Annotated in this window: 52 protein-coding genes and 3 tRNA genes (2 of these 55 running past the window's edge); 38 read left to right on the top strand and 17 right to left on the bottom strand. The window is 71.1% G+C overall.

Annotated features, from left to right (window positions below):
• The 16 genes from mrdA to ABD817_RS15365 all read left to right on the top strand — a co-directional run.
• A protein-coding gene (mrdA, locus tag ABD817_RS15440) for a penicillin-binding protein 2 (protein ID WP_344918583.1) crosses the window boundary here: on the top strand, positions 1-1822 show its 3' portion. Its footprint begins 242 nt before the window's first position; 1822 of the gene's 2064 nt are visible here — the last part of the coding sequence; its start codon lies beyond the left edge, outside the window; its stop codon occupies positions 1820-1822.
• The gene (locus ABD817_RS15435; protein WP_344918582.1) at positions 1819-1956 is read left to right on the top strand and encodes a hypothetical protein; all 138 of its coding nucleotides are present in this window, start codon (positions 1819-1821) and stop codon (positions 1954-1956) included. Before mrdA ends, ABD817_RS15435 begins: the two co-directional genes overlap by 4 nt.
• The gene (gene rodA / locus ABD817_RS15430) at positions 1953-3116 is read left to right on the top strand and encodes a rod shape-determining protein RodA (RefSeq protein ID WP_344918581.1); all 1164 of its coding nucleotides are present in this window, start codon (positions 1953-1955) and stop codon (positions 3114-3116) included. Before ABD817_RS15435 ends, rodA begins: the two co-directional genes overlap by 4 nt.
• Positions 3117-3260: 144 nt before the next feature.
• Positions 3261-3485 carry a hypothetical protein gene (locus ABD817_RS15425; RefSeq protein ID WP_344918580.1) on the top strand — a complete coding sequence of 75 codons (225 nt, stop codon included), beginning with the start codon at positions 3261-3263 and terminating at the stop codon, positions 3483-3485.
• Between the two features lie 31 nt (positions 3486-3516).
• Positions 3517-4953, top strand: coding sequence for an NsdA family TPR-like regulatory protein (locus ABD817_RS15420; RefSeq protein WP_344918579.1), 1437 nt, complete (start codon positions 3517-3519; stop codon positions 4951-4953).
• Entirely contained in the window at positions 4950-5846 is an 897-nt protein-coding gene (locus tag ABD817_RS15415; RefSeq protein WP_344918578.1) for a phosphotransferase family protein, read from the top strand. Before ABD817_RS15420 ends, ABD817_RS15415 begins: the two co-directional genes overlap by 4 nt.
• An 18-nt stretch (positions 5847-5864) precedes the next feature.
• A complete protein-coding gene (locus tag ABD817_RS15410; protein WP_344918577.1) occupies positions 5865-7775 on the top strand; it encodes a TIGR03960 family B12-binding radical SAM protein in 1911 nt (636 codons plus the stop codon).
• 101 nt (positions 7776-7876) lie between these two features.
• The gene (locus tag ABD817_RS15405) at positions 7877-8656 is read left to right on the top strand and encodes a TIGR03936 family radical SAM-associated protein (RefSeq protein ID WP_344918576.1); all 780 of its coding nucleotides are present in this window, start codon (positions 7877-7879) and stop codon (positions 8654-8656) included.
• A 283-nt stretch (positions 8657-8939) separates the two neighbouring features.
• A complete protein-coding gene (locus ABD817_RS15400; protein WP_425583360.1) occupies positions 8940-11690 on the top strand; it encodes an Rne/Rng family ribonuclease in 2751 nt (916 codons plus the stop codon).
• Positions 11691-11898: 208 nt separating this feature from the next.
• Complete coding sequence (gene rplU, locus ABD817_RS15395; RefSeq protein ID WP_030924785.1) at positions 11899-12201, top strand: 50S ribosomal protein L21; 303 nt, start codon at positions 11899-11901, stop codon at positions 12199-12201.
• 19 nt (positions 12202-12220) lie between these two features.
• Entirely contained in the window at positions 12221-12478 is a 258-nt protein-coding gene (rpmA, locus tag ABD817_RS15390; protein ID WP_030924780.1) for a 50S ribosomal protein L27, read from the top strand.
• 105 nt (positions 12479-12583) lie between these two features.
• Complete coding sequence (obgE, locus tag ABD817_RS15385; RefSeq protein WP_344918574.1) at positions 12584-13936, top strand: GTPase ObgE; 1353 nt, start codon at positions 12584-12586, stop codon at positions 13934-13936.
• A gap of 136 nt (positions 13937-14072) precedes the next feature.
• Positions 14073-15197, top strand: coding sequence for a glutamate 5-kinase (gene proB, locus ABD817_RS15380; protein ID WP_344918573.1), 1125 nt, complete (start codon positions 14073-14075; stop codon positions 15195-15197).
• A gap of 18 nt (positions 15198-15215) precedes the next feature.
• Complete coding sequence (locus tag ABD817_RS15375; RefSeq protein ID WP_344918572.1) at positions 15216-16505, top strand: glutamate-5-semialdehyde dehydrogenase; 1290 nt, start codon at positions 15216-15218, stop codon at positions 16503-16505.
• Between the two features lie 195 nt (positions 16506-16700).
• A complete protein-coding gene (locus tag ABD817_RS15370; RefSeq protein WP_344918571.1) occupies positions 16701-16892 on the top strand; it encodes a hypothetical protein in 192 nt (63 codons plus the stop codon).
• Positions 16893-17100: 208 nt separating this feature from the next.
• A complete protein-coding gene (locus tag ABD817_RS15365; protein ID WP_344918570.1) occupies positions 17101-18963 on the top strand; it encodes a serine/threonine-protein kinase in 1863 nt (620 codons plus the stop codon).
• 69 nt (positions 18964-19032) lie between these two features.
• On the opposite strand, the gene ABD817_RS15360 is transcribed toward ABD817_RS15365, so the two are convergent.
• Together ABD817_RS15360 and ABD817_RS15355 are read right to left on the bottom strand one after the other, a co-directional pair.
• A complete protein-coding gene (locus tag ABD817_RS15360; protein ID WP_344918569.1) occupies positions 19033-19809 on the bottom strand; it encodes a neutral zinc metallopeptidase in 777 nt (258 codons plus the stop codon).
• Positions 19810-19902: 93 nt separating this feature from the next.
• The gene (locus tag ABD817_RS15355; protein ID WP_425583354.1) at positions 19903-20928 is read right to left on the bottom strand and encodes a M48 family metallopeptidase; all 1026 of its coding nucleotides are present in this window, start codon (positions 20926-20928) and stop codon (positions 19903-19905) included.
• Positions 20929-21002: 74 nt separating this feature from the next.
• Here ABD817_RS15355 and nadD point away from each other — a divergent pair, with 74 nt between their 5' ends.
• From nadD to ABD817_RS15335, 4 genes are all read left to right on the top strand, one after another.
• Positions 21003-21623, top strand: coding sequence for a nicotinate-nucleotide adenylyltransferase (nadD, locus tag ABD817_RS15350; protein WP_344918567.1), 621 nt, complete (start codon positions 21003-21005; stop codon positions 21621-21623).
• A gap of 322 nt (positions 21624-21945) precedes the next feature.
• Entirely contained in the window at positions 21946-22353 is a 408-nt protein-coding gene (gene rsfS, locus ABD817_RS15345) for a ribosome silencing factor (RefSeq protein ID WP_344918566.1), read from the top strand.
• Complete coding sequence (locus ABD817_RS15340; protein ID WP_344918565.1) at positions 22350-22979, top strand: histidine phosphatase family protein; 630 nt, start codon at positions 22350-22352, stop codon at positions 22977-22979. The genes rsfS and ABD817_RS15340 overlap by 4 nt, the downstream gene beginning before the upstream one ends.
• Before the next feature lie 126 nt (positions 22980-23105).
• Positions 23106-23178 (top strand) — tRNA-Ala (locus ABD817_RS15335).
• A 509-nt stretch (positions 23179-23687) separates the two neighbouring features.
• On the opposite strand, the gene ABD817_RS15330 is transcribed toward ABD817_RS15335, so the two are convergent.
• From ABD817_RS15330 to ABD817_RS15320, 3 genes are read right to left on the bottom strand one after another with little or no spacing between them, the layout of a single operon-like run.
• Entirely contained in the window at positions 23688-25028 is a 1341-nt protein-coding gene (locus ABD817_RS15330; RefSeq protein ID WP_344918564.1) for a sensor histidine kinase, read from the bottom strand.
• Positions 25025-25702, bottom strand: a complete 678-nt coding sequence (locus tag ABD817_RS15325; protein WP_344918563.1) for a response regulator transcription factor — start codon at positions 25700-25702, stop codon at positions 25025-25027. The genes ABD817_RS15330 and ABD817_RS15325 overlap by 4 nt, the downstream gene beginning before the upstream one ends.
• 43 nt (positions 25703-25745) lie before the next feature.
• Positions 25746-26273, bottom strand: a complete 528-nt coding sequence (locus ABD817_RS15320; RefSeq protein WP_344918562.1) for a hypothetical protein — start codon at positions 26271-26273, stop codon at positions 25746-25748.
• Here ABD817_RS15320 and ABD817_RS15315 point away from each other — a divergent pair.
• Positions 26260-26463, top strand: a complete 204-nt coding sequence (locus tag ABD817_RS15315; protein ID WP_344918561.1) for a hypothetical protein — start codon at positions 26260-26262, stop codon at positions 26461-26463. The genes ABD817_RS15320 and ABD817_RS15315 overlap by 14 nt on opposite strands.
• A gap of 122 nt (positions 26464-26585) precedes the next feature.
• Here ABD817_RS15315 and ABD817_RS15310 read toward each other — a convergent pair whose 3' ends face one another.
• Positions 26586-27095 (bottom strand): 2-thiouracil desulfurase family protein, encoded by a 510-nt coding sequence (locus ABD817_RS15310; RefSeq protein ID WP_344918560.1) that lies wholly within the window; start codon positions 27093-27095, stop codon positions 26586-26588.
• Positions 27096-27181: 86 nt separating this feature from the next.
• Here ABD817_RS15310 and ABD817_RS15305 point away from each other — a divergent pair, with 86 nt between their 5' ends.
• From ABD817_RS15305 to ABD817_RS15290, 4 genes are all read left to right on the top strand, one after another.
• A complete protein-coding gene (locus ABD817_RS15305; RefSeq protein WP_344918559.1) occupies positions 27182-27544 on the top strand; it encodes a hypothetical protein in 363 nt (120 codons plus the stop codon).
• Positions 27541-27921 carry a hypothetical protein gene (locus ABD817_RS15300; RefSeq protein WP_344918558.1) on the top strand — a complete coding sequence of 127 codons (381 nt, stop codon included), beginning with the start codon at positions 27541-27543 and terminating at the stop codon, positions 27919-27921. Before ABD817_RS15305 ends, ABD817_RS15300 begins: the two co-directional genes overlap by 4 nt.
• A 66-nt stretch (positions 27922-27987) precedes the next feature.
• Complete coding sequence (locus ABD817_RS15295; RefSeq protein ID WP_344918557.1) at positions 27988-28650, top strand: SRPBCC family protein; 663 nt, start codon at positions 27988-27990, stop codon at positions 28648-28650.
• Positions 28651-29031: 381 nt separating this feature from the next.
• Complete coding sequence (locus tag ABD817_RS15290; RefSeq protein WP_344918556.1) at positions 29032-30261, top strand: CynX/NimT family MFS transporter; 1230 nt, start codon at positions 29032-29034, stop codon at positions 30259-30261.
• Between the two features lie 72 nt (positions 30262-30333).
• Here ABD817_RS15290 and ABD817_RS15285 read toward each other — a convergent pair whose 3' ends face one another.
• Positions 30334-31542 (bottom strand): phytoene desaturase family protein, encoded by a 1209-nt coding sequence (locus ABD817_RS15285; RefSeq protein WP_344918555.1) that lies wholly within the window; start codon positions 31540-31542, stop codon positions 30334-30336.
• Between the two features lie 64 nt (positions 31543-31606).
• Positions 31607-32491 (bottom strand): RNA polymerase sigma factor SigJ, encoded by an 885-nt coding sequence (sigJ, locus tag ABD817_RS15280; protein WP_344918554.1) that lies wholly within the window; start codon positions 32489-32491, stop codon positions 31607-31609.
• 108 nt (positions 32492-32599) lie between these two features.
• Between sigJ and ABD817_RS15275 the strand changes: the two genes are divergently transcribed.
• The 5 genes from ABD817_RS15275 to ABD817_RS15255 all read left to right on the top strand — a co-directional run bounded on the left by ABD817_RS15275 (position 32600) and on the right by ABD817_RS15255 (position 36467).
• A complete protein-coding gene (locus ABD817_RS15275) occupies positions 32600-34030 on the top strand; it encodes an MFS transporter (RefSeq protein WP_344918553.1) in 1431 nt (476 codons plus the stop codon).
• Between the two features lie 19 nt (positions 34031-34049).
• Positions 34050-34122, top strand: a tRNA-Ala gene (locus ABD817_RS15270).
• Positions 34123-34792: 670 nt separating this feature from the next.
• The gene (locus ABD817_RS15265) at positions 34793-35710 is read left to right on the top strand and encodes a diacylglycerol/lipid kinase family protein (protein WP_344918552.1); all 918 of its coding nucleotides are present in this window, start codon (positions 34793-34795) and stop codon (positions 35708-35710) included.
• Positions 35711-35898: 188 nt separating this feature from the next.
• Positions 35899-36033: a hypothetical protein gene (locus tag ABD817_RS15260; RefSeq protein ID WP_344918551.1), complete on the top strand. Its 135-nt coding sequence runs from the start codon at positions 35899-35901 to the stop codon at positions 36031-36033.
• Positions 36030-36467, top strand: coding sequence for an SRPBCC family protein (locus ABD817_RS15255; protein ID WP_344918550.1), 438 nt, complete (start codon positions 36030-36032; stop codon positions 36465-36467). The genes ABD817_RS15260 and ABD817_RS15255 overlap by 4 nt, the downstream gene beginning before the upstream one ends.
• Before the next feature lie 161 nt (positions 36468-36628).
• On the opposite strand, the gene ABD817_RS15250 is transcribed toward ABD817_RS15255, so the two are convergent.
• The gene (locus ABD817_RS15250) at positions 36629-37234 is read right to left on the bottom strand and encodes a helix-turn-helix domain-containing protein (protein WP_344918549.1); all 606 of its coding nucleotides are present in this window, start codon (positions 37232-37234) and stop codon (positions 36629-36631) included.
• Positions 37235-37323: 89 nt separating this feature from the next.
• Between ABD817_RS15250 and ABD817_RS15245 the strand changes: the two genes are divergently transcribed.
• From ABD817_RS15245 to ABD817_RS15230, 4 genes are all read left to right on the top strand, one after another.
• Positions 37324-37950, top strand: coding sequence for an SAM-dependent methyltransferase (locus tag ABD817_RS15245; protein WP_344918547.1), 627 nt, complete (start codon positions 37324-37326; stop codon positions 37948-37950).
• 43 nt (positions 37951-37993) lie between these two features.
• The gene (locus ABD817_RS15240) at positions 37994-38488 is read left to right on the top strand and encodes a DinB family protein (RefSeq protein ID WP_344918546.1); all 495 of its coding nucleotides are present in this window, start codon (positions 37994-37996) and stop codon (positions 38486-38488) included.
• A gap of 29 nt (positions 38489-38517) precedes the next feature.
• A complete protein-coding gene (locus tag ABD817_RS15235) occupies positions 38518-39546 on the top strand; it encodes an alpha/beta fold hydrolase (RefSeq protein WP_344918545.1) in 1029 nt (342 codons plus the stop codon).
• A gap of 336 nt (positions 39547-39882) precedes the next feature.
• Complete coding sequence (locus ABD817_RS15230) at positions 39883-40623, top strand: SAM-dependent methyltransferase (protein WP_344918544.1); 741 nt, start codon at positions 39883-39885, stop codon at positions 40621-40623.
• 196 nt (positions 40624-40819) lie between these two features.
• Here ABD817_RS15230 and ABD817_RS15225 read toward each other — a convergent pair whose 3' ends face one another.
• The 5 genes from ABD817_RS15225 to ABD817_RS15205 form a co-directional block, all read right to left on the bottom strand.
• Positions 40820-42067: a serpin family protein gene (locus ABD817_RS15225; RefSeq protein WP_344918543.1), complete on the bottom strand. Its 1248-nt coding sequence runs from the start codon at positions 42065-42067 to the stop codon at positions 40820-40822.
• A gap of 103 nt (positions 42068-42170) precedes the next feature.
• On the bottom strand, positions 42171-42788 hold the full coding sequence (locus ABD817_RS15220) for a hypothetical protein (protein WP_344918542.1): 618 nt from the start codon (positions 42786-42788) through the stop codon (positions 42171-42173).
• 55 nt (positions 42789-42843) lie between these two features.
• Positions 42844-44229, bottom strand: coding sequence for a selenium-binding protein SBP56-related protein (locus ABD817_RS15215; RefSeq protein WP_344918541.1), 1386 nt, complete (start codon positions 44227-44229; stop codon positions 42844-42846).
• Positions 44230-44808: 579 nt separating this feature from the next.
• Positions 44809-46266, bottom strand: a complete 1458-nt coding sequence (locus ABD817_RS15210; protein WP_344918540.1) for a hypothetical protein — start codon at positions 46264-46266, stop codon at positions 44809-44811.
• A 556-nt stretch (positions 46267-46822) separates the two neighbouring features.
• A complete protein-coding gene (locus ABD817_RS15205; RefSeq protein ID WP_344918539.1) occupies positions 46823-47866 on the bottom strand; it encodes a helix-turn-helix domain-containing protein in 1044 nt (347 codons plus the stop codon).
• A gap of 312 nt (positions 47867-48178) precedes the next feature.
• On the opposite strand from ABD817_RS15205, the gene ABD817_RS15200 reads away from it, so the two are divergent.
• Positions 48179-48658, top strand: a complete 480-nt coding sequence (locus ABD817_RS15200; protein ID WP_344918538.1) for a rhodanese-like domain-containing protein — start codon at positions 48179-48181, stop codon at positions 48656-48658.
• Positions 48659-48660: 2 nt separating this feature from the next.
• Here ABD817_RS15200 and ABD817_RS15195 read toward each other — a convergent pair whose 3' ends face one another.
• Both ABD817_RS15195 and ABD817_RS15190 read right to left on the bottom strand, forming a co-directional pair.
• The gene (locus tag ABD817_RS15195; RefSeq protein ID WP_344918537.1) at positions 48661-49494 is read right to left on the bottom strand and encodes a DUF6597 domain-containing transcriptional factor; all 834 of its coding nucleotides are present in this window, start codon (positions 49492-49494) and stop codon (positions 48661-48663) included.
• On the bottom strand, positions 49491-51275 hold the full coding sequence (locus ABD817_RS15190) for an asparagine synthase-related protein (RefSeq protein WP_344918536.1): 1785 nt from the start codon (positions 51273-51275) through the stop codon (positions 49491-49493). Before ABD817_RS15190 ends, ABD817_RS15195 begins: the two co-directional genes overlap by 4 nt.
• 65 nt (positions 51276-51340) lie before the next feature.
• Here ABD817_RS15190 and ABD817_RS15185 point away from each other — a divergent pair, with 65 nt between their 5' ends.
• From ABD817_RS15185 to ABD817_RS15175, 3 genes are all read left to right on the top strand, one after another.
• Positions 51341-51874, top strand: coding sequence for a TIGR03086 family metal-binding protein (locus tag ABD817_RS15185; RefSeq protein WP_344918535.1), 534 nt, complete (start codon positions 51341-51343; stop codon positions 51872-51874).
• 106 nt (positions 51875-51980) lie between these two features.
• Positions 51981-53549: a vWA domain-containing protein gene (locus ABD817_RS15180; protein WP_344918534.1), complete on the top strand. Its 1569-nt coding sequence runs from the start codon at positions 51981-51983 to the stop codon at positions 53547-53549.
• A 231-nt stretch (positions 53550-53780) separates the two neighbouring features.
• Positions 53781-53853: transfer RNA gene (locus ABD817_RS15175), tRNA-Ala, on the top strand.
• A 233-nt stretch (positions 53854-54086) separates the two neighbouring features.
• On the opposite strand, the gene ABD817_RS15170 is transcribed toward ABD817_RS15175, so the two are convergent.
• A protein-coding gene (locus tag ABD817_RS15170; RefSeq protein ID WP_344918533.1) for a CARDB domain-containing protein crosses the window boundary here: on the bottom strand, positions 54087-56176 show its 3' portion. It continues 1561 nt past the right edge of the window; only the last 2090 of its 3651 coding nucleotides appear in the window; its start codon lies beyond the right edge, outside the window; the stop codon is at positions 54087-54089.

The raw sequence follows: 56176 nt of genomic DNA, 5'->3' as shown, positions 1-56176 counted from the left end.
CCTGAACCGGATGGCGGGCAACGGCCAGGAGGTGCTCCAGAGGCTCGCCACCGTGCTCGGCCGCCGTCCCACCGAGCTGCGGGAGCGGATCAGGGCGTGCGGGCCGGGGGTCGCCCGCCCCTGCTGGCCGGGGTCCCCGTACCAGCCGATTCCCATCGACGTCGACGTCACCACGCGTGAGGCCCTGCAGATCCTGGAGCGGCAGGAGGAGTTTCCCGGGGTCACGGCCGAGGTGCAGGCCGTGCGGGAGTATCCGCGCAAGAGCGCGGGCGCGCAGGCGCTCGGCTACCTGCAGCCGATCACGCAGGAGGAGCTGGACAGGCGCGACGGGCTCAGGGCGGCGTTCTCCGGGGTCGACCTGGTGGGCAGGGACGGCCTGGAGGCGGTCTACGACGTGCCGCTGCGGGGGACGCCCGGGATGCGGCGGGTGCAGGTCGACCGGCTCGGCAAGGTCATCGGGGTGGAGCGGCACGTGTCGCCGATCCCGGGTGACACGCTCATCACCAGCATCGACGCCAGGGTGCAGACCCTGGCGGAGAAGGCGCTGGCCGAGGCGATGAAGGGCGCGCCCAAGGCCGACGGGGCGGCGGCGGTGGTGCTGGACGTGAGGACCAGCAGGGTGATCGCGCTGGCCAGCGCGCCGACGTACGATCCGGCGGTCTGGAGCGGGGGCATCTCCGAGGCGGAGTACCAGCGGCTGCTGTCCGGCAAGACGGGTAAGCCGCTGGTGTCGCGGGCGATCAAGGGTGAGTTCGCGCCCGGTTCGACGTTCAAGGTGTCGTCGGTGGCGGCGATGCTCAGGGACGGCTACCCGCTGCACGGCAAGTACGACTGCCCGGGGTCCTTCATGGTGGGCGACCGGCCGTTCAACAACTTCCGCGGCATCGGGCTGGGTGTCCTCGACCTGCACACGGCGCTGGTGAAGTCCTGCGACACGATCTTCTACCGGGCGGCGTACGAGCAGTGGCTGCGCGACGGCGGGCTCAATCCCAAGGGGAGGACGAAAGAGCCGATGGCGAACATGGCGCGCGCCTACGGGTTCGGCCGTCCCACGGGCATCGACCTGCCGGGCGAGTCACCGGGCAGGATCCCCGACCGGGCGTGGAAGAAGGCGCTGTGGGCGGTGACCAAGGAGGACAACTGCAAGCGGGCCAAGACCGGCTATCCGGAGGTGGCCAAGAGCAGTCCCAGCAGGGCCGCCTTCCTCAAGCGGCTGGCGTACGAGAACTGCCTGGAGGGGTTCCAGTGGCGGCCGGGTGACGCCGCCAACTTCTCCATCGGGCAGGGCGACGTGCTGGTGACGCCGCTGCAGCTGGCGGCGGCCTACGCGGCGCTGGTCGGGGACGGCAAACTGCGCAGTCCCAGGGTGGGCTGGGCACTGGTGCGTCCCGACGGCACCAAGGTCAAGAAGATCAAGGTGCCGGTGGTGGGCAGGCTGCCGATCTCGCGGGAGGAGCGGGCCTACATCAAGGGGGCGCTGAGCGAGGTCGCCTCCGACGGCACCGCGGCCGGGGCCTTCTCGGGGTTCCCCATGGACAAGGTCAAGATCGGCGGGAAGACCGGCACCGCCGAGGTCTACGGCAAGACCGACACGTCGTGGTTCGCGTCGTTCGCTCCGACGGACAAGCCGCGGTTCGTGATCGTCGCCATGGTGTCCCAGGGCGGGATGGGCGGTCAGACCGCGGCCCCGGCGGTACGGAAGATCTACGAGGGCATCTACGGGTTCAAGTCGGACGGGAAGCCGTCCGCCTCGGCCCTGCCGGACGGGCGCCCGGCGAGGGCGCTCCCGGTGATCGCCAAGGACGGGACGGTGTCGCGATGACACCCGCGACGACGCTCGCGACGCCGGTGCCGGTGACGGTGTCCGGTACGGCGTTCGCGGTGGGGCTCATGGCGGCATCGGCGGTGACCGCCGCGACGGTGCCGACGGTGACGTCCGCAGGGGAGGCGGCGTGAACCGGGCTGCCGCGCCACCGAGGACGTCCCTGGCCGGGCGGACGGTGGCGGCGGCCTCCACGGTGAACCGGATGGACGGGGTGATGCTGGTCGCCGTCGCCGCGCTGGCGGTGATCGGCACGATGCTGGTCTGGTCGTCGACCAGGACGTGGGCGGCCGGTTCCACCGGGCTGGTCAAGAAGCACATCCTCAACCTCGTCATCGGGGCCGTGCTCGCCGGTACGGCCGCGATGGTGGACCACCGGTCGCTGCGGATGTTCGCGCCGCTGATCTACGGCGCGACGCTGGTCGGGCTGATCCTGGTGATCACGCCGCTCGGCAGCACCGTGAACGGCGCCCACTCGTGGATCATGCTGGGCGGCGGGTTCGCGTTCCAGCCGTCGGAGTTCGCCAAGCTCGGCCTGGTGCTGATGCTCGCCATGCTGATGGCCCACCCCACCCGGGGCACCGACCGGCCGCGCGGTTTCGACGTCGTGATCGCGCTGGTGGTGTCCGCCTTCACCATGGGGCTGGTGATGCTCCAGCCCGACCTGGGCACCACGATGGTCATCGGGGTGATCACGGCCGGCACGATCGTCGTGGCGGGGGTCCGCAAGCGCTGGATCGCCGGGCTCACCCTCAGCGTGATCGGCGCGGGGGTGGCCGCGTGGTTCCTCAACGTGCTGGAGCCGTACCAGATCGCCCGGTTCACCGCGTTCCTCAACCCGGCCAGCGATCCGCGCGGCGTCGGCTACAACAGCACCCAGTCGCTGATCGCGATCGGGTCGGGGGAGGTGTTCGGCAAGGGGCTGTTCGGGGGTGGCCAGACCACCGGCCGTTTCGTGCCCGAGCAGCACACCGACTTCATCTTCACGGTGGCGGGGGAGGAGTTCGGTTTCCTCGGCGCGGTCACCGTGGTGGCGCTGCTCGGGGTGATCCTGGTGCGGGGGGCGCGGATCGCGCGCGAGTGCGACGACAGGTTCGGCGCGCTGATGGCCGGTTCGATCGTGTGCTGGCTGGCCTTCCAGTCGTTCGTCAACATCGGGATGACGATCGGGATCATGCCGATCACCGGTCTTCCCCTGCCGTTCGTCTCCTATGGCGGTACCGCCACCTTCGCCAATATGATCGCTTTTGGTCTGCTCCAGGCGATCCACATGCGTCGGCAGCCGTTCCAGTAACTGGTTTGGTGCCTGTTTTGCCGCTTTTTTCAGCACCTACATGAGAGCGGCCCGCATGTAGGAAACCTCCGATTCTCACTGGCATGGCGTTCGTCAAGCGAACATTCTGGGAACGAAGACGGAACTCGCGATGACGGAGGAACCGTGATCTCTGAGCTCGCCGAGCGGCAACGGGCCCTCGAACTGCTGCGAACCGCGTTTCCCGATTACCGGATCGTGTTCAGCAAGGGGCGCTGGGCCGCGGTGTCGGCGGGCAGCCCGCCGGCGGTGTGGTTCGCCGAGACCCCGAGCAGCCTGTGCGGGCAGCTCTTCCAGGCGCAGCTCCGCAACGGCGGCACGGTCGTGCCCTTCCAGGGCAGCGGCTCGTGACAGAGGCGCCAGGACACCCCCCGGAGCGCCGATGACCCCGGTCTCACGCGGCGGCGACCGCGCCGCGCTGGCGTGCGCGACGATCATCCGCAACCGTACGCTGGCCGGTGTGGTCGGCCCGCCGTCCGCCGCGGTCATCCAGCAGATGGTGGACGAGATCCACGTCTGCTGCCCCCAGCAGACCAGGTTCAAGTGCCGCAGGCTCGCCCACGGCTGGACCGTGGAGGAGGCCATCGACCACTTCCACGCCATGTGCGACAGGGAGGGGATCAAGCGGCGCGGGCTCAGCGAGCGCTCCTGGCGGGAGTGGGAGGCGGGGGCGAGGCCCGACCGCGACTACACGGACCTGCTGTGCAGGCTTTTCCAGACCGGCCCGGTCCAGCTCGGCTTCGCCCAGGACTACACGCCCGAGGAGCTGCGTTCGGCGCCGCCCGCGCCGCCGGTCCTCGACGTGATCACGGTGGCGGCCGACGAGGCCGGCGCGCACGCCGAGCGGGCCGAGGAGAGCGAGCTGGGCGCCGGGGCGCTGGAGCGGCTGCGCACCCAGGTGATCTGGGTCGGCAGGCGCTACGTGTTTGAGGCCCCGCTGCCGCTCTTCGTGGAGATGCGCGAGTTGCAGGAGCGCACCCGCAAGGCGCTGGAGCGGCGCATCCACCCCCGGCAGGCCGGGGAGCTGTACTTCCTCACCGGCGCGCTGTGCGGGCTGATGGCCAACGCCAGCATGGACATGGACCGCCGGGTCCCCGCCGACACCCTCGCCCGAGCCGCCTGGACGTACGGCAAGGTGGCCGGGCACGCGGCGCTGATGGGGTGGGCGCGCGGCATGCAGTCGTCGGTGGCGCTGTGGGACCGCCGTCACGGTGACGCGGCCCGCTACGCGGAGGAGGGCCTGACCCACGTCCGCACCGGCTCGGGAGCCACCCGCCTGCACATGCTGAGGGCCCGCTCGTACGCGCTCCTCGGGCGTCGCGGGGAGGCCTTCGAGGCGCTGCGCGAGGCGGCCGACGCCCGGGTGGCCGGGGGCGGGGGGGACGAGCTGCACGACGAGATCGCCGGGGAGTTCGCGTTCCGCCCGGCCAAGGAGCGCTACTACGCGGCGGTCGCCCAGCTGCAGCTCGGCGCCTCCGCCCCGGCCATCGAGTCGGCGCGCGAGTCGCTGTCCCTGTACGCGTCGGGGGAGCCGGAGAACCGCTCCTACGGGTGCGAGGCCATGGCCAGCGCCCACCTGGCGATCGCCCACCTGATGGAGGACGACACCGCGGGCGCCGAGGACGCCATGGCGCCGATCCTCGCCCTCCCGCCGGAGCGGCGCATCGGCAGCCTGGGCGCCACCCTCGGCGCGAGCCGCGCGCTGCTGGCCGCGCGGCCCGGCGGGGAGCGGATGGCCGGGCAGATCGAGAGTTTCTGCGCCGTCGACCTGCCGAAGCGGGCCAGGGGCGCCATCTCGGACGGGAGGAGTGGACGATGACCATCGCCGCGGAGGGTTCACTCCTCTCACGCGCCGTCGTGGCGCTCGCGGAGTCGGGCCGGCAGACCGGGCTCGACACCGGGGGCGCGACGCTGATGCGCGACTTCGCCAACGCCGTCTACCACCTGGCGGGCGAGAAGGTGGTGGTGCGGCTGACGGAGGCGACCACACCGGGCAGGTACGACCGGCTGGTGACCTCGATCAAGGTCACCCGGTGGCTCGCCGAGCGGGGATTCCCCTCGGTCAGGCCGCTGGAGATCAAGCAGCCGGTCGTCGCGGAGGGCTTCCTGGCGACGTTCTGGCACCACGAGGAGCACATCGGGCCGCCCCCCGACCCGGCGCAGCTGGGGCCGCTGCTGCGACGGCTGCACGATCTGCCGCCCGTCCCGTTCGACCTGCCGACCCACGACCCGTTCGGGGGGGTGCGCCGGGCGATCGACGCGAGCGTCGCGCTGGCCCGCGACGACCGCGACTGGCTGATCGGCCGCTGCGAGGCGCTGGCCGAGGCCTACTACGAGCGGGTGGAGTTCGTCCTGCCGTACGGGCTCGTCCACGCGGACGCCCACCGGGGCAACCTGATCCGCACGCCCGGCGGTTTCCTGCTGTGCGACTGGGACGGGGTGTGCGCGGGGCCCAGGGAGATCGATCTGATCCCGACACTCCAGGGCGGCAGGTTCGGGCTGACCGAACGTCAGCGGGCCAATTTCAGCGAGACCTACGGCTACGACGCGACCGGCTGGGAGGGCTATCCGGTGCTGCGCGACATGCGCGAACTGCAGACTCTCACGGCCGTGCTGCGCAACGCGCACCGTGATCGCACCGCCCGTGAGGAGCTTCGGCACCGGCTCGACTCGCTGCGAGCGGGCGACGACCGCCTGTGGCACCCCCTGTAGGCGGATATTCTTGGTGCCATGTCTGTCGAGTCGCTGTTTCCCCGCCTGGAAGCGCTCCTGCCCAGGGTGCAGAAGCCGATCCAGTACGTCGGAGGTGAGCTCAACTCGACCGTCAAGGACTGGGACGAGACCACGGTCCGCTGGGCGCTGATGTATCCGGACGCCTACGAGGTCGGGCTGCCCAACCAGGGCGTCCAGATCCTCTACGAGATCCTCAACGAGCTGCCGGAGACGCTGGCCGAGCGGACCTACGCGGTCTGGCCCGATCTTGAGGCGCTCATGCGCTCCGAGGGCGTGCCCCAGTTCACGGTCGACGCGCACCGGCCCGTACGGGCGTTCGACGTGCTCGGGCTCTCCTTCTCCACCGAGCTCGGCTACACCAACATGCTGACCGCGCTGGATCTGGCGGGCATCCCGCTGGAGGCGGCCGACCGGGGTGAGGACGACCCGATCGTGCTGGCCGGTGGGCACGCGGCGTTCAACCCCGAGCCGATCGCCGACTTCCTCGACGCCGCGGTGCTGGGCGACGGGGAGCAGATCGCCATCGCGATCACCGAGGTCATCCGCGAGTGGAAGGCCGAGGGCTCGCCCGGCGGGCGCGACGGGCTGCTGATGCGGCTGGCCGAGTCCGGCGGGGTCTACGTGCCGAAGTTCTACGACGTCGACTACCACGCCGACGGCCGGATCCAGCGTGTCGCGCCCAACAGGTCGGGCGTGCCGTGGCGGATCCACAAGCACACCGTCATGGACCTGGACGAGTGGCCGTACCCCAAGAAGCCGCTGGTCCCGCTGGCCGAGACCGTGCACGAGCGGTTCAGCGTGGAGATCTTCCGCGGCTGCACCCGCGGGTGCCGGTTCTGCCAGGCCGGCATGATCACCCGCCCGGTGCGCGAGCGCTCGATCACCACGATCGGCGACATGGTCGAGGCGGGCGTCAGGGCGTCCGGTTTCAACGAGGTCGGCCTGCTGTCGCTCTCCTCGGCCGACCACTCCGAGATCGGCGAGGTCGCCAAGGGGCTGGCCGACCGCTACGAGGGCACCAACACCTCCCTGTCGCTGCCCTCGACCCGGGTCGACGCCTTCAACATCGACCTGGCCAACGAGTTCTCCCGCAACGGCCGCCGCTCCGGCCTGACGTTCGCCCCCGAGGGCGGCTCGGAGCGGATGCGCAAGGTGATCAACAAGATGGTCACCGAGGAAGACCTGATCAGGACCGTTACCACCGCGTACACCCAGGGCTGGCGGCAGGTGAAGCTCTACTTCATGTGCGGCCTGCCCACCGAGGAGGACGCCGACGTCCAGGGCATCGCCGACCTGGCCAAGAAGGTCATCAAGGCGGGCCGCGAGGCCACCGGGTCGCGTGACGTCCGCTGCACGGTCTCCATCGGCGGTTTCGTTCCCAAGCCGCACACCCCGTTCCAGTGGGCCGGCCAGGCCGACCACGAGACGGTCGATCGCAGGCTGCGGGCCCTGAAGGAGGCTTTGCGCGGCGACAGGGAGTACGGCCGCGCCATCGGCCTGCGCTACCACGACGGCAAGCCCTCGATCGTGGAGGGCCTGCTCTCCCGGGGGGACCGCCGGGTCGGCGAGGTCATCCGCGCGGTGTGGGCGGAGGGGGGCCGGTTCGACGGCTGGAGCGAGCACTTCTCCTACCAGCGCTGGATGGACGCCGCCGCCAAGGCCGGCGTCGACGTCGACTGGTACACCACGCGCGAGCGCCAGGAGAACGAGGTCCTGCCCTGGGACCACCTCGACGCCGGTCTCGACCGCGAGTGGCTCTGGCAGGACTGGCAGGACGCGGTCAACGACGTCGAGGTCGAGGACTGCCGCTGGACCCCGTGCTACGACTGCGGCGTCTGCCCCACGATGGGGACCGAGATCCAGATCGGGCCCACCGGGAAGAAGCTGCTTCCACTGACGGTTGTCTGAGGTAGGCGGTACGTGAGCACCGCCCCCGGAAACGACGACCACGACTTGGGAAGGACGACACCACCCTGAAACCCGCTCCCGACGGGCCGCCGCCCGCGCCCGTGGCGCAGCGCCTGCGCGTGCGCTACGCCAAGCGCGGCCGCCTGCGCTTCACCAGTCACCGCGACATCACCCGGGCCCTCGAACGGGCGGTCCGGCGAGCCGACGTCCCGGTGGCGTTCAGCGCGGGCTTCTCACCCCACCCGAAGATCTCCTACGTGGGAGCGGCCGCCCCCACCGGGGTCGCCAGCGAGGCCGAGTACTTCGAGATCAGCGTGACGCGCGAGTGCGATCCCGAGCGGCTGCGAGCCGCTCTGGACGCCTCGCTGCCGCCCGGTCTCGACGTGCTCGACGCCGTCGAGGCGGGCTCCGCGAGCCTGGCCGACCGGATGGAGTGCTCGGCGTGGGAGCTGCGGTTGCCGGGAGCCGATCCCGCCCTCGCCGGGGCCGCGGTCGAGAAATTCGTCGCCACGGACCACGTCGAGGTCGAACGCCTTACGAAGAAGGGGATGCGACGCTTCGACGCACGTGAAGCGGTGCTGAACCTCACGGTATTTGAGGCAACCGAGACAACAGCAGGTCAGGCCTCCAGTCAGCCATGTGTCATACTTCGCATGGTTGTACGGCACGAAACTCCTGCCGTTCGACCCGACGACGTTCTCACTGGACTGCGTCTTGTGGCTGACTTCGCGCCGCCGGTGCCCCCCGAGGTGACCAGGCTGGCGCAGGGCCCGCTGGACGTTCACACCGGTGAGCCCGCCGACCCGTTCGGCCCGGACCGCGACATCACGCGCGGCGGCGAAGCGGAACCGGTGGGCAGGCACGTCGGCGGCGACATATAGGACTTGGCGCCGGGCCCTGGGCCTGGCGGACAGTGAGAGACGAGAGCTCCCGCGCGGCGCGGAGACGCGCCCGGGAGCTGAACGGGAGAGCGCCCGCATGCTCGACAACGAGCCCAACGCCGGGGTCAACAGCCCTGGCGGGGACACGACAACAGAAGAGACCCGGCCGCCGGCGATCCGCCGCAGGGCCGCGAGCCGGCCCGCCGGACCTCCGCCGGAGCCGCCGGAGCCGGACCCCGTGATCACGGCACCACCCGCGCCGGTCGCGGAGAACGTGGCGCCTATGGCGCCCGTGACGCCTGTGGCATCCACGGTGGATTCTCCGGCCGGAGCGCCGGAACCCGTGGCGGAGTCCGTGACAGAGCCCGTGGCGGAGCCCGCCGCGGCGGCTCCCAAGCGTGCCACCAGGCGCAAGGCGGCGGCGGTGGACGGTACGGTCACCACCACGCGGCGTAGCCGTGCGAAGAAGCCGCCGGCCGAGCCGGTCGCGGAGACCGCCGAGCCGGCCGGACCGACCGAGACGGGGCCCGCGCCGGTCGCGGAGACCGTGGCGCCCGTGACGGCGTCCCCGGCGTCCCCGGTGTCCTCGGTGTCCCCGGCGACGCCGGTCGTGCCGGACCCCTTCGCCCTTCCCGGGACTTTCGGCGAGGCCGAGGCCGAGCCCGCGCCCCAGGAGGCGCCCGCCGCCGCCCCCGCCAAGCGCACCCGCACGCGCAAGAAGGCCGTCCCGCGCGAGGCGCCGCCGGTCGAGGCCGAGCAGGACGCCCGCGAGGCGGCCGCCGCCGAGGCGGAGGAGGCCGAGGCGGAGCTGCTGCTCGACCTGCCGGCCGACGAGCCGCTCGACGACGAGCCCGCGGGCGAGGACATCATCGAGGAGCGGCCCGGCCTGTTCGCCGACCCCTTCGGGCTGGCCGCCCAGGAACGTTCCGAAGTGCCCTCGGTGACCTTCCAGGCGCCCGCGGCGGTGTTCCAGCCGCTGTTCCAGGCCCCCGACCCGCAGCGGGCCGCACAGCCCGTCACGCGTCCCGCGCCGGTCCAGCCCGCCGCGCCCGAGGCCGAGCCCGTCGAGACGAAGGCCGATCGGGCCGACAGGGCCGAGAAGACTGACAAGGCCGACAAGGCCGAGCTCGTGGAGGAGCCCGAGGACGACGACTCCGACGGCGACGACGACGCCAGCGGTCGCCGGCGCCGGCGCCGCAGGGGCGGCCGGGGCCGGGGCAAGGCCCGCGACCTCGACGAGGCCGAGGAGACCGAGGCCGAGCAGGACGAGGAGGAGCAGCCCGAGGCCGAGCAGGACGACGACGCCGAGAGCGGCAGCTCGCGCCGCCGTCGCCGCAGGCGGCGCAGGGGCACCGACGAGCCGGGTGACGTCCCGGACGACCCGCCGAACACGGTGGTGCGCATCCGCGCGCCCCGCGCCGGGCGCAGCACCTCGGTGGACGAGGTGCAGAGCGTGCGCGGCTCGACCCGCCTGGAGGCCAAGAAGCAGCGCCGCCGCGAGGGCCGCGAACTCGGCCGCAGGCGTCCGCCGATCATCACCGAGTCGGAGTTCCTGGCGCGCAGGGAGTCCGTCGAGCGCGTGATGGTGGTCCGCCGCACCGGCGGGCGCACCCAGATCGCGGTGCTGGAGGACGGCGTCCTCGTCGAGCACTACGTCAACCGCGAGGCGAGCCAGTCGTACGTGGGCAACGTCTATCTCGGCAAGGTGCAGAACGTCCTGCCGAGCATGGAGGCCGCGTTCGTCGACATCGGCAAGGGCCGCAACGCGGTCCTGTACGCCGGCGAGGTCAACTTCGACACCGCCGGGCTGGAGGGACAGCCCAAGCGGATCGAGGTGGCGCTGAAGTCGGGCCAGTCGGTGCTGGTGCAGGTCACCAAGGACCCGATGGGTCACAAGGGCGCCCGCCTGACGAGCCAGATCAGCCTGCCGGGCCGTTACCTGGTCTACGTGCCCGACGGCTCGATGACCGGCATCAGCCGCAAGCTCCCCGACAAGGAGCGCACCCGTCTCAAGAGCATCCTGAAGAAGGTCATGCCGGAGAACGCGGGGGTCATCGTCCGTACGGCCGCCGAGGGCGCGTCGGAGGACGAGCTGGCTCGCGACGTGGCCAGGCTGTCGGCGCAGTGGGAGAACATCCAGCGCAAGGCCAAGTCGGCCAGCGCGCCCGAGCTGCTCTCCTCCGAGCCCGACCTGACCGTCCGGGTGGTCCGTGACGTCTTCAACGAGGACTTCGCCTCGCTGGTCGTCGCGGGCGACGTGTGGGACACGGTCGATGAGTACGTCCGCTATGTCGCTCCGCACCTGGCCGACCGCCTCAGCAGGTGGGAGGAGAGCGGCGACGTCTTCGCCGCGTACCGGATCGACGAGCAGATCGCCAAGGCGATGGAGCGCAAGGTCTGGCTGCCCAGCGGCGGCTCGCTGGTGATCGACAGGACCGAGGCCATGACCGTGGTCGACGTCAACACCGGCAAGTTCACCGGCCAGGGCGGCAACCTGGAGGAGACCGTCACCCGCAACAACCTGGAGGCGGCCGAGGAGATCGTCCGCCAGCTCAGGTTGCGCGACATCGGCGGCATCATCGTCATCGACTTCATCGACATGGTGCTGGAGAACAACCGGGACCTGGTGCTGCGACGGCTGCTGGAGTGCCTGGCCCGCGACCGTACCAAGCACCAGGTGGCCGAGGTGACCTCCCTGGGCCTGGTCCAGATGACGCGCAAGCGGGTCGGCCAGGGGCTCCTGGAGGCCTTCTCCACCGTCTGTGAGTGCTGCAACGGCCGTGGCCTGCACGTCTCGTCCGAGCCGGTCGAGGGCAAGCCCGAGCCGCGCGGCACCCAGGGCAAGATGGCCGTGGAGAAGGCCGTCGCGGAGAAGCTCGGCAAGGACGGTAACCACGCGGTGGCGGCCGGTGACCAGTCCGGCCGTGATACGGTGACCGATGCGCTTGACGGAGTCCAGCACGAGGACGGTCAGGCAGCACAGGCTTCTGGCCGGGGGCGGAGACGCTCCCGCAAGGCCAGGCCGGTCGATTAGACCCCGTCCCGCGCTGGGACGGGGCCGAAGACCGGCACCCCCGACGTTCCGCCCGGTTCGACCAGGACGCCGTCAATCCGGTACTCTGGTGAACCGGTGCGCTCATGGCGCGCCCTGTTCGCGCGCCTACCCGGTACGTCATCAATGACCACAGCCGGATGCGGGGCGCAGCATCCAGCGAGCAAGCAGTCAGAAGAAGGGTTCCGCGGTGTACGCGATCGTTCGTTGCGGCGGCAGGCAGCAGAAGGTCTCCGTCGGTGACGTCCTTGAAGTGGACAAGGTCGCCGGCGAGGTCGGTTCCACGGTTTCGCTGCCGACGGTCCTCGTCGTCAACGACGGCGACGTGACCACCGAGGCGGGCAAGTTCACGGTTGCCGCCGAGATTCTCGGTGAGACCAAGGGTCCGAAGATCCGGATTCTGAAGTACAAGAACAAGTCGGGGTACAAGAAGCGCCAGGGTCACCGCCAGCGGTACACCCAGGTGAAGATCACCGGCATCGACCAGGCCTGAGTTTCGGGAGTTTTGCGAGATGGCACACAAGAAGGGCGCGTCGTCCACTCGGAACGGCCGCGACTCCAACGCCCAGCGGCTCGGTGTGAAGCGCTTCGGCGGTCAGCTGGTCAACGCCGGCGAGATCATCGTGCGTCAGCGCGGCACCCACTTCCACCCCGGCGACAACGTCGGCCGTGGCAGTGACGACACGCTGTTCGCGCTGGCCGCGGGCCACGTTCTGTTCGGTGTCAAGCGCGGGCGCCGCGCGGTGAGCATCGTTCCGGTCGCGGAGTAGATTCGCACCGACAGACGTTGACGGCAGGGGTGGATCGCATTCGGCGGTCCACCCCTGTTCGCGTTTTCACCAGAAGTTCCCGTAGATAGAGGTAGGAAAGTAGAGATGCCGGACTTTGTGGACCAGGTGGTCCTGCACATCAAGGCCGGTGACGGGGGAAACGGCTGCGCCTCTGTCCATCGGGAGAAGTTCAAGCCACTGGGTGGCCCCGACGGAGGCAACGGCGGACGGGGCGGTGACGTGATCCTGGAGGTCGACGCCAACACGGCGACCCTCCTGGAGTACCACCGCCGCCCGCACCGCAAGGCCGACAACGGCAAGCAGGGGCAGGGCGCCAACCGCGACGGCGCCAACGGCGGCGACATCATCATCCCGGTGCCCGACGGCACCGTGGTCAAGAACGCCGACACCGGCGAGGTCCTGATCGACCTGATCGGCGCGGGCACCCGCTACGTGATCGCCGAGGGCGGGCACGGCGGGCTCGGCAACGCCGCCCTGGCCTCCGCCAAGCGCAAGGCCCCCGGTTTCGCGCTGCTCGGCGAGCCCGGCGACGAGGTCGACGTCATGCTGGAGATGAAGAGCGTCGCCGACGTGGCGCTCGTCGGCTTCCCCAGCGCGGGCAAGTCCTCCCTCATCGCCGCGCTCTCCGCCGCCCGCCCGAAGATCGCCGACTACCCGTTCACCACCCTGGTCCCCAACCTCGGGGTGGTCACCGCGGGCGAGACGATCTTCACCGTCGCCGACGTGCCCGGTCTCATCCCCGGCGCCTCGCAGGGCAAGGGGCTGGGGCACGAGTTCCTGCGCCACGTCGAGCGCTGCAGCACGCTCGTGCACGTGATCGACTGCGCCACGATGGAGCCGGGACGCGACCCGATCAGCGACTACGAGGCCATCGAGGCCGAGCTGGCCGCGTACGGCAAGCTGGAGGACCGGCCGAGGCTGGCGGTGCTCAACAAGTCCGACGTGCCCGACGCCCGCGAGCTGTCCGACATCGTGGGGCCGATGCTCCAGGAGCGGGGCCTGCGGGTCTTCACGATCTCCGCGGCCACCCACGACGGGCTCAAGGAGCTGACCTACGCCATGGGGGAGATGGTCGCCGCCGCGAGGGCCGCCGCTCCCGTCCCGGAGCCGACCCGCCTGGTGATCAGGCCCAAGCAGCACGGCGACGCGGGATTCGCCGTCCGCAGGGTCGACGAGCGTACCTTCCAGGTCACCGGGGTCAAGCCGGAGCGGTGGATCCGCCAGACCGACTTCACCAACGACGAGGCCGTCGGCTACCTGGCCGACCGGCTGGAGCGGCTCGGCGTCGAGGAGGAGCTCACCAAGGCCGGTGCGAAGGCCGGTGCCGAGGTGATCATCGGTTCCATGGAGAGCGGTCACATCTTCGACTGGCAGCCGACGCTCAACGCCGAGGCCGTGCGCCAGGGGCCGCGCGGCTCCGACAACCGGCTCGGCTAGTGCCGTGACCGGAGACCGTCGCCGGGGTGGCGTCCGGCGACCGTCCCGGGCCCGGTGCGCCTTTCCGGTCACCGCTCCGGCAGGGCCGCTCGGATAACCTGGTCTTCCAAGTGATCATCTTTGAGAGGTGCGTGTCGTGGACTCTGCGCGCGAACGGATCCGTACGGCTTCGCGCCTCGTCGTGAAGGTGGGTTCGTCCTCGCTCACCACCCCGCGGGGAACGATCGACGTCGACCGGGTGGACGCCCTGGTCGACGTGCTCAGCGCCCGGCGGCAGGCGGGCACCCAGATCGTGCTGGTCTCCTCCGGCGCGATCGCGGCGGGTCTGGGCCCGCTGGGCCTGCCCGCCAGGCCGCGCGACCTCGCCACCCAGCAGGCCGCCGCCTCGGTCGGTCAGGGCGTGCTGGTGGCCCGCTACACCTCCTCCTTCGCCCGGTACGGCCTGCGGGTCGGCCAGGTGCTGCTCACCGCCGACGACATGATGCGCCGATCGCACCACGTCAACGCCGAGCGCACGCTGGCCCGGCTGCTGGAGCTGGGCATCGTCCCGGTGGTCAACGAGAACGACACCGTGGCCACCGACGAGATCCGCTTCGGTGACAACGACCGGCTCGCCGCGCTGGTCGCCCACCTGACCCGGGCCGACGCGCTGGTGCTGCTGTCGGACGTGGACGCCCTCTACGACGGCGACCCCCGCCGTCCCGGTGCCCGCAGGCTCGCCGACGTCCGCGGGCCCGAGGACCTCGTCGGGGTCGAGCTCGGCAAGGGCGGGGCGGTCGGCACCGGAGGCATGATCACCAAGGTCCAGGCCGCCAAGATCGCCACAGGGGCGGGCGTGCCCGTGGTGCTGACCGCCGCCGCGCACGCCGCCCAGGCCCTCGCCGGAACCGACGTCGGCACCTACTTCCACCCCGGCGGGCGCCACCCGGGCACCCGCCTGCTCTGGCTCGCCCACGCGACCACGGGCCGAGGCCGTCTCCACCTGGACCCCGGCGCCGTCGAGGCGGTGGTGAGCCGCCGCAAGTCGCTGCTCCCGGCGGGGGTCACCTCCGTCGAGGGCGAGTTCGCGGCGGGCGATCCGGTGGACCTGTGCGGGCCGCTCGGCCGGGTGGTCGCGCGCGGCCTGGTCAACTTCGACGCGGGGGAGATCCCCGAGCTGCTCGGCCGCTCCACCCGGGAGCTGGCGGCCAGCCTGGGGCCCGAGTACGAACGAGAGCTGATTCACCGCGACGACATCGTCATACTGGAATCCCACAACTAGTTCTTTTTGGAGCGCGAGATGTCCGAGGACTTCCTGAAGGTGGCCTTGGCGGCCAAAGAGGCCGCCGCCGAGCTGGCCCCGCTGCCGAGGGCGCCGAAGGACGCCGCGCTCCGGGTGATGGCCGACGCGCTCGTGGCCGCCTCCGCCGAGATCGTCGCGGCCAACGCGCTCGACGTGGAGAGGGCGAAGGAGAGCGGGATCTCCGAATACATGATCGACCGCCTCCGTCTCGACGAGGGCAGGATCGGGGCGATCGCCGAGGCGGTCCGCCAGGTCGCCGACCTTCCCGACCCCGTCGGCGAGGTGATCCGGGGCAACACGCTGCCCAACGGGCTGGAGCTGCGCCAGCTGCGGGTCCCGCTCGGCGTGATCGGCATCATCTACGAGGGCCGTCCCAACGTGACCGTGGACGCCGCGGCGCTCTGCCTCAAGAGCGGCAACGCCACCCTGCTGCGCGGCTCGTCCAGCGCGTACGAGTCGAACACGGTGCTCGTCAGGATCATGCAGGAGGCGCTGGCGGGCACCCAGGTGCCCCCGGGGGCCGTCCAGCTGGTCCCCGGGCAGAGCCGCGACTCGGTCAAGGAGCTCATGAGGGCCCGCGGCCTGGTCGACGTGCTGATCCCGCGCGGCGGCGCCTCGCTGATCAACTCGGTGGTGGAGGAGTCCACCGTCCCGGTGATCGAGACCGGCGTGGGCAACTGCCACGTCTACGTCGACGCCGACGCCGACCAGGACCTCGCGATCCAGATCCTGATCAACGCCAAGGTCCAGCGGCCCTCGGTGTGCAACTCCGCCGAGACGCTCCTGGTGCACGCGGCGGTGGCCGACGTCTTCGTCCCGCGCGCGCTGGCCGCGCTGGCGGCCGAGGGCGTCACGGTGCACGGTGACGAGCGCGTCGCGGCGTACGGCGACGTGGTGCCCGCCGGGGAGGAGGACTTCCGGATGGAGTACCTCTCGCTGGACATCGCCGCCGCCGTGGTCGACTCGCTGGAGGACGCGGTCGCGCACATCAGGAAGTACGGCTCGGCCCACACCGACGCGATCGTCACGCGCTCGGTGAGCGCCTCCCGCAGGTTCGTCGCGCTGGTCGACTCCGCGGCCGTGGCGGTCAACGCCTCGACCAGGTTCACCGACGGCGGAGAGTTCGGCTTCGGCGCGGAGATCGGCATCTCCACCCAGAAGCTGCACGCTCGCGGTCCCATGGGCCTGCCGGAGCTGACCTCGACCAAGTGGGTCTACATCGGCGAGGGCCATCTGCGCACCGGTGAGGGCACGGTCCTCGCCTCGCCCGAGGCCACCTCCCGATAGTTCTCCCTCGGAGTTCCGGGTGCCGCGGTCCCACGGCACCCGGGCACCGGTCCTGCCGGGATCCAGGATCCAGGGTGAGGGGGAGCGCCCGCCCGCGGGTTCGCCGGGGATCTCGTTCGGCGCCCCGTACGGTCGCCGAGTGTTAGGGTGTGTCACTCAATGTAGTCGAGGTAGTCAATGGTCTGACTGGATTCCATGGAAATCGCCGTTTCGTTCCTTTTTATAGCTCTTGTTCTTTTTGGTGCTGATCGGCTGCTGTTGCTGCTGGAGGGCCGAGGGCACGTCAACTGGCGCCGCACCGGGCGTCGCGACCTGTCGGCCGAACCCACCGCGAGACTCGACAGCCTGCTGGAAGACGCGGCCCGCGAGCCCGTCCACCGGGCCTGAGGCGAGCCACCCGGACCCGGCGGGCCCGTGGCCACGGGGCGTCCCGCTGTCCCGGATCTTTCGGGGAGTCCGGCGTGCCGCCGGGAAAACGTCACACTCGCCCGCTATGGTGTGGTCTCCTATGGCTGGAGAGCAGGGAAGCGAGCGGGAGTGAGCGACCCGATAGGCGCGGCGGTCCCTGACCCATGTGGCCGACGCAGGAGGTCACGTGGGTCGTCTCGGGCGGGTCGGTCCCTACACGTTGCTGGAGCGTCTCGGCCGGGGGGGAATGGGCGAGGTCTACCTCGCCTCCAGCCGCCGGGGTGACAACGTCGCGCTCAAGGTGCTCCACGACGTCCACGACGCCTCCTCCGAGGCCCGGGTGCGCCTGGAGCGGGAGGTCCGCGCCCTCCGCAGGGTCGAGAGCCCCTACGTCGCCCGCGTCGTCGACGCCGATCTCGACGGCGACCGGCCCTACCTGGTCATGGAGCACATCGAGGGCGACACCCTCCTGGATCGGGTGCGCCGAGACGGTCCCCTGGAGGGCGGCGGCCTGCTCAGCGTCGCGCAGGGCCTGGCCATCGCTCTGTCGATCATCCACGCGGCCGGTGTCGTGCACCGCGACCTCAAACCCGCCAACGTGGTGGTCAACGGGGACGACGAGCCCGTCCTCATCGACTTCGGCATCGCCCACGTCCTGGACGCCACCCGGCTCACCCTGACCGGCACCTTCCTGGGCACCCCCGGCTACGCCGCCCCCGAGCTGTTCGCCGACGAGCACGTGGGCGAGCCCGCGGACGTGCACGCCTGGGCGGCCACCGTGGCCTTCGCCGCGACCGGCCGCCCCACCTTCGGCGGGGGCACCGTCGAGGCGCAGATGTACGCGATCCTCAACGGCCAGGCCGACCTCGAGGGCGTCCCGGCCGCCCTGCTGCCCCTGATCCGCGCCGCCCTGCACCGCGAGCCGGCCAAGCGCCCCACCGCGGCCCTCCTCACCGGCCGCCTGGGCCGCCTGGCCCGGGTGATCCCGTCCGAGGCGGGGACGGCGAGGAAGCCGGGCGCCGCCACGGGGGAGAAACCCGGTCCGGCCAGGAAGCAGGAGGGCCGGTCCAAGCCCGGTGCCAAGGGCGAGGAGCCCGCCAAGGGCGGCCGGGCGGCCAGGGCGGAGACCGGCAGGGGGAGGTCGTCCGCCCCGGTGGACGGAGCGGTGCGGGCCTCCCGGTCCCCGGCCGGGGACGGCGCGCCGCGTGGCGGGCGGGCGGTGCCCGCCGGTGAGGCGGGCCGTGCGGCGCGGGCGCTCCCGGCGGGTGAGACGTCCCGTGGCGGACGCCCGGCCGCCGCGGTCGGCGAGGTGCCCCGCGGTGGCCGGTCGGCCGCCGCGACCGGCGAGACGCCTCGCGGGGGGCGTTCCGCCTCCCCGGCCGGCGAGGTGTCCAGGACCGGCCGGTCCCCCGCCGCCGAGACGTCGCGGGGCGGCCGTCCCGCCTCCGCCGCCGGCAGGGCCGTCCGGCGTGGATCAGGCCAGGGGAGGGGCGGGGCGGCCGGAGAGCCCCGGGAGGGGGGCAGGGCGGGGCCGCTGCCCGCGGGCAACGCGGCGCTGCTCCTGCTGGCGGTGCTGGCCGTACCGTGCGTCGTGGCCACGGCCATCTGGCCGCCGGCCACCTTCGCCGTCACCGGGTTGTTCGCCACGCTGGCCCGTACGCTATGGGCCGGGCACTGGCTGGTCAGGAAGCGCAAGTCGGCCAGGACCCGGGTGATCCTGCGCGTGCTGGGCTTCCCGCTGACCTTCGTCGTCTCGCTGCTCACCGCCCTCGCGTGGCCGGGGCTGCCGGCGGCGGCCCTCGCCGGTTGCACGCTCTGGCTCACCCTCGGCGGCTCGCTGCCGCCCGACTGGTGGATGCATCCCGCCCCGGTCGCCGTCGCCGGCGTCGTGTTCGGCGTCGTCTGCGGAGGCATCCTCGGCCGCGAGATCGAGCGGATCGGCACCGAGCTCGTCGAGCTCCGCAAGGAGGGCCTGCGCGCGCTGGCCGTGCTGGGCGGGTTCGTCGCCCTGTGCTCCGCGGCCGTCCGCGCGATCGCCCTCCTGGTGTAGGGGCTCCCCGTCCCGGGAGCGCCTCGGATTCTCCTGGCTCGCGAGGCGCCGCCGGGGGATTCGCGGAGGTTAGGCGACCCTGGCCGGGGTGGCGGTCCAGGTGTTGCAGGAGGCCGGGTCGCCGGTGCTGAAGCCGAGCTTCGTCCAGGCGGCGCGGCTGGTGCCCTTCCCGAACGTCCGGGGCTGCCCCTTGGCGTCACCACTGTCCCTCAGGGTGCGCAGTAGCTCGTTCCATTCCCCGGTCTTCCCGCCGAAGGAGGACCAGACGCTCCGGATGAACACACCGCCCATGCAGTCATCCTGCAGGTTGAGGCGGCGAAGCTGCTCGTTCAGCTCGCTCTTGTTGGCGTACGGGGCCTTTTCGAACGCCTTCTCGATGCCGGTGAGGTTCGCCAGATGCGCGCCGTACAGCATGCCCGTCACGTGGAGCAGCCAGAGGTCGTCGGCGTCGGCGAGCCAGTCGTTGCCGATCTGGATCATTATCGTCCGCGACGCGGGGCAGTAGTAAGCCTGTGACTGCTCCTTGCTCACCTCGCTGTCGCAGTAACCCGCGGGCACCTTGTTGACGATCTGGAGCCTCGGCTTGCCGAACGGCAGTCCCGCGGCCTTGAAATGCGCTCCCCACGAGGTGTTCAGGCAGTTGGTGACGGCGGCGATGTATCGCTTGGCCAGCGTCCTGTCGTTGTTCCTGATCGGCGGTTCGGCGCACTTGGACGCGGCGAGCCTGCCGGTGTCGTAGAGGGCGTTCTTCGTCAGGGTCGGGTCCTTGACCGGGTAGGCGTTCGCCGTACCCGTGAGAAACAATCCGGCCGCACCGGCCATAGCGATGATCATTCGAATTCTCATGGGGCACGATATTAGGGCAATGCCCGCTTATATGTGACTTATATGGAAAAGGGCCCGGAAACAGTCACCGGGCCCTTTTGGTGGAACGCTTCGTTAATTTCCATCGCGACGGGAGAAGCGGTTGAAGATGCGCTCTCCGGCGTTGACGGCGCCTTCGGCCACGTCGCGCAGGACGCCGATGAACGGGTCCTGGGACTGTGACCAGGAGTCGCGGTAGGAGCGGGCGGCGGCCCTGATCTCCTCGGAGACCTTCGCGTTGGCGTCGTCGGCGCGGCGGGGGTAATCGCCGGCGAGGATCGTCTCGTACTCGCCGCCGCGACGCCACTTGTCGAGCTCGGCGACGCGTGAGACGGCGAACGGGTGGGTGGTGCCCAGCAGGTTGAGGACCTTGAGCAGGCCGTCGCGGACGTCGCCCGCCGTGTCGTACTCCCGGGCCTGGTCGAGGAAGGCCTCGATGTTCATCTCGTGCAGGCGCGAGCCGCCGGCGAGCTTCATCAGGGCGCGCAGCGCCGCGTCGGAGTCCTGGCCGCAGAGCAGGCCGCCACGGTCGGCGGAGAGCTCGGACTTGCGGTGCCACTCCTCCAGGCCGGCCACGATCGCGCGCAGGCCGATGTAGCCGAGCGGGATCCAGGCCACGCGGGTGGCGAGGCGGGTCAGGATGTCGAGCATGGTGCGGTAGACCGCGTGACCCGACAGGATGTGGGCGGTCTCGTGGCCGATGACGAAGCGCTGCTCCTCCTCGTCCATCAGGTCGAGGAGGCCGGTCGTGACGACGATGAACGGGTCGTCGAAGCCGATCGCCTTCGCCTGCACCAGCGGGCTCTGCTGCACGTAGACCTCGGGAATGCGATGGAGGTCGAGCGTGTAGGCCGCGTCGCGGCCCATGTCGTACAGCGCTCGGAACTGGGTGTCGCCGGTGCGCACGGCCGAGGCGAGGTAGATCAGGCGCAGGCGGCGCTCGCTGACCAGGCCGGACATCTGCTTGAGCACCGTGTCGAACCCACTGAGCGACCGGAGGGCGACCAGCGCGGACCGATCGGCGGGATGTTCGTAGGCGCGTGAACTGATGCCGGGAAGCTGCACGCGGTGGCGATCCGGGGTGGTGGTCATGTCCGGCATGCTACGTCGGGTCCGCCTGCCACGCGCGGGGGGTGGTTAAAAGCTGTGCACGGCTTACACGTATGGTCCGTTTCATGATGAACGCGCCTACCGGCACGGGAAAGCGACGTCTGGGCGTGATGGGCGGGACCTTCGACCCGATCCACCACGGCCACCTGGTCGCGGCCAGTGAGGTCGCCCACCATTTCGATCTCGACGAGGTGGTCTTCGTGCCCACGGGACAGCCGTGGCAGAAGGCCGACAAGATCGTCTCAGCCGCCGAGGACCGTTATCTCATGACGGTCATCGCCACGGCCTCCAACCCCCGGTTCTCGGTGAGCCGCGTCGACATCGACCGTCCGGGGCCCACCTTCACCATCGACACGCTCCGGGAGATCTCCGCCGCCTGGGGGCCCGACGTGGACCTCTACTTCATCACCGGCGCCGACGCCCTCGCCCAGATCCTGAGCTGGCGCGACGTCGACGAGCTGTTCACCATCGCGCACTTCGTGGGGGCCACCAGGCCCGGCCACGTGCTGCACGACCCGGGTCTGCCGGAGGGCAAGGTCAGCCTGGTGGAGATCCCCGCGCTGGCCATCTCGTCGTCGGAGTGCCGTCAGCGGGTGGCCTCGGGGAAGCCCATCTGGTACCTCGTCCCCGACGGCATCGTCCAGTACATCAACAAGCGCGGCCTTTACGGTGACACGTCCTCCTGATCTTCCGGTCCCCGGCGGGCGGGGCCCGATTTAGACCGTGTTCCGATGGAATTCGCTATGATTCGAGAAGTTTGCGTGGGACGAGTATCCGCAGTTCACCCGGCATGATCGCCGAACGGCACGGGCGGTGCCCGTCCCGCCCGAGATCGGCAAGCGCGGCCCCGACCGCGGAGGACGCCCCTGATCAGGCCGCCAATTCGTTTGCGGCGCGGAATCGGGTGGCACACGATAGGCGTTGTTCAACAGGTGGCTCTTCAACAAGCGCCGAATCGGGCACCCTGATAGGTGACAGCGCCGACTAGCAGGAGGACTGACCCACACCGTGACAGCAACCGACAGATCCATCCAGCTCGTCAGGCTCGCCGCCGAGGCGGCGGCGGACAAACTGGCCGATGACATTCTTGCCTACGACGTGAGCGACCAGCTCGTCATCACCGACGCGTTCGTGCTCTGCTCCGCCACCAACGACCGCCAGGTCCGCGCCATCGTCGACGAGATCGAGGACCGGCTGCGGATCGAGGCCGACGCCAAGCCCGTCCGCCGCGAGGGCGAGCGCGAGGGCCGCTGGGTCCTGCTGGACTACATCGACATCGTCGTGCACGTCCAGCACGAGGAGGACCGCACCTTCTACGCCCTGGAGCGCCTGTGGAAGGACTGCCCCTCCATCTCGCTGCCGGACAGCGTGACCCAGGTCGCCGCCCAGCGCGCCCGCGGGGCGGTAGCTGAGTGAGTCGTCGCGTCGTCTGCCTCAGGCATGGCCAGACGCTGTGGAACGTCGAGCACCGCTTCCAGGGTCACAGCGACATCCCCCTTGACGAGACCGGGGTCGCGCAGGCCGCCCGCGCGGCCTCGCTGCTCGCCGCGCTCCGACCCAGCATGATCGTTTCCTCGGATCTCCAGCGGGCCTTCGACACCGCCTCGGCGCTGGGCCGCCTCACCGGCCTGGACGTCACCGCCGACAAGGACCTGCGCGAGCGGGGCGGAGGCCAGTGGGAGGGGCTCACCCGGCAGGAGATCTCCCAGGGGTGGCCCAGGGAGTTCGCCAACTGGGAGGCGCCGGGCGGTGAGGCGGTCGGAGACGTCGCCGACCGGGTCTCCTCGGCGGTGCGCCGCTGGGCGGCGGAGGTCGACTCCGACGGCCTGCTGGTCGTCGTCTCCCACGGGGCGGCGATCCGGCTCGGCATCGCCAAGCTCATGAACCTGCCGCAGGAGCTCTGGCCCGCCCTGGGCGGTCTCGGAAACTGCTCATGGTCGGTGCTGGAGGAGGCGCGCAAGGGCTGGCGCCTGCTGGAGCACAACGCCGGGACCCTCCCCAAGCCGGTCAGCAGCGACGACAGCCCCGCCACCCAGGAGTGAGCCGTGGGCGGCGCGGCTTGCGCCCCGGTGGCGGGCGCGGGCCGGGTGGCCGTCGATTAGGTGAACACGCCGGTGTCCTTATATGCTTCCCGAGCGCCGCGACGAGAGAACTCGAAGCGGTGACCAGGGGCTATGGCGCAGCTGGTAGCGCGCCTCCATGGCATGGAGGAGGTCTGGGGTTCGAATCCCCATAGCTCCACACGGGGCCGTTCTCGAAACGGCCCGAAGGGCGTCGCCGAGATCCCGTCCGATCACCTCGATCGGGCGGGATTGTCGCGTTTTCGGGCCGGGATGCCCGGCCCGATCCTCCTTCACGGCCGTCCCGCACGCCGCGCGGGCCTTGCGTGCGGGGACCGGGGAACGGCCATGGTCATCCTGCGGCGAATCCGCACGAGTCTGTACGAGCATCGGCGGGGAGATGAGACGACTCGCCCGCATGTCAGGAATTATCCGGCGAGGTGGTAGAAGAGGGTTCCCGGCCCACCCTGCCGCGCCGGCCGCGCCTCCTCCGTCTGGACGCGAGGCCGGCACGGTAGGGCGAACCGGGAACCGCGAACGCGGGGCGGCGCCCGCGTTCCCCTTCATGATCGATCAGTCGGAACGGGGAAAGAGCGGGTTTTAGCCTTACTTAAGGTGGTTTTACACGTGACCTAATCAGCGCCCGGAGAGGGCTTCCGCGGGTCACCCGTACCGGCGCCCGCGCGTCTTTCAGCGCGCCGCGTTCCTGCGGGGCCAGCGGTCGCCGACCAGGCGCCGGGCGGTACGCGGGGGACGGTCGTGCCGGTCGGTGCGGAGCCAGAGCTGGACCCTGGCGCCGCCGAGGGAGGAGGCGTCGATCCGCAGCGTGCCGCCGGAGGACTCGGCGAGCCTGCGGGCGATGTCCAGGCCGAGCCCGGTGGAGCCCGCCCCGCTGCTCCCGCGCCGCAGCGCCGCCTCGGGGTCGGGGATGCCGGGACCGGCGTCGGCGATCAGCATGCCGACGGTGCCCGAGCCCTGGTGCAGGGTCACCGTGAACGCCGTGCCCTCGGGGGTGTGCCGGAAGACGTTGCCGAGCAGGGCGTCCACCACGGCGCTGAGCTCGGTGGCCGCGACCGGTACCCGCGCGGGCGCCGAGGCGCCGATCAGCTCCCAGGGGCGCTGCTGGTCCTCGGCCAGCGCGGACCAGAAGGTCAGCCGCTCGCGCAGCACCCCGGCGGCGTCGCAGTGGACGAGTTCCGGCGCGCGGGATGGCTGCCTGGCCGCCGCGATGATCTGGTCCACCTCGGCCTCCAGGCGGCTCAGCGCGCTCCTGCTCTGCTCGGCCTCGGGACCCAGGTGGTCCAGGCTGAGCCGGAGCGCGGTGAGCGGGGTGCGCAGGCGGTGCGACAGGTCCGCGGCCATCTCCCGTTCGGCGGCCAGCAACTGGACCACGCGGTCGGCCATGCTGTTGAACGCCTCACCGGCCGCGACCAGCTCGGGCGGGCCCTCGGGCTCGATGCGGACGCTGAGGTCCCCGGCGCCCAGGGCGCTCGCCGCCCGGCCCAGCCGCCGGGCCGAGCGCACCACGCGCACGCCCAGCCGGTCGCCGACCAGCAGCGACCCGGCGACGAGCGCCGCCGCCACCCCGCTCAGCACCGCCCAGGACGAGGCGACGCCCCGGGTGAGGTCGTCAGAGGGGATGAAGATCTCGATGACCACGGTCCTGCCGCCGTCCAGGGCGACCGGGCGCAGCAGGAGGTAGCCGGTGTCCATCTCCGCGGTGATGGCCCGGGTCAGCCGGGAGGCCGCGGCCACGGTCTCGGCGGGGGCCCTGACGGTACCGGCCGAGCCGCCACCGGGCAGGTGGACCGCGATCCGGTCCCGCGCGCCGGTGCTGAGCAGCGCGTGGGTCAGCCGGTCGGGATCGACGGTGATGGCCAGCACCGGGACCAGGGCCGACGCCTGCCGCTCCGCCTCGGCCATGGCCCGGCCGTGGGCGATCTCCCTGACGATGAGCCCGAGCGGGATCAGGAAGGCCAGGGCGACCATCGAGGTTCCCGCGACGGTGAGCAGGGCGAGGGTCCGCCTCACGGCGGTGTGATCAGCATGACCCCCACGCCGCGTACGGTGTGCAGGTAGCGGGGGGAGGACGCGCTCTCGCCGAGCTTGCGCCGCAGCCACGACAGGTGGACGTCGATCGTCTGGTCGTCCCCGTAGGACTGCTGCCAGACCTCGGCGAGCAGTTCCTTGCGGGAGACCACCCGGTCGGCGCGGGCGGCGAGGTAGGCGAGGAGGTCGAACTCGCGCCTGGTGAGGGTGAGCGGGACACCGTCCAGCCCGGCCTCGCGCCGGTTGAGGTCCACCGACAGCGCGCCGACGCACAGCACCGGGGACGGGGTCGCGCTCCGCGCCCGGCGCAGCACGGCGTCCAGGCGGGCGTTCAGGTGGTCGCCGGAGAACGGTTTGACCAGGTAGTCGTCGGCCCCCGCCTGGAGGAGGCGGACGATCTCCGCCTCGTTGTCCCTGGCGGTGGCCACGATGACCGGGACGCTGGAGACGCTGCGGACCATCTTGAGCGCCTCCGCCCCGTCCAGGTCGGGCAGCCCGAGGTCGAGGACCACCGCGTCCGGGGGGTTCTGGGTGATCTCCCTCAGGGCGTCGAGCGCCCGCCCCGCGCTGCGCACGGCGTGCTGGCGCCTGCTGAGTTCCTGGATGATCGCGGATCGCACGTACTCGTCGTCTTCGACCACCAGAACCGTCGCCATGCCATGTAACGGTAGTGAACAATGAGACATATGGCGTAATAATTCACGACATGCGGCAGACGCTGGGGTTCATCGCGGTGTGGTGCGGGGCCACCGTCCTGGCGATCTCGGTCGCCTGGTTCGGCGTCCGCGACGTGCTCCGCAGCGAGGTCTTCGACGACGCGAGCATCGAACCCATCAACGCCGCCATCGGCCGTACGGGAGACGCGGGGCTCCCACGGGGAGCGCCCACGGGACCGCAGGCCATCGGCACGCCGACCGCCGATTCCTCCCCCACGCCGGACCGGACCTCGGCGCCCCGCCTCACCCCGTCCGCGCGGGACACCGCCCGGCCGCGTACGGCCCCCTCCTCGTCGAGGAGCGCCGCGGCGCCGGTCCGTACGCGCGACAGCGGGCTCTCCCGCCCCGGGCCGTCCTCCTCACCGTCCAGGTCTCCGGCCAGGTCCCCGTCCGGCTCTCCGTCCAGGCCGGACGCGGCCCGAGCCGCCCCCTCGTCGTCCGCCGCCCCCAAGGCGACGGCCACCAGGACGCGGTCGGTCTCCACCGAGAACCTGCGCGTGGTGAATGTCAAGGGCGGGTCGGTCTCGTTCGCCATCGAGGACGGCGTGTGCCGCCTGATCGCCGCCGCGCCCAACGCGGGCTACGAGGCCAAGGTGGCCTCGGCCACCGGCTGGATCCGGGTCGATCTCGTCCAGGGACAGCACGGCTCGGCGGTCTTCTGTATCGGCGCGGAGAACCGCACCGACCTGTGGGAGTACTAGTGCTGCGTTCCTCACTGGAAGTACAGATCCCACCGGCCCAGGAGGTTATAGCCGGGAAGGATCACCGCAGCGACCTTGGGTTCTTGGCCGCCCGTTCGTGACCTGCTTTGAGGAACGTCGCACTAGGACCGGCTTTCAGGGTCGTCGAGGGCGCGCAGTCGCGCGGCGGCCTCGGCGACGCGCTCCTCGCCGAAGACCGCGACGCCGTGCAGTTCGAGCAGGGCGGTGGTCACCCCGTGGCCGGGCACGCGCCGCCCACCGAAGGCGCCGTCGTAGACGGTCAGGCTGCCGCAGGAGGGACTGCCCTCCTTCAGGATCGCCACTCGCACGCCATGGGCCCGCGCGGTGGCGAGCGCCGCCCGCGCACCGGCGAGGAAGGCTTCCGTGACGTCGGCGCCCCCGGCGGTCAGCACCCGGGCCGCCCCGGACAGCACCGCCTCGCCCCCGGCGCCGCCCTCGATCTCCGCGGCCGGACGCGGGACGGGCAGGCCGCCCTCGACCTCGGGGCAGAACGGGACGAGCCGCCCCTCCCGCCACCACGCGGCCAGCAGCGCGTCGCCGCTCGTCTTGGCGGCCCCGTCGTAACGGACCTTCCGCCCCATCAGGCAGGCGCTGACCAGGATCCTCTCCACGGCCCCAGAGTACGTGGCGCGGCGCGGAGGGCGAGGGGGCCGGGCAGTACCCTGCTGCCCATGCTCTTCGATCCCGTGAGGTCTCGATGATCGGCCCGCTCGCGACCGGCCTGATCCTGTTTTCCCTGCTGATCGGGATCCTCAGCCTCGTCACCACGGCCAGGAACAGGCCGATGGGAAGAACGCTCCTCGTCGCGCTCGGGGTGCTGGAACTCGGCCTGCTCGTCCAGGCCGGGTTCGTGATCGCCGCCCTGGTGAGAGGGGAGGGGCCCGCGGAGACGGCCACGCTCATCGGCTACCTGGCGGGCAGCCTGGTGATCCCGCCCGCGGCGGCGTTCTGGGGGGTCGGCGAGCGCTCGCGCTGGGGCCCCGCGGTGATCGCGGTGGCGGGTTTCGCGATCCCCGGCATGGTGGGGCGGATGCTCCAGGTCTGGCAGGGACTGCCGTGAGCGAGCCGGCGATCGGTACCGGGCCCGGACGCGCGCTGGTGGCGCTCTACGGGGTGTTCGCCCTCGCCGCGGGGGCGCGTGCCGCCGTGCAGATCGCCACCCGGTTCCAGGAGGCGCCGCTGGCCTACTCGCTGTCGGCGTTCGCCGCCGCCGTCTACATCGTGCTCACCGTGGCGCTGGCCAGGGGGAACAGGACCCTGGCGCTGGCCGCCTGTGGTGTCGAGCTGGCCGGGGTGCTCATCGTGGGCACGCTCAGCATGGCCGACTCCGAGGCCTTCCCGCGTGCCACGGTCTGGTCGGGTTACGGGAGCGGATACCTGTTCATCCCGCTTGTGCTTCCTGTCCTGGGGCTTTACTGGCTTTTGCGGCGCCGCTAGTTAGGCTCGCAGCTCACCGGGCATGGGTGCCTCTCGAACCGACCAAACCACGAGGGAGGCACGGTCATGAGCTCGATTGAACAGTCCGTCGACGTCAACGTCCCGATCCGGACCGCGTACAACCAGTGGACCCAGTTCGAGAGCTTTCCCGAGTTCATGGAGGGCGTCGAGTCGATCAAGCAGTTGAGCGCCACGCGTACGGCGTGGGTCGTCGAGATCGCCGGGGTCCGCAGGGAGTTCGAAGCGGAGATCACCGAGCAGCACCCCGACGAGCGGGTGGCCTGGAAGTCGGTCGAGCGACCGCACCAGGCGGGCGTGGTGACCTTCCACCATCTCGGCCCGGACACCACCCGGGTCACGTTGCAGATGGAGTACGACCCCGAGGGGCTCGTCGAGACCGTCGGTGACTGGCTGCAGATCGTCCGGCTGCGCGTCCGCGGCGACATGGAGCGTTTCAAGACCTTCATCGAGTCGCGCGGCGACGAGACCGGTGCGTGGCGCGGCGAGGTCCCCGGCCCGCACGAGCGCGGCGACGCCGGTGATCGGACGCCGGGCGAGCACCACACCGGCACGGGAGGTGGTCACGGTCTCGATGAGCCCGCCCCCCCGCGTACGGTGGGCCAGCCCTATCCGCCGGACCCGTCGCTTCCTCCGCCCGGTGGCACACCGCTGCCCCCGGCCGGTCGCGGGCCCGAGGAGCCGCCGCTCAGCCCGGGACCGCGTATCTGACGCTCGTCCACCGGCACCGCGTTCCCGAAGCTCGCCGCCCGGATCAGGTGGCGGATCCTCGTCCGAGACGCGTGCCCGGGGCCGCCCGGCCCCGGGACGCGCGTCCGGCGCGGGCTCGCCCGGTGCCGGCCAGGCGTCCGATGCCCGAACCGTCCGGGATTCCGGGCATCCGGAGGCCGGGGAGCCGCGCCGGTGCGTGAGAGAGCCGGGTCACGTTCTGTAAAGAGGAACGTGGCCCGGCTTTCACGTTGTCAGTGATTCGCGCCCATCCGGAACCGGCGTGTCCGGTCAGGAACAAAGCAGGGTTTCGCTCCCGTTAGAGTCGGGGTCAGCCAATCATCCTACGATTGGATGAAACCACTGAGGAGGACTGAAACCAGCATGAGCGTGCTCACCCATCAGACCAGGGGCCGCACCGGTGGAACCACAGGCTCCCTCGCCTGGTTGCTCGTGCTGGGGATCGTTCTCGCGGCGCTGAACCTGCGTACCGCCGTCACGAGCGTCGGACCGGTTCTCGACCAGATAACCTCCGGTCTCGGCATGACCGCCGTCGGAGCCGGGCTGCTCACCACGCTCCCCGTGCTCATCTTCGCCTCGGTCGGCGCGCTGACGCCCGCCCTCGCCGGGAAGGTCGGGGAGCACCGCCTTCTGCTCCTCTCCCTCATCACCCTCGGCGCGGGCCTGCTCATCCGCTCGATGGTGGGTTCGGCCGAGGTGTTCCTCTACAGCAGCGCCCTGGCGCTGTCGGGCGGCGCGGTGGGCAACGTGCTCATCCCCAGCCTGATCAAGCGGCACTTCCCCGGCCGGGCCGGGACCATGACCACCGTCTACACCACCGCCCTCGCGGTGGGCACGATGCTCGCGGCTGCCGCGACCGTGCCCATCCAGCGGGCCACCGACGGCAACTGGCACGTTGCCCTGGGGGTGTGGGGGGCGCTCGCCGCCGTCGCCGCCATTCCGTGGCTTGCGCTCTCGCGCAGTGAGCCGGAGCGGCGCGGCGCGGGCGGGGGAACGGGTGCCCGTGCCCTGCTCCGCAGCAGGCTGGCCTGGGCGGTCGCCGCCTACTTCGGCACCCAGAGCATGGTCGCCTACATCATGTTCGGCTTCCTGCCGAAGATCCTCACCGACGGCGGCCACACCACCGCGCAGGCGGGCCTTGTGCTGGGCGTCTTCACCGCGATCGGCATCCCCGTCTCGCTCGTCGTGCCCTCGATCGCGTCGCGGTTCTCCGACCAGCGGCCGGTGGTGGCCGCCTTCGTCGCCTTCTACACCGCGGGCTTCCTCGGACTCTGGCTCGGGCCCTCCGGTCTGGCCTGGGTCTTCGCGAGCCTGGTCGGCGTCGGCATGGGGTCGTTCCCGCTCGCGCTGACCATGCTCGCCATGCGTACCCGCACCCCCGAGGCGACGGCCGCGCTGTCGGCCTTCGGGCAGAGCACCGGATACCTCATCGCGGGCGCCGGACCCCTGGTCGTCGGCGTCATGCACGAGTCGACCGGTGGCTGGACGCTGCCGTTCCTGCTGCTGTTCGCGGTGGTCGCCGTCCAGCTCATGACGGGCTGGTACGCCGGCCGTCCGGGCTACCTGGAGGACGAGCGGGCCCTCGCGCGCTGATCCACCGTGCCGGTACGGCTCGCGTCCCGTCGAGGGGGCGGCGCGGGCCGCACCGGAAGGACCCTTGGGCGGTCACGCGGTCAGGCGAGACGCCGGGCGGCCCGCCCCGGAGACGGCTCGCAGGGCGGCCTCCGCCGCGATCAGGGCACTGTGCGAGGAGACTTCGCTAAGCAGGCCGGGAGCCGCCACCGCGTCGCCGATCAGCCAGACGCCGTCCCCCCGGTCGATCGCGGGCCGATCCCGCCAGGTGGTCCCCGGCAGGTCCAGGGCGCCGGTGCGGCCGTTGCACGTCGCTTCCCGCCGCCAGGTCGTCCGCTCCCGCCAGCCGGGGAGCCCGAGATCGGCCACCCGCTCCACCCTGGAGATCGCCTCCGCCTTCGTCTCACCCGGCCTGACCGGCATCTGCAACTGGCAGAGGCTGTGCCCGTCCGGGGCGAGCGAGGGGTCCGGCAGGCTGTAGCGCTCCATGAAGCCCCCCTCGTCCAGGTCGGAGACGAGGAAGAGGTCACCGGGGCTCTCGCGGAGGCCGAGGTCGAGCAGGACGGCCTTCCCGCTCTCCCAGCGCAGCGACTCGTCGCCGAGCAGTGTCCTGGCGGCGTCCAGTGAGGTCGCCACGATCACCGGGGTGTCCTCGGGCAGGCGGTCCACCCGCGAGCCGGTCTCGATTCGCACGCCCAGGCGGCGCGCGTGGGCGGCCATCCGGTCGATCACCCGCCCCCAGCCGCCGATGACGTAGCGCGGCGCCGGGTACTTCGGCGCGGTCGCCCGCAGCACCCGCTCCCAGACGAACGCCGCCGACAGCCGCCCGGGGGCCGCGTCATAGGTGATCACACCGACCAGCCCGGTGACGGCCCGCATGCCCTCCTCACCGAAGTGGCGGGTGGCCCAGGTCCCGAAGGTCTCGTCCACCGGTGCCCGCAGGCGCCGCCTGGTGAGCGCCTTCAGCAGCGACCGGGGCGGCATGCCCGACAGCCGGCCGCCGTGGCGGAACCTGCCCCTGGCGAGCATGCCCGGCGTGAGCCCGGTGTGCGGCCGGACCAGCCCCCTGGCCGCCAGCCAGCGCCACGGCTCGCCGTCGGAGTAGAAGACGTGGGTGCCGTCGTTGGCGACGTACGGCGCGGTGGTGCTGCGGGCCCGGCCGCCCGGCTCCCGGTGGGCCTCGTGGAGGGTGACCCGCGCGCCGCCCTCGGCGCACGCGATGGCCGCGGTGAGGCCGGCGAGCCCGCCGCCGACGATGGTGATGTCGCTGCCGTCGCTGATGTCTCGCGTCTCTGGTGTCATGCCCGTACGACGGATCGAAGGACACCTTTCGTGACATCCCCGCCCGGTTTCCGCGGGCGGGAGGTCAGAGCCGGGAGAGCTTCTCCGGATTCGCCACCAGGAAGACGGTCCTGATCAGGCCGTCCTCGATGACCAGGGAGAACACCGTGACCGGCCGTCCCTCCGCCGTCACCACCATGGCCGGGCCGCCGTTCACCTCCGCGATCTCAACGTCGAGGGCGGAGACCGGTTCGGCGCCGATGCTCCCCAGGAAGGCCCGCACGCGCTCCCCGGACGCGATCGAGGACAGGAAACGCGCCACCCTGCCCGCGCCCGTGATGACCCGTAGCGGTGCCTTGGCCTTGCCGCCGCCGTCGCTGACCAGCGACGCGTCCTCGGCGAGCATCGCGGTCAGCGCTTCCAGGTCGCCGCCCACGGCCGCCTCGGCGAACCGCTCGGTGAGCCTGCGCCGCAGCCCCCGGTCCACCGCGAACCTCGGCCTGCCCTCCTGGACGTGCTCCCTGCCGCGCCGGGCGAGCTGCCGGGTCGCCGCCTCGCTGCGCCCGATCAGCTCGCCGATCTCCGCGTACGGCATGCCGAACGCCTCCCGCAGCACGAACACCGCGCGCTCCAGCGGGGAGAGGGTCTCCAGCACCACGAGCAGCGCCAGCTCCACCGAGTCGGCCAGCTCGGCCTGCTCGGCCACGTCCGGGGTGACGACCAACTCCGGCAGCCACGACCCGACGTACGCCTCACGCTGGGCCTTCACCCGCCGCAGCCGGTCGATGGAGAGCCGCGTCACCACCTTGACCAGGTACGCCCGGTCGTCCTCCACCCGGGAGACGTCGATGCCCGACCAGCGCAGCCACGCCTCCTGGACGACGTCCTCGGCGTCGGTCACGCTGCCCAGGATCCGGTAGGCGACCCCGGTCAGCAGGTCGCGATGCTCCTCGAAACGCTCAACGGCCATAGGGATCAGACGTATCACGGGGCCCGGATGTGACATGACCTGGTAAACGACTGTTTACAGTGATCCTCTACCATGCGAGGGCGGAAGTCGACAGTGAGGGAGCGGGCAGTGACGGGAACGATCCTCGCCGAACCGGGCGCCAGGCGGCAGGGCAGACATCTCTGGCTGACCCTGGTGGCGCTCTCCATGGCCGGGATGGTCGCGTCCGTCCAGCAGACCGTGGTCATCCCGCTGCTGCCCCGGCTGATGGTCACCTTCGACGTGTCGGTGGCCGAGGTCACCTGGGTCTTCACCGCCTCGCTGCTCGCCGCCGCGGTGGCCACACCGCTGCTGACACGCCTCGGCGACATGTACGGCAAGAAGCGGATGATCCTGTTCACCGTCGGCCTGCTCGTCCTGGGCTCGGTGGTCTGCGCCCTGTCCGACACCCTCCCCGTGCTGATCGCCGGACGGGCCCTGCAGGGCGCGTCGTCCGCGCTCATCCCGCTGGCCATCGGCATGATCAAGGACAGCTTCCCGCCCGCCAGGGTCATGACGGCCATCGGGGTGGTCAGCGCCACCATGGGCGTCGGCGGCAGCCTCGGCATGATCGTCACCGGCCTGATCGCCGACCGCACCCCCAGCCACAACCTGATCTTCTGGATCACCGCGGGACTCGGCGTGGCCGCGGTCGTCCTCATCGCGCTCAGTGCCCGCGACAGCGGGGCCGGTGCCGGGGGCCGCCCCGACCTCGTCGGCGCGGCGCTGCTGTCCGCCTGGCTCGTCTGCCTGCTGCTGGCGATCTCCAAGGGCAACGACTGGGGCTGGGGCTCGGGCACCGTCGTCGGGCTGTTCGCGGGCGCGGCCGTGTTCTGCGTCGTGTGGGTCTTCAGCCAGATGAGGCTCCGGGCGCCGATGATTCGGCTGCACCTGCTCGTCGGTCCGCAGTCCCTGCCGGCGAACCTGGCCTCGATGCTCCTGGGCTTCGCCATGTTCGGCTCCTTCACCCTGATCTCCAGCTTCATCCAGACGCCCCCGTCCGCCGGGTACGGCTTCGGCGGCTCGGTCCTCGACGTCGGCCTCTACGCCCTGCCCAGCACCGTGACCATGCTGCTCTCCTCCTTCATGGCGGGCCGCCTCTCCACCCGGCTCGGCCCCGCCTACTCCCTCGCCCTCGGCGCGGGCCTGTGCGCGGCCGGCTTCGGCTGGTTCACCTTCCTCAACGACTCGGTGCTCCATCTGATCGGTTCCAACGCCGTACAGGGACTGGGGTTCGGCATCGGCTTCGCCGCGCTGGGGGCGCTCGCCGTGCAGCACGTGCCCACGGACCAGAGCGGCATCGCCAGCGGTATCAACTCCCTGGTCCGCTCCATCGGCGGCAGCGTCTCCGGCGCCGCGACCTCCGCCCTCCTCACCTCGATCACCATCGCCGGAACCTCCGTCCCCTCCCGCGACGCGTACGTGATCTCCTTCGGGATCATCACCGCGAGCGCCGTGGGCTCCGCGGCCGTCGCGCTGGCCACCGGAATGCGGGCGCGAGGACTGTCCCGAATCGGCTAGGATTTCATCTGCATCGCAAGGGGCTATGGCGCAGCTGGTAGCGCGCCTCCATGGCATGGAGGAGGTCTGGGGTTCGAATCCCCATAGCTCCACTTCGGTGACCGGGGTCCGCTGTTCGCAGGCAGAAAGCCTGCTTCCGGCGGGCCCCTTCGTCGTTTCTTCGGGGGGACGACCCCCCGAGCCCTCCGGTGCGGGGGCTCCGCCCCCGCGCCCCCCTTTCCTCGCTTCGCTCGGGGCCGCCTCGCGGGGCTGGGCGGTTTCGCTGGGGGGCGGGTACCCGTTCCCGTGGCGAGTTTCGGTGACCGGGGTCCGCTGTTCGCAGGCAGAAAGCCTGCTTCCGGCGGGCCCCTTCGTCGTTTCTTCGGGGGGACGACCCCCCGAGCCCTCCGGTGCGGGGGCTCCGCCCCCGCGCCCCCCTTTCCTCGCTTCGCTCGGGGCCGCCTCGCGGGGCTGGGCGGTTTCGCTGGGGGGCGGGTACCCGTTCCCGTGGCGAGTTTCGGTGACCGGGGTCCGCTGTTCGCAGGCAGAAAGCCTGCTTCCCGCGGGCCCCTTCGTCGTTTCTTCGGGGGACGACCCCCGAGCCCCCCGGTGCGAGGGCTCCGCCCCCGCGCCCCCCTTTCCTCGCTTCGCTCGGGGCCGCCTCGCGGGGCTGGGCGGTTTCGCTGGGGGGCGGATACCCGTTCCCGTGGCGCGTGGAGACGTTTGCCGTTTCGGGGTGAGGGCAGCCGTTGGCGTATCCGACGTGGCGTTACAGGAGGTCAGATGCTGCCCCGGAAGCAGAAGGTCGGCACGGTCGCGGTGATCGCCCACCAGAAGAAGACGTTCGGCGGAGGGCTGGACGAGCTGCGCAGGCTCCTCGCCGACGAGAGGGTCGACGAGCTGCTCTGGTACGAGGTTCCCAAGAGCAAGAAGGCGCCGAAGAAGGCGAAGAAGGCGCTGAAGGAAGGGGCCGACCTGGTCCTGGTGTGGGGTGGCGACGGCATGGTGCAGCGCTGCGTGGACGCGCTCGCGGGCTCCGGCGTCACGGTCGGCATCCTCCCCGCGGGGACGGCCAACCTCTTCGCGCAGAACCTGGGCATCCCCGAGGACCTGCCCAAGGCCCTGCACATCGCCTTCCACGGCGAGAGCAGGAAGCTGGACCTCGGGAAGGTCAACGGGGAGCACTTCGCCGTGATGGCCGGGGTCGGCTTCGACGCGGCGATGATCGAGGACGCCGACCGGGGGCTGAAGGACCGTCTGGGGCGCGCGGCGTACGTCTGGACGGGGCTGCGCCACGTCCGGGGGGAGCTCGTGCGGATGAAGGTCAAGATCGACGATGTGACGTGGTTCGAGGGGGAGGCGAGCTGCCTGCTGCTGGGCAACGTCGGCACCATCACCGGTGGCATCGAGGCGTTCGACGACGCGCGTCCCGACGACGGATGGCTGGAGCTCGGCGTGACCACCGCGGAGGGGCCGATCCAGTGGGCCCGCGTGCTCGGCCGGATGAGCGTGGGGCGGTCCGACGAGTCGCCGTTCGTCCGGATGACCCGGGCGCGCAAGGTGACCGCCACGTTCGCCACTCCCATGACCTACGAGCTGGACGGCGGCGCCAAGGGCACCGTCACCGAGCTCAAGGCCAAGGTCGTGCCCGGTGGCATCACCATCCGCGTGCCCGAGTCCACCGAACCCGGCAGCTCGTGATCGCGGGCACCGGCTCCGGCCGACGGTGATCGCCGGTCGTCGCGCGGCCGGTGCCGGTGCGCGGTGTTCGGGGTACGAGGTACGGCCAGGGGGAGGCCTCGAAAATCCCCCTTTTAGTTAGCATTCATGACAAATGCAGATTCGGTATGGTTGTCGATTAATTTCGCTTAGTGGAAAAGAGCGGGTCGATGACCGGTAGTCGCTGGACGGAGGCCGACGCCCCCGAGCCCGTTCGTTCCGATTCCGCCGCGCGTGACGCCGCCGCCCAGGCCCGCTCGCGGGCGGGGTCCGAGCGGCCGACGGGGACCGTGTACGAGCTGTGATCGAGCTGAGGGTGTCGATGGAGATGGCCCACCCCGCAGCCGACATATGGCGGATCGTCGCCGACTTCGGCCAGGACCCACGGTGGCGCGCGGGCGTGACCACGATGGCGCCCGACCCGCCGGGACTCGTCGTCCCGGGCACCACCACCGACGAGATGATGCGTTTCGCCGGGCGCCTCTACTACATCAGCGGCGTGGTGACCTCGGTGGTGCCCGGCAGGGAGTTCGTCTGGCGGGGGACGTCGGGGATCGACGTCGAGGGCGGCAGGTCGGTCGTGCCCCTGGATGACGACCGATGCCTGGTGACCATGTGGTTCCGGGTCAGGCTCCCCGGCCTGCTACGTCTGCGCGCTCCTTTTCTCGAACGCATGCTCAGGCGCAGGCTCCAGCAGAACGTCCGGCGTCTCGGCGACCTGGTCACCACGGACGCGTGACGTCGTCCACGGATGGAATGCGGTACCGCGTCCATGTCTTCCCCACCCTGGCAAGCTCGCGATGAGAGCCTCCCCACCTGCTGGCGGTCACCAGATTTTGCCTCTGCCCGCTTTGACGGTAGACCTCCCTGAATCAGGAACACTGGAATCTCTCGCTGAGTTCACCGCCGGCTCCCGCCGTACGACGGCCGATGTGGGTCGGCGTGTATGTGCGTACGCATCCCTTGCGGGTCGAACAGGATAAGTAGCTCGACCGCGCCGCCGTCGGCACTGCCCAGCCAGTGTGGCAAGGACGTGTCGAACTCGGCCGCCTCACCGGGCGGCAACGTCAGGTCGCGCTCGCCGAGGATGAGCCGCAGGCGTCCGGTGAGCACGTACAGCCATTCGAAGCCGTCGTGGGTCTGCGGGGTCGGTACGAGCGGTTCGGGCTGCGCGGGGATGATCATTTTGAACGCTTGTATCCCGCCCGGCCGCCGGGACAACGGCACGAAGGTCATCCCGAACCTCCGGATCGGCGTGAGGTGGATCCGGGGGTCGCCGGTGCGCGGGGCGCCGACAAGGTCGTCCAGCGGAACGTTGTAAGTGCGGGCCAGCGGCAGCAGCAACTCCAGGGTCGCCCGGCGCTGCCCGCTCTCCAGCCGGGACAGAGTGCTCTCCGACACACCGGTTGTCGTCGCGAGGTCGGCGAGGGTGATGCCGCGGTGACGACGCATCGCACGAAGTCGCGGCCCCACCGCGTCGAGCACCTTGTCCATTTCGTGGTCCATGACGGCCAGCTTGCCATAACAGCAAGTTTTCGTGCCAAATCGATGCGCGCCTGGCGAGACTGAGCGGACACCGATGGAAGGAGCCTTGATTGAACGCCACCGATGCGGTCATGTTCTGGGACGGCGTGTACGCGGCACGACCGGCGGCCACCGATCCGCGGCCGAACGCCCGCCTCACCGAAGTGGTCGCGAGCCTGCCGCCCGGCGACGCGCTGGACCTCGGCTGCGGCGCCGGCGGTGACGCGCTGTGGCTCGCCGGACAGGGGTGGCACGTCACCGCCGCCGACATCTCGGCCGTGGCGATCGAGCGGCTCACCGAACTCGCCCGCTCACACGGCTTGGGCGATCGCGTCACCGCCGTGCGGCACGACCTGCGCAGGTCTTTCCCGCACGGCGAGTTCGACCTGATCTGCGCCCACTACCTGCACACTCCCTTCGACCTGGACAGGGCGACCGTCCTGCGCTCGGCCGCGCACGCGCTGCGCCGGGATGGGCGGTTGCTGATCGTCGACCACGGCTCGACCGCGCCGTGGTCGTGGAACCAGGATCCCGACGTCCGGTACCCGAGTCCGGGAGAGGTCGCGGCGGGGATCGATCTGAACCCGGCGACGTGGACGGTCGAGCGGGCTGACGCACCCCGCAGGATCGCGACCGGACCGGGCGGGCGCACCGCCGAAGTCACCGACCATGTCCTCCTCATCCGCCGTGGCGCCTGACACGGCGAACAGCGCCGCCCCACCCCACGAAGAGAGGACCACCATGCCTGACATCGTGCGCCGCCGCCGCGACACTCCGCCGCCCCGGACCGGGAACAGCGAGGCCGAGGTCCTGCGCGGATTCCTCGACTACCTCCGGGCCTCGATCGTCGCAAAGGTCGACGGTGCCCCCGAACCGCAGGTGCGAACGGCTGCGGTGCCATCAGGCACGAACCTGCTCGGCCTGCTCAACCACCTGACTTTCGTCGAACGCTCGATCTTCCTCGGGGACGACGTCACCGACTGGCAGACGACGTTCCAGGCCGCACCAGCCGACAGCGTGGCCGATGTCGTCGCCGGCTACCACGAGACGGTCGAGCGCGCGAACGACGTGCTCGACAGGTGCACCGATCTCGGCGTACCGCTCCCTCGATCGCGGCCGAATCGCCCCGCTCCCAGCATCCGCTGGGCACTCACCCACATGATCGAGGAAACCAGCCGCCACGCGGGCCATGCGGACATCCTGCGCGAGCTGATCGACGGCACGACCGGACGCTGACCCCACCACCTTCTCCAGGACAGGAACACATGATCACCGCAACCCGGCCGTTGTCGCGCCGCGTCCTTCGATCCGCGCGCACGCTGGCGACCGTCATGCTCACCCTCCTCCTCACGACCGGCACCGCAGCCTGTTCCACGCCGGCAGCCGGCAACGTTCCCCCCTACGCCGTCGCCACCCAGGACGACCCGGAGTTCGAGAACACCTTCCGGCACGAGTTCGCCGATGTCGACGGCGTCCGCATGCACTACGTGACCGGCGGTAGCGGCACACCGGTGGTGCTGATCCACGGCTGGCCCCAGACCTGGTACGGCTGGTGGCCGATCATGCCGGCACTCGCCAAGGGTCACACCGTCTACGCTGTCGACCTTCCGGGACTGGGTGACAGCACCGGCTCACCGACCGGCTACGACAAAGCCACCCTGGCGCGGTACGTGCACACGTTGATCGCCGACCGGCTCAAGATCCGGGACGCCGCCGTTGTCGGCCACGATTTCGGCGCCGCGGTAGCATTCCAGTACGCCAGCCAATTCCCCGACGACACCGCACGCCTCGGCTACTTCGATCTGCCGCTGCCCGGGCCCGCCGTGGATGCGGCCACATACCGCTCACTGAGCTGGCACATCGCCTTCCACTCCCAGCGACGGGTCCCCGAAGCGGTCGTGGGCGACGACGTCCGCGAATACCTGGCATTGTTCTACCCCCAGGTCTCGTTCGGCGGAACGGCGTTCGGTGGCACCTCCGATCGATCCCCGTTCACCGACACCGAGATCAACGAGTACGCACGGACCTACAACCGGCCAGAGGCCCTGTCGGGCGGCTTCGAGCTCTACCGCACCCTTGACAAGGACGTCCGTGACACCGTGGCTTCGGCGCCAGTACAGGTACCGACCCTGCTCATGACCGCCCAGGGGCAGCTCGACGCGATCCGAGCCACAGTGGCCCCGAGCATGACCAAGATCGTGCGCGCGGTGGACGTGCCGCACGCAGGGCACTGGCTCGTCGAGGAGAACCCTCGGTTCGTCACTGCGGAGCTGGTGCGCTTCCTCGACGGATGAGTCCGGTTCCCGATGGTGGTTGGCAGCCCCTACAGCGAAACAGCATCGGGGCCGCGTGTCCTGCGCCGCGCCGGCGGGTGGGCGGTGCTACCGGGGGCGAGGAGGATTACTACCGGATTTGGCGGTAGTGCCGTGGTCCGCGCGACCGCGGTGACCACGAAGAGCGCTCGGGACCTCCAAGAAACGATCGTTTATCGAAGGCCCCGGGCTTCGGGGGGCCGACCAAAGCGGATGGTCTTCACCCGTGCCGGGTCCCCGCGTGACCTGGCGGGAGTGAGGCCGCGTCCGGCGATAACCGGTTGTCCGCCTGCTCCGCGCCGGGTGAACATGGCAGCCATGTCACTGCGCTTCCACGAGATCGCCGAGGGCGGTCATCGCATCCTCAACCCGTTCACCCACGACAAGCTGGCGCTGCTCGGTGAGGTCGCCAGGCTCCGGCCGGGAGCGCGCCTGCTGGACCTGTGCTGCGGCAAGGCGGAGATGCTCTGCCAGTGGTCTCTCGGCCACGGGATCGAGGGGGTCGGCGTCGACATCAGCGACGTCTTCCTCAACGCGGCGCGTGCCAGGGCCGAGGAGCTCGGGGTGGCCGATCGCGTCCGCCTGGAGAAGGGCGACGCCGGGGCCTATCCGGCGGAGGCGGGCACGTTCGACGTCGTGTCCTGCCTCGGGGCGACCTGGATCGGCGGCGGGCTGGAGGGCACGGTCAAGCTGATGCTCCCCGCGCTGAGGGACGGCGGGATCCTCCTCGTCGGCGAGCCGTACTGGGACTCCGAGCCGCCCGCCGGGGCGTACGAGTCGTTCGGCTTCGGCCCGGACGACTTCACCTCGCTGGCGGGGACGTTCGACCGGTTCGAGGCGGCGGGGGTCGAGGTGCTGGAGATGGTCCTCGCCGACCAGGACAGCTGGGACCGTTACGCGGCGAGCCAGTGGTGGACGCTGAGCGACTGGCTGCGCGACAATCCCGACGACCCCGAGGCCGGGGGAGTGCGTGACTTCCTGGAGCGCTCGCGCCGCTCGTACGTCGAGTACGGCAGGCGACACCTCGGCTGGGGGGTCTTCGTGGTGCGCCGCCGCTGACGGCCACCGGGTCGGTGCGGAGGAGACGTCGGCCGCGCCCGGCGCGAGGCCGGAAACCCGGGCCGCAGGCCGTTCCGTTCGAGGACCGCGTACGCCGCGCCCGCCGCCGACGAACCGGCCCGCGTCTTCGGCCGGGCCGCGTGGTGGACAACGGCCCGCTCACCCTCTCCGGCTGAGCCCGCCGGAGGAGGGCGGGTCAGTTGCTCGCCGATGGGTCGCCGACCTGGCCGATGAACAGCGGGGTCAGCGTCGGCCGGTGGACGATCGCGAAGGCGAACGGGTGGTCGGCGCGGACCTCGGCCTCCGGCGGGGCAGGCGCGGACACGGCGAACATGAGACCGGTGACGGCGGCGGCCTCGGTACCCCACTCGTCCACGGCGATGTTGGCGCGGTGGATCGCCTGGTCGAGGAGGGCCCCGTCGACGATCCCCGAGTAGTCGTTCCCCCGCAGCCCCAGCTTCGCGAGCGGTTCCGCCAGGTCCAGGCTCGTGGAGAAGTCCCACCGGGGCAGGGCGAGCCGCACCGGCCGCTCCCCGAGCCCGGCGGCCACCTCCGCCATCACGGCGGGGGAGAGCAGGTCGCCGGGGGAGCCGCCCGCTCGCGGCACGAGGACCCACATGGCCAGCTCGTCCCCGGCATAGCGCAGCTCCACCGCCTGCCAGCCGGACCCCGACGCGTACGGGAGGAAGCCGTCGCGGCGCATCAGGGTCGTGCGGGTCGTCGTACCGTCCGCGCGGGTGAAGGTGGCACCCTCCTCCGGCGCGTCGGTGAACGGTATCGTCCAGTCGGCCTTGAGGTAGACGGCGTTGGCGAGGACCAGCCTGGTCCTCGCGGGCAGGTTGTCGAACACCTTCCTGATCCGCCCGGCGGTCCGCTCCTCGGCCCAGGCGTTGATGACCCCCGCGGCGTCTCCTGCGAAGTCGACCTGGCGCACGCCCGTGCCGTACTGCGCCGCGAGCGTACGCAGGAACCCGGGTTTGACGCTCAGCCCCTCCTGGGTGAACAACGCGTTGGCGATGCCCACGATCGGCGGCTCGGGTGCGCCCGCCTGGGCGTCCCGCTCCGCGTCCGGGTCGGGGAGGGGAGGAGGCTCGTCGGTCGTGACGATCTGCCGGGTGAGCGCGTTGAAAGAGGTGTGCGGCCCCCCGGAGGGGAAGCCGAAGAGCGCGTCGAGCTCGGTGGCGGTGGTTCCGGCGGCTCCCGCCCTCGCGAGGCCGAAGGCGTAGCCGATGCTCAGGGGCGACAGGACGGTGTTGGCCCCTGGGCTCGCGGTCGCGGCGAACAGGGCGTGTCCGAAGGAGGTGAGACCGCGTACGGTCTCCGCGACCGGAGGGTCTTTGGGGGTCTCCCGCTTCACCCCCTTCGCGGTGACCGCGCTGGAGTCGGTCATGGCACACGCCGAGAGGGCGGCGACGGCCAGCAGGGCGGGTAACAGTCGGCGCATACTCCTGAAACGTACGCCGCCATCGGGCGGTTCACCCGATTCGCTCGGCCTTCGGTTCGCGCGGTGTTTGGTTCGTACGACGGCCGGTTCGCGCCGGGGGGCATCAGGTGAGCGCGGCGAAGGCGCCCGCCCCGATGAGGGCGACGGCCCAGGCGAGGTCGAGGTTGAACCACGCCTTGCGGAGCACCGCCACGCCCAGCCGCTCGTAGACGACCAGGGCCAGGACGGTGGTCGTCACCAGCATGGACATCGTGTGCACCCCGGTCGCCAGCAGGCTCTGCGAGGCCAGCGTGGCGGCGTCGTGCCCCTCGTGGCCCCCGTGCCCGCCGTTCAGGGTGACCGGGAGCACCATCAGCCCGGCCCCGTGGGCGGTGGCCATCAGGAACGACCACCCGGCCAGCTGCCACTTCGTCACCTTCATCCCGACCCAGCGGGGATGGCGCCGCCTCAGCAGCCGCCAGAGACCGAACCCGCACACCACGGCCGCCACGCCGTACGAGACCGCTCTCGGCGGGGCGGCCAGCCGGGCCGCCGACACCAGCCCGAGCGTGATCAGCACCGAGCCCGCGTGGCCGAGCACGATGGGCGGCAGCGCGCGCAGCACCCCGTCGCGCGAGCGTTCCTGCAGTCCGAGCGCGACCGCGAAGAGCCAGCCCATGGCCGGGTTCAGGCCGTGGAAGGCGCCGAGCCCGGCCAGGACGAACAGGGATGTCAGATCCATCGGCCGCGCCTCGCGGAGAGCGCGAAGGCGGCGCCCGGTGGGCGGGTGACCCGGATCACGGGAAGCAGTAGGAGTCGGAGGAGGAGTCGCCACCTTGCAGGCGGACCTGGTGCGCGCGGCGGCCGTCGGAGGCGAAGTCGACGAAGAAGCCCGGGTCGAGGGCGATCGAACCGTCGTCGGCGATGTCCACCTTCGCCATCCAGCTGGAGATGCCGTCGGGGTAGAAGACGTCGTCCCAGGAGCGGTAGAGCGAGTTGGTGAAGTAGACCCGCCGCCCGTCCCTGCTGGCCTCGACCATCTGCGGCCCCCCGTTCAGCGCCCGGCCCGGCGCCGCCGGGTGGCCGTCGCGCCTGGCGATCCCGCCGATCCGGACCGAGCCGGTCTCGCGCGGCGCGAACGGGTCGGAGACGTCGTACGCCTTGAGCTCGCCGGTGCCCCAGGCGGAGACGAGCAGGATCCGGTCGTCGAGGGTGAGCGAGATGTCGCTGACCAGCGGTGGCACCGCGCCGAACTGCTTGAGCGGCTCGGGCAGCAGGTCGGGGTCGGCGGGTTCGGCCGGGATCGTGATCGTCTTGCGGGCCTTCCAGACGCCGTTCTCCAGGTACCAGGTGAAGATGTTGGCCGACAGGTCCTCGACGTTGATCACGGTGTTGACGAAACCGTAGGTCTTGGTCGGGTCGTGGGCCGGCCGGAGCTCCAGGGCCATCTGGTGCTCGTCGCCCAGGTCGATCTCCTGGAGGTGCCTGCGCTTGACCAGGTCCCAGACGTGCAGCCTGTGGCCGTACTGCCGGCCGACCAGCAGCTCCAGCGAGGGCCCCGGCTCGATCTGGTTGGGTGTCCCCCACTCGCTGGAGATCATCGTGTCGTGGCCGAGGTGCCACCAGAAGTCGTAGTGCAGCCGCTGCGGCCCCCGGTCGATCTCCCAGCGGCCCTTGGGCTCGAAGGTGTCGTGGTCGAGCGTGAACACCCCGCCGGGCGCGTCGCCGTCCACGTTGCCGAGCGCGCTGACGTAGATGGCGTCGGTGCCGCAGTGGACGGTGTGCGGACGGCTGTAGCCGGTCTTCTCGAAGATCGTCTCCGGCTCGATCGTCTTGACGAGCTTGGGGCGCCGGGGATCGTCCTTGACGTCGAAAATGTAGATCCTGCTGGACCTCAGGCCGGGAAGGACCAGGTAACGCCGCTCCACGTGCGGATGTGGCGCGTACGGGCACAGGGCCGCGCTGCACACGTTCCAGCCGAAGTGGTGAAGCTCGTCCCCGGGGACGGACATGTCGTGCACGTCGGCGATCGCCCCGGTCGACAGGTCGATCGTGGCGAGCCCGTCGGGCCGGTCGTCACCGGTCGTGGCGAGCAGCGCGACGTAGGCGAGCTCCTCCCTCGGGGCCGTCATGGCCTCGCGGGCTGACGGGTAGAAGGTGGGATCGGGCTGAATGAGCGCCACGGCGGACTCCTGAACTCGTAGCCGGAACCGGTACCCAACTAATCTTGTAGGAAAACTGTCTATTGTCCAGAGGTGATATTGCGTGACCGGCCTGGACGGAAGGTGCGTGGCCGGTTGGCCGGCCGGTCGGTCCTCCCGGCTCGCGGGCCGGTGAACGCGGGAGACGGCCCGCGTGGTCGCGGGATCTTCCGACGATGGAGGCGGTCGGTGGAGGGTTTCGGCGGAGGTTTTCGACAGAGGCTTCAGAGACTCGCGGCACAGGGTTTCGAAACAGGGTTTCTCAACAGGGTTTCGAACAGGCGGAGAGGTGCGGGGTGTGACGCCCGCACCTCTCCGTATTTCAGTTGACGGCCACCCGCCTCGTGCGGCCGTTCCCGGGTCTCACTTCCCCGGTCCTAGGAACCTTCGAAGTGAACCACCGGGCCGGGGCACGTCAATCGACCTGTTTCCATGAGGCCCCTGGAAAACCTCAGCAGATCCTCAGGGGCGCGCAGACGGTGGCCACAGGAGTGGCCCAGACAATCGGCGCCCTGACGATGTGGGCGGTGATAATCGGCGCCCTGACGATGTGAGCACCGGTTATCGGCTGACTGGTGACCGAGCCGCTGGTTGACGTCGATCCGGGCGGTCCGGGGGGACCCTGAGGTCCTTCCGGTCCGGCTGGTCCAGGGGGGCCCTGAGGTCCTTCTGGTCCTGCTGGTCCTGCGGGTCCTTCGGGTCCTTCGGGTCCTGCGGGTCCTGCGGGTCCTGCGGGTCCCTCCGGTCCGGGTGCGCCGTCGGTGCCTGCGGGTCCGGCTGGTCCCTCGGGTCCTGCTGGCCCAGGTGCGCCGTCAGCGCCTGCGGGCCCGGGTGCGCCGTCAGCCCCTGCCGGTCCTGCCGGTCCTGCTGGTCCTTCGGGTCCCTCGGGTCCGGCTGGGCCTGCTGGTCCTTCGGGTCCGGGTGCGCCATCGGCGCCTGCGGGTCCGGCTGGTCCCTCGGGTCCTGCTGGTCCTTCGGATCCGGCTGGTCCTTCGGGTCCTTCGGGCCCTGCGGGTCCTTCCGGTCCTTCGGGTCCTTCGGGTCCTTCGGGTCCTTCGGGTCCTTCGGGTCCGTCAGCGCCAGCGGGTCCTTCCGGTCCGGCTGGTCCCTCGGGTCCTTCTGGTCCTGCTGGGCCTTCCGGTCCTGCTGGTCCTTCGGGTCCGGGTGCGCCATCGGCGCCTGCGGGTCCGGCTGGGCCTTCAGCGCCTGCGGGTCCCTCCGGTCCGGCTGGTCCTGCTGGTCCCTCTGGTCCGGGTGCGCCGTCGGTGCCTGCTGGGCCTTCCGGTCCTGCGGGTCCCTCGGGTCCTGCTGGGCCTTCGGGTCCAGGCGCGCCATCGGCGCCTGCTGGTCCTGCGGGTCCCTCCGGTCCTGCGGGGCCGGGTGCGCCGTCAGCGCCTGCTGGTCCGGCTGGGCCTTCCGGTCCTGCGGGTCCCTCGGGTCCTGCTGGGCCTTCGGGTCCAGGTGCGCCATCGGCGCCTGCTGGTCCTGCGGGTCCCTCCGGTCCTGCGGGGCCGGGTGCGCCGTCAGCGCCTGCTGGTCCGGCTGGGCCTTCCGGTCCTGCGGGTCCCTCGGGTCCTGCTGGGCCTTCGGGTCCAGGTGCGCCGTCAGCGCCTGCTGGTCCTGCGGGTCCCTCAGGTCCGGCTGGTCCTTCGGGTCCGGGTGCGCCATCGGCGCCTGCGGGTCCTTCCGGTCCGGCTGGGCCTGCTGGTCCTTCGGGTCCGGGTGCGCCGTCAGCGCCTGCTGGTCCGGCTGGTCCCTCAGGTCCGGCCGGTCCTTCCGGTCCGGCTGGTCCTTCCGGTCCTGCGGGTCCTGCTGGGCCTGCGGGTCCGGGTGCGCCGTCGGTGCCTGCGGGTCCTTCCGGTCCGACCGGTCCTGCTGGGCCTCGGGGTCCTGCTGGGCCTCGGGGGCCAGCCGGGCCCCTGGGGCCTGCGGGGCCCGGTGGGCCCTGGATCCCGTCAGGGATGCGGCAGAGGAAGGACGGCAGACCGAGCCACCTGCACAACGGGATGTAAACCGCATCGCTCGCGGTGGGCTTCAGCCCCTTGTGGATGATCGTTTCGGTGGTTACGGAGTCCCTGCTGCGGATCACAGCGGGCAGGGCTATGAAGTTCGTGCAAATGCTGGAAAGCAGGACAGGGCAGGGGTCGCCCTGTGTGTTCTCGGTGGATCGGATTTCGTCGTGGCGAGCCTGTGCCGATATCTGAAGTTGCGAATCGGCTGAAACTGGGACAGGGGAGTGCAAAAGAAGGACGGCCCCGGCGAGCGCGCCGCCCGCAAGGGTCCGTTTCATGAAAGTAGACACGTGCGTTGTCTCTCCCCTCCTATTAAGAGAAAACGCCGCGCAGCCATTCTTGGGGCGTCCGGGAGATAGGCAGGAGAGGTGCGACCCGAACCTGGAATGGAAGCTTGATGGAGGGCGCGCGTTTCTTTGCGCTCTGCGCATTTGGGTCTCTATATAAAACCCTAATATCACTGTTGTCGTGATTAGTCGTATAAGTGAACCATGTGAGATAAAACGTAAATTAGGCCATCGGATTGTTTCGCACTAAGGTTCCGTGGTCGTAGCCGGGTCCAGTTACCGGGGTCGATGCCCGGCCTGATGCCCGGCCCCGTGCGAGCTCGCGTGGCCGGACGGCGCCGGGGCGCGGAAAGCCCGCCGGTAGGCCGAGGGGGAGGTGCGCATCGTCCGGGTGAAGTGGTGGCGGAAGGTCGCCGCGCTGTCGAAGCCCACCGCGGACGCGATCTCCTCCACCGGAGCGGAGGTGGACTCCAGCATGGCCAGGCTGGCCGTGACCCGCTGGGAGATCACCCAGCGCAGCGGGCTCGTCCCGGTCTGCCGCCCGAAGTGCCTGATGAACGTACGCCGGGACATGTGCGCGGCCTCCGCCAGGGCGGCGATCGTGATGGGCTCCGCGAGGTGTTCCAGCGCCCAGGCCATCGCGGTCGCCACGGCGGCGCCGTCCTCCACCGGCGTGACCGCGGCCTGGATGAACTGTGCCTGCCCGCCCTCCCGGTGCGGGGGGATGACGAGCCGTCGCGCGACCTCGTTGGCCACGCCCGGCCCGTAGTCCTTGCGCACCAGATGGATCAGCAGGTCCAGCCCCGCCGCGCTGCCCGCGCTGGTCAGCACGTCCTCACCGTCCACGTAGAGCACGTCCGGATCGACCTTGACCCGTGGGAACCTTCGCTGGAGCAGTCCGGCGTACCTCCAGTGGGTCGTCGCCTCCCTGCCGTCCAGCAGTCCGGCGGCGGCCAGCGCGAACGCCCCCGAGCAGATCGACACGACCCGCGCCCCCCGGTCGCGGGCCCGCCGCAGTGCCGCGACCACCTCGCGGGACACCTCGCCGCGGACGTCCGCCACCCCGGGCACGATCACCGTGTCCGCGGCCACCAGCGTGTCGAGGCCGTGTTCCGCCCGCATCGTGAACCCGCCCGTGATCCGCAGGTCGGCGGGGCTCTCGGCGCAGACCGACAGCTCGTACCAGGGCACCTCCAGCTCGGGGCGGGCGATGCCGAAGATCTCGACCACGCAGCCCAGCTCGAAGGGGGACATGCCGTCGAAGGCGAGTACGGAGACGGTGGGGCGTGTGGCGCGGGGCATCGGCGGCGGGAGGAGCATGGCGAGATATTAACGATAAGCGGCATTCATGCCACTGTCGGGCCCGATATGTCGCCCGGCACCATTGCTCGTGCCGGGTATCACGACCGGCGCCACCACACGTGCCGGGTATCACGACCGGCGTCACCCACAAGCCGGGCACCGCGACCGGCACCATCGTCCCCCGCCGACCTCGCAGCCACCGCCGTCATGCAGCCACCGCCGTCGTCGCGATCGCCGTCATGCAGCCACCGCCGTTATGCAGCCATCACCGTCGTCGTCGCGATCGTCGTCACGCAGCCACCACCGTCATCGTCGTCTGAAAGGCCACTCATGTCTGTCACCGCTCCTTCCTCCTCCGCCGTCACCGCGATACCGGCCGCGGGGAACGCCGACGCGCTGGCGCACTTCGCCGCCAGGCTGGCGTTCGAGACCGACGTGTCCGACGTCGCCGCCGACCTGGCCGCCGGGGTCACGGACATCGTCGTGGTCGACTCCCGGAGCCGGGAGAGCTGGGATCAGGGCCACGTCCAGGGAGCTGTCCACCTGCCCACCGCGCTGATCGCCGACCGCGCCCGCTCGGTCGTCCCCGCGGGGACGACCGTGGTGACCTACTGCTGGGGACCGGGGTGCAACGGCGCCACCCGGGCCGCGCTGGAGTTCGCCGGGCTCGGCTACCCGGTCAAGGAGATGCTCGGCGGCTTCGAGTACTGGGCCAGGGAGGGCTTCCCCGTCGAGACCGCCGAGGGCGTGTCCCGTCGCCCCGTCGACGCCCTGACCGCACCGGTCTCCGGCATCGCCTGCGCCTGCTGACGTCACCCCGCCAGGCGGCGGGCGTACGCGGTGGGGGACACGCCGATGACGGCGGTGAAGTCGCGGGTGAAGTGGGACTGGTCGCTGTAGCCGAGATCGGCGGCCAGCCGCGACCAGTCGGTGGCCGGCCCGGCCCGCTCGGCGGCCTCGTGGACGCGGTAGCGGCGGATCACCCACTTGGGGGAGACCCCGACATAGTCGCTGAACAGCCGCTGCAGGTGCCGGACGCTCAGCCCGTGCAGGGCGGCCAGATCGCCGACGCGGACGATGGACGGGTCGGCGAGCACGCTCGCGACGAGGTCCGCCGCCCGCTCGGCGACGGGGTCGCGGGCGGGGAGCCGCGCGAGCAGGAATCCCTCCACCGCCCGCAGGGCCTCCTCGTCGGAGACCGAGGAGGCGGCGAGTACGGCCGGGGCCACCGCGTCGGCGTCCGGACCGAGGATCCGGGAGGCCGGAACGAGGCGATCGGTGATCGTGGAGAGCGGGGCACTGAGGAAGGGACGGAAACCGGCGGGCCGGAAGCGGCTGCCGACCACCACCCCGCTACCGGTCAGGACCTCCAGGTAGTCACCGGTGATGACCCCGGCCACGCGGGAACCGTGCTCGTCGAAGACCAGGTTCACCGACGGGTGGGACACGATCCGCTGCTCGTACGGTTCGTCCAGCTCCCAGCGGACGATCCAGTGGTGCTCGACGAAGGGCGCCAGGGCCGGGTGGCACGCGTGGCGCCCGTAGCGGAACCGGGCCGCCCCGAAGTTCAGGATGCCCCGGGTGTCGTCGGCGGGCGCGCCCGCCGTACCGGCTCGGGAGAGCCCGGGACCGGGCGGACCCGTCACGACGGGATGGGGATGTGGACCCCCGGCAGGCCCTCCGGTTCCTTGCCCGGATACTCGCCCCCCAGCATGGTGGCCACGGTGTAGAGGTGCCAGGCCTGGTTGGGCTTCTTCAGGACGGGTTCGGCGAACAGCTTGCGGACCTCGTCGGGCCTGACGATGGGCGCCAGCAGGTCCAGGCGGCCGAGGACGTGGTCGCGCATCAGGCCGGTCAGCTCCACGCCGGGGCTGGTCCGCCAGTTCCAGCCGCCCCCGCCGGTCTTCGGCGCGGTGAGCGGCGCCTGCGGCCTGCGCTGCCAGGGGTAGTAGCGTCTCCCCGCGGTGAACCGCCACGGCTTGCCCTCGACCGGGATGTCCCTGAGCGAAGGCGCCAGGACACCGAGCAGCTCGTAGATGACCTCCTCCGACAGCCGCCAGGTCTGGTCGAGGCCCAGCGCGGCGCGGACCACCCGGTTGTCGAGGAACGGCCAGATCTGGTCGCCCCTGCGCAGCGAGCCCGCCCGCGCGCTCGCGTGCCAGCGGCCGACCTTGTAGGAGATGTACATGTGGTCGAGCGCCTCCAGCGGAGCCCGCTCCCGCCAGGGCCCGGCCAGCTCGCGGGCGTGCTCGTTGGCCTCCTCGGTGAACAGCGCCGGGTCCCGCAGGAAGGTCACGTCCACCCGGCGGCGCAGCGCCTTCTCCGTCAGGTCGGTCTGGAGCAGCAGCAGACCTCCGGCCCGCAGGATCTCCCCGCTCTGCCCCGACATGGTGGGCTTGGCGCTGTAGGGGAGGTAGCCGACGATCGACTCGTACGCCGACGTCATGCCCTCGCAGGCGCGCAACGTCTCGTAGGCCCGCGCGAGGGGGTGCTCGACGACGATCGCGTCCTTCTTCTCGGCCTCCTTGGCGCGGGCCGGGGGGATGACGGTGTGCTCGACGCGGAGCGCGCGGGCGATCCGACCGGCGATGATCACGTCGGGATGGGTGTCCAGGCCGTTGGTGGTCGCGCGCAGCGGGATACCGGCCGCGTGCAGTGTCGCGGCGATCAGGCGGCTGTCCCTGCCGCCGGTGAGGGCGAGGTTCACCGGCTCCCCGGCCGCGCGCAGCGGCTCCACCGTGGCCAGCAGCGCGCTCGCCAGCTCGCCGACCAGCTCCTTCTTCCCCCTGCGCGACGTGGGCGCGGGCACGGCCGAGGGGAGCGGGGTCGTGGTGACCGTACGGTGGCCGCCCCTGACGGTCACCGACGAGGACGGCGGCAGCGCGCTCACCCCGCGGTAGGGCGTCTCGTCCGACAGGAAGTACCCCTGCCTGATCATCGACTGCAGCGCGAGCACGTCCCACTCGACCCGGTCGCCGCCGCCCGCGAGGTGGACCAGCAGCGCCCGGCTGCCGATCACGTGCACGTCGGGGGTCTCGGCGTAGTAGACCGGGCAGACCCGGTGGATCGCGGTGGCGGCCGACAGCTCGTCCTCGGTCGCCCGGAACGCGGAGAAGCACCCGCCGACCGCCTCGGTGTCCAGGCTCGGCATGGCCGCCAGCCGGTTCACGTCGTCCGGCGCGGCCAGGTAACCGTTCACCCCGGTCACCCGGTCGTGCCCGGTCTCCAGCAGGGGAGGCCGCCGCGAGTCGTCCGGCTCGTTGGTCCAGGCGAACACGGCGATGCCGGGACGGTGCCACTCCCGGGATCTGATGACCTCGGGCGGTACGGGGAAGGCGCTGTCGATCGCGCCCCTCACGGTGTGCAGCATCGCCTCCGGTATACCGGCTCCCTGGTGTTTGGCCGCGAGGCCGAGGTACACGCGCATGGTGCAGGATCCTATGTCGCGTTTTTTCAAGACAGCTGGGAATCCGGCTCGGCAGCATGGCCGTCATGAACGAGATGCTGTCACGCGCCGTCACCGGCGCGGCGGCCGTCGCCCGCGGTGTCCGCGACGACCAGCTGGACCTGCCCACCCCCTGCGACGGCTTCGACGTACGGGAACTGCTCGGCCACCTGGCCTGGACCGCCGCGATGTTCGAGGCGCTGGCCCGCCGCGAGCAGCCGCCGCCGCAGGACGCCGACCACGCCCCCTTCGAGGAGCGGGCCGCCGCGGTGCTCGCCGCCTGGTCCGAACCCGGGGTGACCGAGGGGACCAGCCCCACGCTGGGGATGCCCATGACCGTGGTGCGCCAGATGGTGCTGGGCGACATGGCGATCCACGGCTGGGACCTGGCCAGGGCCACCGGCCAGGACTACGAGGTGGACGCCGCCACCGGCGAGGCCGTGGCCGCCTTCGTCGCGGGGATGGCGCCGCGGGGACGGCGGATGGGGGTCTTCGGGGAGGAGGTGCCCGTGGCGGAGGACGCCTCGCCGTTCGACCGGGCGCTCGGGCTCAGCGGGCGGGACCCGGCGTGGGGACGCTGAAACCCGATCACGTGCCGAACACGGTTTGCGCTCGCTTGGGTCAAGCTCTCGGCGGACCGTAGGGAGGAGTCGTCATAGGGGAGGACACGCATCCCTAGGAGGCGACATGAAGTCACGTCCGCTCGCCATCGTTCTCGCGGTGCTCGCCCTGCTCGCCCTGATGTTCGCCGCCGCCTGCGGGGGTTCGGGCGACAGCGCCCCCAACAGCCGGCCGATGCACGAATCCGGGAACGCGGTCCCGGCCATGCCCTCAGAGCCCTCAGAGCCCTCAGAGCCCTCAGAGCCCTCGGACGCCTCCGCCGAGGCCGGGTCCGAGGCCCGCGCCACCACCGAGGCCGAGGATCCCCGGGCCGAGGCCACCCGGCGACGCGACACCTCCGCCGAACAGATCTCCACCTTCGCCCTCGACGTGGACACCGCCTCCTACGGCTACAGCAAACGGACCGTCACCGAGGGCAGGCTGCCGGAGGCGGACCGGGTCAGGCCGGAGGAGTTCGTCAACTCCTTCGCGCAGGACTACGCGGAGCCCGAGGACGACGGTTTCACCGTGCACATGGACGGTTCCCGCACGCCGGGGAACGGCACCGCGCTGCTCCGGGTCGGCCTGCAGACCAGGAGGGCGAACGCGGAGGCCCGGCGCCCGGCGAACCTCACCTTCGTGGTGGACGTGTCCGGCTCGATGGGCGAACCCGGCAGGCTCGACCTGGTCAGGGAGGCCCTGCACAAGCTCGTCGACCAGCTCGGGCCCGGCGACCGGGTCTCCCTCGTGGCCTTCAGCGACGAGGCGGACGTCGTCCTCTCCATGACCCCGGCGACCGACAGGGAGAAGCTCCACGCCGCCGTCGAACGCCTCGCCACCCAGCAGTCGACGAACCTGGAGGCGGGACTGACCAGCGGTTACGCCGAGGCCGCGGCGAGTTTCCGGCCGGTGGCCGTCAACCGCGTCATCCTGCTCTCCGACGGCCTGGCCAACGTCGGCGACACCACCTGGCAGGGCATCCTCGACCGGGTCGAGGAGGCGGCGGCCAAGAAGATCACCCTGCTGTGCGTCGGCGTCGGCCGCGACTACGGCGACGAGCTGATGGAGCAGCTCGCCGACAACGGCGACGGCGCCGCGGTCTACGTCAGCTCCGTCGACGACGCGCGCAAGGTCTTCGTCGAGCAGCTCGCCACCACCATCGACCTGCGCGCCCGCGACGCCAAGGCGCAGGTCGTGTTCAACCCCTCGGTCGTGGAGTCCTACCGCCTGATCGGCTACGAGAACCGGCGGATCGCGACCGAGGACTTCCGCGACGACACCAAGGACGGCGGCGAGATCGGTCCCGGCCACTCGGTGACGGCCCTGTACGAGGTCCGGCTGCGCGGCGGGGCGTCGGGCCAGCTGGCCACCGCCACCGTGCGCTGGCAGGACCCCGACACCCGCGATCCCGCGGAGGCCGCCCGTTCCCTCGCGGCGAGCGACCTGGCGGCCTCGCCGTGGGAGGGGCCCACGCCGAGGTTCCAGGTCGACGTGGTGGCCGCGGGCTTCGCCGAGTATCTCCGCACCGGGGAGAGGATCGCCGGAGCCGCGCCCGGCGACCTCGCCGCCCACGCCACCCGCCTGGCCGCGGCCACCGAGGACCCCGCGGTGACCGAGCTCGCCAGGCTGATCGAGAAGGCCGCGTCGCTCCGGTAGGCGCCCGTACGCGCCGTGATCGGGCGGGCCGGTTCCCGCGAACCGGCCCGCCGGGTTCGGTCCGGTGGCCGGATCTTGAGCGCGAGGTGGCGGAGCGGGCCGGGAAGCCTTCCGTTGTGTCCGGTGACCGGATCTTGGGCGGGGCCGCCGCGGTTACAGGGTGCGGAGTGATTTCCTATACACTGGCGTGGTCGCCGGGCTCGGCCCGGAGACGTTCGGGGTGACACCCGAGGGGCTATGGCGCAGCTGGTAGCGCGCCTCCATGGCATGGAGGAGGTCTGGGGTTCGAATCCCCATAGCTCCACGCCGGGCCGTTCTCGAAACGGCCTGAGGGACGTCAGCGAGATCCCGTCCGATCACGATGATCGGGCGGGATCTCGTCGTTTCCGGAGCGCTCCGGTCGAGTCGCCGAGAACGACGAGACCGGCCATGAGCGTGCTCCCCGATGGTTTCGCGGGGGAGCACGCCACATGGCCGGTCGTTTTCTCAGGTGCCCGGCCCGGGAGGGGGGTCAGGACCGGGCACCTGCCCGAAGGGTTACTGGCCGGTGATCACGAAGCTCGTCCCCGGCTGTCTCACGATGTTGCCGTCGGCCGAGTTCGTGATGGTCACGTTCGACAGGATCGCGTTGCCGCGGGCGCCGCTCATGGCCAGGATCCCGGCCCCGTTGTTGGACTTGTCGATCCTCACATTGGTGATCGCGACGTTCGGCATGTTGCCGCCGCCGGTCTTGAACTGGATGCCGTCGTAGGTCGAGTCGACGATGTCGGTGTCACGGATGGTGACCCCGGGAATCTCATTGCCCTGCGGGAACAGCGTGATCGCTCCGAACTCCTGGTCCTCGTTCCAGAAGGCGCCACCCGTGCGGTACAGCCCGTTGTTGGCGAGCAGCGTGGTCCCCGAGAAGGGCAGGGGGCTGTGGTCGGTCGCCAGCATGATGCCCGGGTAGTTCATGGTGTCGTAGATCAGGTTGTTCTCGGCGGAGTTGTCGTAGCCGCCGTAGATCGCGATGCCGTTCGCCCGCCAGGGCAGCTGGATGGTGTTGTTGACGAAGTGGTTGTCGTGCGTGTTGTCGACGACCCTGTCCTTCACCGCCTGGTTGGCCCAGATGGCGAGGGCGTCGTCGCCGGTGTTGCGGAACGAGGAGTTGAACACCCGCGAGTTCCGCGTGCCGTTGGTGAAGTTGATGCCGTCGGCGTAGGTGTTGCGGATGCGCATCCCGCTGAACAGCAGGTTGTCGCCGGGACCCCACAGGGCCGGAATGTTGTCGTAGTCACGGCCGACCCAGGCACCCACGTTGGCGTGCTCGATCCACACGTTGGTGATCTTGGTGTTCAGGCCGAACCGGCCGTTCAGGCCGACCCCGCCCTCGTCGTTGCCGTCTCCGCCTCGGATGCGGCCCGAGCCGAAGATGGCGATGTCGGAGATCTGGGTGTTGCTGTCGATGTCGAAGCCGAAGTTGCCCTCGTGCGGGTGGTTGATGCCGCCCACCACGTCCTGCGGCTCGGTCAGGGTGTACAGCTGGGAGTGCCACATGCCCGCGCCGCGGATCGTGACGTTGCTGATGCCCACCTGGTTGAACTGACCCCGGTTCAGCGGGTCGTCGGTGAGGATCTTCTGCTCCTGGCGCCACTGGCCCGCCGGGATCCACACGCAGCTGATGACGCCGTTCTGGTCGTCCGTCACCGCCCGCTGGATGGCGGCCGTGTCGTCGAGCCCGTCGTTGGGCACCGCGCCGTAGTTCGTGATCGAGGTGCAACCGGCCGGCTGGCTGGTCGGCGGCGCCACCTGCTCCAGGTCGATCAGGTCGATGATGTAGAACGAGGCCGTGTCGCCCGCGTCACGCTGCAGCTTGAACTTGGTGCCGGCCGGGTAGCTCTGCGAGAGCAGCGCGTGCGACTCGTCGAACAGCCTCCGGGCGTCGCCCTGGGGGGTGTTCGTCAGCGCCTCGGGGCCGTCGGTGTTCCCGTACAGCCAGCTGTGGCGCGATGAGAGGGTCAGCTTCCTGGAGAAGGTGCCGTTGATGTAGAGGCTGATGGTGGCCTCGATGCCGCCGCCACCGGCGGCGTCGGGGATGGAGTTGCGGACCACGATCGAGTTGGAGGGGTTGGTCGAGGTGAACTCGACGAACTGGCCCGTGCTGTTCAGCCGCACCGACTTGCGGCCCGAGGACTCGGTGGCGAAGTTGGTGTGCCCGAAGGTGCGCAGCGGGTCGGTCTCCAGCAGGGTGCCCTGGTAGCTGGCGGACTCGGCCTCGTACTCGACGTACGGGACGGCCGCGCCGCGCCCGACCACGATCGACTGCGTGAACGTGTTGTTGTTCTCGTTCGTCTCGGTGACGACGTTGGTCGCGTCGGCGGTCGCGGTGATGGTGGCGCCGCCGCTGGTGGCGGTCCAGGTTCCGCTGACGGCCACGTTGACCGTCGCGCCCGCGGCGATCGACGCGGTGTTGCCGTTGAGCGTGGTGCCGCCCACCGTCACGCGGGTGACCGTGGTCGCGCCCGTCGCGGTGGTGCCGCGGTTCTTCACCGACACGGTGAAGGAGACCGGCGCTCCGACGGCCGGGTTCGGCGGGTTGGAGGTGACGCCGAGGACCTGGAGGTCGGGGCCGGGAGCCTGCGCGACCA

The sequence above is a fragment of the Streptosporangium oxazolinicum genome, assembly GCF_039537505.1.
GTDB classification, from domain to species: domain Bacteria; phylum Actinomycetota; class Actinomycetes; order Streptosporangiales; family Streptosporangiaceae; genus Streptosporangium; species Streptosporangium oxazolinicum.
This window is presented reverse-complemented; position numbering and strand designations above follow the sequence as displayed.

Bases quoted from the DNA above. Each gene is read 5' to 3' on its own strand.
- ABD817_RS15435 (WP_344918582.1), top strand. From the start codon at position 1,819: ATGACACCCGCGACGACGCTCGCGACGCCGGTGCCGGTGACGGTGTCC.
- ABD817_RS15420 (WP_344918579.1), top strand. From the start codon at position 3,517: ATGACCCCGGTCTCACGCGGCGGCGACCGCGCCGCGCTGGCGTGCGCG.
- ABD817_RS15415 (WP_344918578.1), top strand. From the start codon at position 4,950: ATGACCATCGCCGCGGAGGGTTCACTCCTCTCACGCGCCGTCGTGGCG.
- ABD817_RS15410 (WP_344918577.1), top strand. From the start codon at position 5,865: ATGTCTGTCGAGTCGCTGTTTCCCCGCCTGGAAGCGCTCCTGCCCAGG.
- ABD817_RS15400 (WP_425583360.1), top strand. From the start codon at position 8,940: ATGGCGCCCGTGACGCCTGTGGCATCCACGGTGGATTCTCCGGCCGGA.
- rpmA (WP_030924780.1), top strand. From the start codon at position 12,221: ATGGCACACAAGAAGGGCGCGTCGTCCACTCGGAACGGCCGCGACTCC.
- obgE (WP_344918574.1), top strand. From the start codon at position 12,584: ATGCCGGACTTTGTGGACCAGGTGGTCCTGCACATCAAGGCCGGTGAC.
- ABD817_RS15375 (WP_344918572.1), top strand. From the start codon at position 15,216: ATGTCCGAGGACTTCCTGAAGGTGGCCTTGGCGGCCAAAGAGGCCGCC.
- ABD817_RS15370 (WP_344918571.1), top strand. From the start codon at position 16,701: ATGGAAATCGCCGTTTCGTTCCTTTTTATAGCTCTTGTTCTTTTTGGT.
- ABD817_RS15360 (WP_344918569.1), bottom strand. From the start codon at position 19,809: ATGAGAATTCGAATGATCATCGCTATGGCCGGTGCGGCCGGATTGTTT.
- ABD817_RS15355 (WP_425583354.1), bottom strand. From the start codon at position 20,928: ATGCCGGACATGACCACCACCCCGGATCGCCACCGCGTGCAGCTTCCC.
- nadD (WP_344918567.1), top strand. From the start codon at position 21,003: ATGATGAACGCGCCTACCGGCACGGGAAAGCGACGTCTGGGCGTGATG.
- ABD817_RS15325 (WP_344918563.1), bottom strand. From the start codon at position 25,702: ATGGCGACGGTTCTGGTGGTCGAAGACGACGAGTACGTGCGATCCGCG.
- ABD817_RS15305 (WP_344918559.1), top strand. From the start codon at position 27,182: ATGATCGGCCCGCTCGCGACCGGCCTGATCCTGTTTTCCCTGCTGATC.
- ABD817_RS15295 (WP_344918557.1), top strand. From the start codon at position 27,988: ATGAGCTCGATTGAACAGTCCGTCGACGTCAACGTCCCGATCCGGACC.
- ABD817_RS15290 (WP_344918556.1), top strand. From the start codon at position 29,032: ATGAGCGTGCTCACCCATCAGACCAGGGGCCGCACCGGTGGAACCACA.
- ABD817_RS15285 (WP_344918555.1), bottom strand. From the start codon at position 31,542: ATGACACCAGAGACGCGAGACATCAGCGACGGCAGCGACATCACCATC.
- sigJ (WP_344918554.1), bottom strand. From the start codon at position 32,491: ATGGCCGTTGAGCGTTTCGAGGAGCATCGCGACCTGCTGACCGGGGTC.
- ABD817_RS15265 (WP_344918552.1), top strand. From the start codon at position 34,793: ATGCTGCCCCGGAAGCAGAAGGTCGGCACGGTCGCGGTGATCGCCCAC.
- ABD817_RS15260 (WP_344918551.1), top strand. From the start codon at position 35,899: ATGACCGGTAGTCGCTGGACGGAGGCCGACGCCCCCGAGCCCGTTCGT.
- ABD817_RS15250 (WP_344918549.1), bottom strand. From the start codon at position 37,234: ATGGACCACGAAATGGACAAGGTGCTCGACGCGGTGGGGCCGCGACTT.
- ABD817_RS15240 (WP_344918546.1), top strand. From the start codon at position 37,994: ATGCCTGACATCGTGCGCCGCCGCCGCGACACTCCGCCGCCCCGGACC.
- ABD817_RS15235 (WP_344918545.1), top strand. From the start codon at position 38,518: ATGATCACCGCAACCCGGCCGTTGTCGCGCCGCGTCCTTCGATCCGCG.
- ABD817_RS15230 (WP_344918544.1), top strand. From the start codon at position 39,883: ATGTCACTGCGCTTCCACGAGATCGCCGAGGGCGGTCATCGCATCCTC.
- ABD817_RS15225 (WP_344918543.1), bottom strand. From the start codon at position 42,067: ATGCGCCGACTGTTACCCGCCCTGCTGGCCGTCGCCGCCCTCTCGGCG.
- ABD817_RS15220 (WP_344918542.1), bottom strand. From the start codon at position 42,788: ATGGATCTGACATCCCTGTTCGTCCTGGCCGGGCTCGGCGCCTTCCAC.
- ABD817_RS15210 (WP_344918540.1), bottom strand. From the start codon at position 46,266: ATGCGGTTTACATCCCGTTGTGCAGGTGGCTCGGTCTGCCGTCCTTCC.
- ABD817_RS15205 (WP_344918539.1), bottom strand. From the start codon at position 47,866: ATGCTCCTCCCGCCGCCGATGCCCCGCGCCACACGCCCCACCGTCTCC.
- ABD817_RS15200 (WP_344918538.1), top strand. From the start codon at position 48,179: ATGTCTGTCACCGCTCCTTCCTCCTCCGCCGTCACCGCGATACCGGCC.
- ABD817_RS15190 (WP_344918536.1), bottom strand. From the start codon at position 51,275: ATGCGCGTGTACCTCGGCCTCGCGGCCAAACACCAGGGAGCCGGTATA.
- ABD817_RS15185 (WP_344918535.1), top strand. From the start codon at position 51,341: ATGAACGAGATGCTGTCACGCGCCGTCACCGGCGCGGCGGCCGTCGCC.
- ABD817_RS15180 (WP_344918534.1), top strand. From the start codon at position 51,981: ATGAAGTCACGTCCGCTCGCCATCGTTCTCGCGGTGCTCGCCCTGCTC.